The organism is Bradyrhizobium sp. Ses1 (assembly GCF_059512365.1).
Map to the genome: position 1 here is coordinate 56,857 of NZ_JCAMOQ010000024.1, position 55,460 is coordinate 112,316.

Genomic DNA, 55,460 nt, shown 5'->3' on the forward strand with positions numbered 1-55,460 from the left:
TGTTTGTCGCGGCGGCGCTGCACCGAGGAAGGAATTCGCATCGCTTCGCGATACTTCGCGACGGTGCGGCGGGCGATATCAATGCCCGACGCGCGCAATCGTTCCACGATCGTATCGTCAGAGAGGATCGCGGCCGGCGATTCGGCGTCGATCAACTGCTTGATGTGATGACGCACGGCTTCGGCAGAATGCGCCTCGCCGCCGTCGGCGGAGGCGATCGACGCCGTGAAGAAGTACTTGAGTTCGAAAGTGCCGCGATTGGTCGCCATATATTTGTTGGCGGTCACACGCGACACCGTCGATTCGTGCATCTGGATCGCATCCGCCACGGCTTTCAGATTGAGCGGCCGCAGGTGCGCCACGCCGTAGGTGAAGAAGCCGTCCTGCTGGCGCACGATCTCGGTTGCAACCTTGAGGATGGTGCGGGCCCGCTGATCGAGGGCGCGCACCAGCCAGGTCGCGTTCTGCAGGCAATCCGTAAAATAGGACTTGTCGCCGTCCTTCCGGATCGTCTTGGACAGTTCGGCATAATAGGTCTGGTTCACCAGGACGCGTGGCAAGGTGTCGCTGTTGAGCTCGACATGCCAGCCGCCATCGGGTCCCGGCCGCACATAGACGTCCGGCACCATGGTTTGCGTCCGCGACGTGCCGAACTTCAGGCCCGGCTTCGGATCGAGCCTGCGGATCTCGCCGATCATGTCGGTGATGTCTTCGTCGTCGACGCCGCACAGCTTCCGCAGCGATGCGATGTCACGCTTGGCGAGGAGATCGAGATTTTCGACCAGGGCTTGCATCGCCGGGTCGTACCGATCGAGTTCGCGGAGCTGGATCGCCAGGCACTCGCTCAAGTTTCGCGCGCAGACGCCGGGGGGATCGAATTTCTGCAGCACCGAGAGCACTGCATCGACCTCCTGCTGCGGCGCACCGAGCCGCTCAGCGATCTGTCCGAGGTCAGGCGGCAGGTAGCCGGCCTCATCGACGAGGTCGATCAGATACTGCCCGATCATACGCTGCGAAGGCGAGGCGAACGCGACCGCAAGCTGCTCGGCGAGATGGTCGGCAAGCGTCAGCTCGGCGGCGACAAAGGCTTCAAGGTTGTAGTCCTCGTCGCTCGAGGCACCGCCGCCCCATTCGGTATAGACGGTCGGAGCCGCGTCTTTCGCGGCACGTTCGGCAGCCTCCGCCGGCTCCTCGGAGAAGACATTTTCGAGCCCGGTATCAAGCGTCTGCTCGATCTCGGCGCGGCTGCCGAGATCACGATTCAGCCATTCTTCCTGGCCCGGCTCGAAGCCGTCGGCGGAACTCGCCGCCTCGCCACCGGCTTCGCCATAGCTGGAACCGTCAGGGTCAGAAAATTCCTGCCGCTCCATCGCAGGCTCGCCCGGCACCGGCGGTTCCGGACCGTCGCTGCTGCGTTCCAGCAGCGGGTTCCGTTCCAGCTCCTCCTCCACGAAGGCCGACAGGTCCAGGTTGGACAATTGCAGCAGCTTGATCGCCTGCATCAACTGCGGCGTCATTACCAGCGACTGCGACTGGCGGAACTCTAGTCTCTGGGTCAGTGCCATGGAGGCAAGAACGGTCCAAAAAGAAGTTGGCTCGATTCTTGCTTAGCCTAGTCCAAGGCCAATGTACACGGCTTGACGGATCGGAAAGAAGGACTAGAGGCGGAATTCTTCGCCAAGGTAAAGCCGGCGGACATCCGGATTGTTGACGATCTCATCCGGACTGCCTTCCGTCAAGATTTCCCCGGCGTAAACGATGTAGGCGCGGTCGGTCAGACCGAGCGTTTCCCGCACATTGTGGTCGGTAATCAGCACCCCGATACCGCGATTGGTCAGGTGGCGGACCAGATCCTGGATATCACCGACCGCGATCGGGTCGATACCGGCGAAGGGCTCGTCGAGCAGCATGTAATTGGGCCGCGTCGCCAATGCCCGGGCGATCTCGACGCGGCGGCGCTCGCCGCCGGATAGCGCGATCGACGGTGTCTTTCGCAACCGCGTAATGTTGAACTCATCGAGCAGCGCATCGAGTTCCGCCTCGCGCTTCTTCCTTGAAGGCTCGACCACTTCAAGCACTGCGCGGATGTTCTGCTCGACCGACAATCCGCGGAAGATCGAGGCTTCCTGCGGAAGATAGCCGATGCCGAGGCGGGCGCGCTGATACATCGGCAGTTTCGTTACATCGTGGCCATCCAGCTCGATGGCGCCGCGATCGGCCTTGATCAGCCCGGTGATCATGTAGAACACCGTGGTCTTGCCGGCGCCATTGGGGCCGAGCAGGCCGACCGCCTCGCCGCGGCGGACATAGATGCTGACGCCGCGCACGACCTGGCGGCTGCCGAAACTCTTTTCCACGCTATGCACAGCCAGATAGCCCGGGCGCCGGATCAGGCGCGGCGCCGCGCTGGCTGCCTTGGTCTTTGCGGGCTTGGCGGCGCGCGGGCGCGACCTCTCCTCCCTGGGCGGCTCGTGCGCCGGTTGCGGATGCGGCACTTCCAGGCCGGCACGCGCCACCGGCGGCGTATCCCGGACAGAGCTTGTCAGCATCTCGCCAAAGGAATCGTCGAGCGCGGTGATGTCCTCACGCGAACGCGCGAAGCCGGAACTGCGTTTCGCAGGGCGCCTTCGGAACATGCCGAATATGTCCACCATCCCGCTTCGCCAGCCTTTCACGGTGTCCCCGGGGACTACGCCCGCGGCCTAATCGATTCGCTCGCGAACCTTGAATGTGCATGGATGCCGCTGCCCTGCGGAATCGCTCGCCCACCCCCTGGCGCGTTCCACCACCGGACGTCCACTCTCTGTTCGGAAAACCGGTTCCCATTTTTCCGGATCATGGCCTAGATACAGTCTCGCCCCGCCGGCTTCAACCTCGCCGCCTCAAGATATTCAGTAAGTCATTGATTTATTTCGACTTACTGGACGACGATCCGCCAGACGGGCTACCGGGCGGGGGCGGGCAGCCCCCTTGCCCGCCGCCGCCTTGCCCGCCCTGTCCCTGCTGGATCAGGGCCTGCACCCTGCCGCTATCGGATTCCACACGCGAGACGCCGGTCGTCATGTCCACCAGCAGCCGATCGCCGCGCAGCACGTTCTTGCACTGCGTCAGCACGACGCCGCCGAGCATGGTGATGAGATTGGCCCTGGTGTCGAAGATCGCGGTCTCCCCGGTGACGACCTGGTCTTTCTGCGTGACCACGACGTTGCCCTTGGCCTCCAGCCGTTTGATCGAGGAGCTGCCGCCCGGCCCCGGCTGGGCCGACTGCATCGGCGCAGATTTTGCGCCCTTGGCGTTCGACGGCGGCGGCGAGCTTTGTCCCGAACTCGATTCATAGAACACGACGAGCGTCTTCGACGTCATGGTGGTGTCGCCCTGTACCACCTTCACATTGCCCGAGAATGTCGCTTCCTTTTTCTTGTCGCGCATCTCGAGCGCCGCCGCCTCGATCTGGATCGGCTGGTCGCGATTCTGGGTAAAGCCCTGCATGGCGTTGGGCACGCCGGAGACTGCGCCCTGCGCGCGCACCGAACCCGGTGCGATCATCGCGAGCACGAAGGCCGCCGTTGCAACACCGCGCGAAGAAAACTGCTTCATGAAGATCATTTCGTGTTGGCGGACTTGCCTGAGCCCGAGCGCGTTTTCTGTGGTGGCGGCGGCGCAGGTGCGGGCGCCGGCTCTGGTTCAGCCTGGGCCGGCGGATTATCCATGATCAAATTCATCACGACATTGCCTTCGAAGCGCACGAGCTCGCCGTTGTTGTAGATCCGGAGCTTGTCGGCGGTCAGCGTGCCGTTCAGCAATTTGACGTCGACATGCTCGTCCGACGTCACCGTGCCCTTGTTCATATCGACGAAGGCTTGCGAGAGCTTGGCCTCATAGCCGGTCGACGATTGCAGGAAGATGTCCTTGCGCAGGTCGAGCTGCTGCTGCTTGCTGTCGAAGAAGCCGGTGCGCGCATCCAAGGTCACCGTGGTGCGGTCTTCCATCAGCATCTTTGCGCGCAGGGTCTGGAGCTCGACATGATCGGGGTCGGTGAGGTCCTGGATCGCCGCCTTGGCCCAGAGCTCGTACGGGCGCTGGTCAGTGGAGAAGCCTGCGAGATGCGGCGATTCCATCGTGATCTTGGTGCCTGACACGACCAAGTTGCCGATGTCGACCGGCAGCTTCGGCAACAGCATGCGGAACGGATTGAAGACCGACACCCCAACGATCGCAAGCAATGACAGCACCACCGCCGCAGGGACCGCGATGCGCAGAATCCGCACCATCCGGCTGTGGCGCTCGGCGGCGGCAAAGCGCGCCTCGAGGCCGGCTAGATAGGCTGGGGTCTGGACCGAATTCACCGCTACTCCAAGGGCGCGAAGTCTGGCAAAGGCTTACACCATTCTACCCGGGACCGCCGGATTGCGCAGCCGGGACGTCGCGTCGCGACTGCCGCACACTCGCGTTACGAGTGTGACCGAAACGGGGCGGACGGACGCCTTATCACGCCCGCCTCGGGCAGGTTCAGGAATGCGCAAAAATATCTTCGGCTTCCCAGCCGCCGAGATCGAGCCGGGCGCGGGTGGGCAGGAATTCGAAACAGGCTTTCGCCAATTCGGTACGACCCTCACGCGCCAGCATGGCATCGAGCTTTTCGCGCAGCGCATGCAAATGCAGCACGTCGGACGCGGCATAGGCAAGCTGCGCCTCGCTCAGCGTCGGCGCGCCCCAGTCGCTCGATTGTTGCTGCTTCGACAGTTCGATATTGAGCACCTCGCGCACCAGATCCTTCAGCCCGTGACGGTCGGTATAGGTGCGGCTGAGGCGGGACGCGATCTTGGTGCAGTAGACCGGTGTCGGCATCACCCCATAGGCATTGTAGAGCGCCGCAAGGTCGAACCGCGCGAAGTGGAAGATCTTCAGGATATTCGGATTGGCGAGCAGCGCCTTCAGGTTCGGCGCATCGCCGGGCGCCGTTGGCACCTGCACGACGTCGGCGGTGCCGTCGCCACCCGACATCTGCACCACGCAGAGCCGGTCGCGATGCGGATTGAGCCCCATGGTTTCGGTGTCGATCGCAACGGCATCCTTGTAGCGGGACAGGTCCGGCAAATCGCCGCGGTGCAGGCGAATGGTCATGAAAGCGTGCCTCGGTCAAAAAAGTTCGATTCGAGGCGCGACACTAGCCTCCAAAGCGCGAGGAGGCGAGCGCCGGGAGGCCCTCAGATGCATCAAAAACGACCATTTATCGGGGTTTTCCGTTGTACCAAGCAGGGCAGTCGGGTGGCCCGCAAAGGATGTGCCACGGCCCGCGCTTGTCCTTGTAGAAACTAGGGAATTTTGCTTCGTTTGTTGATAGGATCGAAGAGGCAGGAACCGGGTGAATATGCCGTAACCTGGGTTGCGCGCTGCGCTCCATCCGGGCCACCGGCTGCAAGCTGGACCAACGGAGCAAACCCGTGCACAGCGAGAATCGACAGGCTCATTGGCAAAGCGTCTACACCAGCAAGTCCGAGAACGAAGTCAGCTGGTTTCAACAGAGCCCAACTCCTTCAATCGAATTGATCATGCAGGTCGGAGCGACGCGCGCCTCCGCTATCATAGACATCGGCGGCGGTGCTTCACGTTTGATCGATAACCTCATCGAGAATGGGTTCGAGGATGTGACTGTGCTCGATATATCCGAAGCTTCGCTGCAGGTTGCCAGAGCCCGTCTTGGGGACCGGGCTACAAAGGTCGATTGGATCGTCGCTGACGTCACGACGTGGGAGCCGCGAAAGACCTACGACATCTGGCATGATCGTGCCGCGTTCCACTTCCTGACGGAGCAGCGCGACCGTACCGCCTATATCGACTGCTTGAAGCAAGCGGTGAAGGTTGGAGGCCACGCGATCATCGCCACCTTTGCATTGGACGGACCGGAGCGCTGCAGTGGCTTGCCTGTGGTGCGCTATGACCCTGAAAGCCTCGGCCGGATTCTGGCTCCCGCGTTCCAGCTCACCGACCACCGACAACATAGGCACGCAACGCCATGGAGCACGCAGCAGTCGTTCCAGTTCAGCCTATTCCGCAGGACCGCCCTCCCCTGACCTTGGCAGCGTCTGGACTTTAGCTCGCCCGCTTTGTACGGACGATCTCCTCCCGAAGAGGCCGGGAGATCGGGATACGATCAGGACGATGCGCCGAATACCCAGACCGCTCCAATCCATGAAGCTCCTGCTCGCCTGGATGATGCCGCAAGGCACGTCGTTCCAGACCTATGCAACAGGGTCGAAGCTGCGCTTCTTCGTCCAGTGCCGCGACGTCATCGGCCGTCACATCGCAAAATATGGCCGGTTTGAACCGCAATTGACCGACTGGATCGGCGAGTACCTGCAAAACCGACCGAAGGGGATCGTCGTCGACGTCGGCGCCAATCTCGGCTGGCACGCGGTGCATGCGGCTCAACATGCCTCCGTCACCACCGTGGTGGCGTTTGAACCGGATGCGACCAACGCCTGGCTGCTCGATCGCAATCTCACGATCAACGACATCGACAAGGTCGTCGTCTACCCTTGCGCGGTTGGAGCCGCCGTCGGGCACGCGCACCTGCACCGTTACAAGAGGTCCAACAACGGGCGCCACTCGCTGATCAAGAACTATGGCCTGGGCTCGCGCATGGTCCCGCTGACCGACGTCGATTCCGCGCTCGACGCCCTTGGGCTGGCGCAGGACAGAATTTTGTTGATGAAGATCGATGTCGAGGGCTTTGAGCCCGCGGTTCTCGCCGGCGCCGTCAAGGCACTCGCGCGCGCCGATGCCGTCATCACGGAGTACTCGCCTCAATTGAGCCGCGACGGCGATCTGTCGGTCGAAGGGATGGTCGATCGGCTGCTTGCGGCTGGATTTGTCCCGCATCAGCTTGCTGGCACGTCATCCAAGGCCGTCCGCGTTGAGCTCAAGGATCTGCGCCGCATCGAAGACCAGACCGATATCCTCTGGATCAAATTGACGACGAACGGTAGCCCGATGGCCGCATCCGCGCAGGCCGAGCCATCTGCGGGATGACGCATGCCGCGGCTGTCGCTCATCGTCATCACCAAAAACGAAGAGCACTGCATTGCGCGGTGCCTGCGTTCGGTTGATGCGGACGAGATCATTGTCGTCGACAGCGGCAGCACCGATCGAACGGTGGAGATCGCCCGCGAGAGTGGCGCGCGCGTGGTCGTGACATCGGATTGGCCGGGATACGGGCCGCAGAAGAGCCGCGCGCTCGCGCTGGCGCGAGGCGACTGGGTTTTGTCGCTTGACGCCGACGAATGGATCGAGCCGGAATTTGGGAAACGCATCAGGAGCGCCATCAATGCGCCGGACGCGCCTGCCGCCTACCAGACGCTGCGGCGATCGCGTTTCTGCGGCAAGGCGCTGAGATTCGGAGGCTGGTCTTCCGACTACATCGTTCGGCTATTCCAGCGCGGACAGGCCCGGTTTTCCGACGATTTGGTCCACGAGGGGCTGATCGTGGACGGCCCCATCAGGCGGATCGATGTCACCATCGAGCATGATTCGATCGAATCCTGGTCCGACGCCGAGGACAAGATCGACCGCTATTCCCGGGCCGCGGCCGAGCAGATGAACGCCCGCGGCCGCCGCGCGGGCCCATTCGCTGCGCCGTTGCATGGTCTGGCCGCTTTCCTGAAAGTCTACGTTCTGCGCCTGGGCTTCCTGGACGGAGCCGCCGGCTGGGGCGTGGCCCAGTACAACCGGCAATATTCCGCCGCGAAATGGCGGCGTCTCGCGGAATATTCAGCGCAAACCAAGCGTGAGCGTTGATGGCAGCGAGCCGGAGAGCTTGTTCACATGCTCGGCGGCCTTGCCGTTAACGATTTGCGGCATGGCTGAGCGCGGCGCTAATTGCCTGTGCCAACCGTCCCCCGTCTCCTCGCCGCCTTCAGATCAGCGATTGCCTCGTCCATGATCGTTGTCGGCACGAAGCTTGGCGGAAACGAACGCGGCGGAAACTCCTTGAATGTAGCCACGAACTGGAAAACATCGTCCATTGCGCCGTAGACCCCACCGATCTGATTGAGATTCCAGTCCCAGTAGGTGTTGGAGGTGATGTCCGCCCGCTCGAACGGATCCTGGAACAGGTTGTAGATCTTCTGCAGGCGCAATCTCGTGAAAGGCTCGGCCCAGACCTGCAACTGCCCCGGAGCGCGTTGCTCGGCATAGACGTATTTGTAGTCGCCCTTTCGAAAGGCGACGAGCAGACCATCATCGTCGGCGTAGAAGAACTTGTCGCGGGCGCTCTTGACCCCGTTGTTGTTTGCCGCAGTGCCGCTCACGCTGCGGAGAAATTGCGACTGATCGTAACCGTCGAGATGCACCTTGTAGTCGATGCCGTTGGCGGTGTAGCCGGCGCGCAGCTTGTTGACGATATCGCCTTCTCCGGCGATCGCGCACAGCGTCGGTATCCAGTCGTTGTGGCTCATGAGCTCATTGGTGACCGTTCCACCCTTGATCACGCCGGGCCAGCGAACTAGGCAGGGCACGCGGAACGCGCCTTCCCAATTGGTGTTCTTTTCCGAACGAAACCAGGTCATGGCGCCATCCGGCCAGGTGTTCATGTGAGGTCCGTTGTCGCTGGTGTAGACGACGATGGTGTTGTTCGCGATGCCCATGTCGTCGAGCGCGCGGAGCAGGGCCCCGATCGTGTCGTCGTGCTCGATCATGCCGTCGGCATACTCGCTGTCGCCGTGCGTGTAGCGCCCGCGATGGCTGTCGCGCACATGCGTTCGCAAATGCATGCGTGTGGAATTGAACCAGCAGAAGAAGGGCCGTCCCGCCGATTGCTGGCGCTTCATGAAATCGATCGCCGCCGCCGAGGTCTCGTCGTCGATGGTCTCCATGCGCTTCTTGGTGAGCGCGCCGGTATCCTCGATCGTCTGCTTGCCGATCCGTCCGAAGCGCGGATCGACCGTCGGATCGTCGCGGTCGGTGGCCTTGCACCTCAACACACCGCGCGGTCCGAATTTGGCGCGGTAGGCGGGATCCTTCGGATAATCGGGCAGCTCGGGCTCTTCCTCGGCGTTGAGGTGGTAGAGATTGCCGAAGAACTCGTCGAAGCCATTCACGGTCGGCAAGGTTTCGTTGCGATCGCCGACGTGATTCTTGCCGAATTGCCCGGTCGCGTAACCGAGCTGCTTGAGCAGGCCGCCGACTGAAGGATCACGCTGGCTCATTCCCATCGGCGCCCCGGGGAAGCCCACCTTCGTCAGTCCGGTCCGGATTCCATGCTGCCCGGTCAGGAACGCCGCTCGACCTGCCGTGCAGGACTGCTCGCCATAGTAATGCAGGAATCTGATCCCCTCGCGGGCGATCCGGTCGATATTGGGCGTCTCATAGCCCATGAGACCGCCGGAATAGGCGCTGATATTCGCGATGCCGATGTCATCGCCGAAGATGACGAGAATGTTCGGCTTGCGGTCGCCGGGCAGTGGCGATGCGGCGGGAGCCGGCGCGGCGGACTTCTGGTCCTGGCCGAGCGCCTCGGAGGTCAGCGTTGCGGCGACCAGGGCCGTCCCGCTCAAAAGCAAGTTGCGGCGATCGAGAAACGACTGTTTCCTCTCCGAATTCATCGTTCACTCCCATTTCTGACTACGCACCTGAAACCGACATGGCTCGTCGACGTGTCGACCGGTTCGGCATGCCGGGCGGCGGGCCGATACCGGCGGCAATAGTTCGGCGCGCACAGATGCGAGCCGCCCTTCAAGACTTTGCGGGGGATGCGGATGTTCGGTTGACCTGGATCAAAGCTCGCGCGCTCGGGGCCGCCGCGCGGATTCTGCGGAATGCAGCAAGGTTTGGCGCTGTCAGCTTCGTGACGGGCCGACCACCAGTCGGCGGTCCATTCCCAGACATTGCCGATCATGTCGTAGACGCCGTAGCCGTTCGGCGGAAATGCCGTGACGGGCGAGGTACGCGGAAAGCCGTCTTCGCAGATGTTCTGGATCGGGAAGTCGCCTTGCCAGGTGTTGGCCATGTGCCTGCCGTCAGGCGTCAGCGTGTTGCCCCAGGCGTATTCCTCACCATCCAGACCGCCGCGCGCGGCAAGCTCCCATTCCGCTTCGGTGGGAAGCTGCTTACCTGTCCATTTCGCGTAAGCGAGCGCGTCGGCATACGAAACGTGCACCACCGGATGGTCGTCGAGGTCCTTGATGTTGCTTCCGGGTCCGTACGGGCGCCGCCAGTTGGCGCCCTTCATGAACGTCCACCACTGGCTCCAGTCGCGCAGATTGTGCACGCGACGCGGCGGCGAGAACACCAGCGAGCCGGCATAGATCATCTTCGGCAGAGCGCCGGGATAGTCTTTCGGGTTCGGCGGAATCTCCGCCGTGGTGACATAGCCGGTCGCGTTGACGAACGCCTTGAACGCGCGGTTGGTCACCGGCGCGCGGTCGATCCAGAAGCCGTCCACGCTTACCCGATGGCTGGGCGCCTCTTCGGGGTAATGATTGTCGGAACCCATCCGGAAAGTGGCGCCGGGAATCCAAACCATGTCACCGGCGGCGAGATCGGTCGGCCCTCGCGTGCCTTCGATGCCCGGCTCCAACATGCGCACTTCCCGACACGGATCCGCGACTGTCGCCTGCACGTCCCCGAAATTCAGTCAAAGCGGTCAAGGACGTGGCGAAAATCTACCACAGGTGGCGAGCCGGAAAAATGTCACTGCTGCTGACCTACGAGCGTTGGCAGTCAGGACCGTAGCTCGGCCGAGCCCGGTCAGGAATCAGCGGCTCGAAATCAGCGATTCAACCCCTTGCAAAGAACGGTGGTGCCCAGGAAAGGACTCGAACCTTCACGGCCGTGAGGCCACTGGCACCTGAAGCCAGCGCGTCTACCAATTCCACCACCTGGGCACGTGGCGGGGTTAGTAAGGATCGGTCGCGCGCTTGTCAAATAGACGATTGGAAACTCAAATAGTCTGTACAGGGTGACCGCGATGGCGTATCGCGACATCCGGCCCAACAGGCTCCAAAATCGCAGCTATTTCGACCCGCAGGAACTGACCCATGGCATCGAACCTGGAAACGCTCGTCACGGTTTTCGGCGGATCGGGCTTCCTGGGGCGGCACGTGGTCCGGGCGCTGTGCAAGCGGGATTACCGCATCCGCGTCGCCGTCCGGCGGCCGGAATTGGCCGGGCACCTGCAGCCGCTCGGCAAGGTCGGCCAGATCCACGCCGTCCAGGCCAATCTGCGCTACCCGGCCTCGGTGGTATCAGCGATGCGTGATTCGCACGTGGCCATCAACCTGGTCGGCATCCTCGCCGAAAGCGGCGAACAGACCTTCGAGGCGGTCCAGGCCAAGGGCGCCGAGGCGGTGGCCGCCGCTGCGAGCGCCGAGGGCGCCCGCGTGGTGCATGTCTCGGCGATCGGCGCTGATGCCGATTCGACTTCCGCCTATGCCCGCGCCAAAGCGGCTGGCGAGAAGGCGGTGCTGGCGGCCTCGCCATCGGCCACCATCTTGCGCCCGTCGCTGGTGTTCGGGCCGGAGGATCAGTTCACCAACCGTTTCGCGGCGATGGCCCGGATGTCGCCGGCGATCCCGCTGGTCGGCGGCGGCCTGACCAAGATGCAGCCGACCTTTGTCGGCGACGTCGCCACCGCGGTGGCCGATGCCGTCGACGGCAAGACCAAGCCGGGCGCGACCTACGAATTGGGCGGCCCGGAAGTGCTGACCATGCGCGAGATCATGGAGACGATCCTTGAGATCACCGATCGCGACCGCGCGCTGGTCTCCCTGCCGTTCGGCCTTGCCAGGATCCTGGCCGCGTTCCTGCAATTCGCGCCGGGCGCGCTGAAGCTCACGGCGGATCAGGTCGAGCTGCTGCGCAAGGACAATGTGGTGTCGGATACGGCCAAGGCCGCCGGCCTCACCTTCGAGGGGCTGGGAATCACCCCCGATTCGCTGGAAGCCATCGCCCCGCAATATCTCTGGCGCTTCCGCCCGGCCGGGCAGTTCGAGCGCAAGAATGCGTATCGTCCGCCGTCCGGGGCTTGAGCCGGCACGCATAACCACGAATGTCGATATGAAGCGAAGCTACGTCCGCAGCTTCCCGCCTCTCCCCTTGTGGGAGAGGCCGGAACGCATGCAGCGAAGCGGAATGCGATCCGGGTGAGGGGTCTCTCTCAAGGGACTACCGTACTCGCGGAGAGAAACCCCTCACCCGGATTTCCCGCTGACGCGCGAAATCCGGCCTCTCCCACAACGGGAGAGGCGGAACGGAGCAAGCGAAGATATTCCGTACAGCGGCCTGACCCTTACCTTCCGAGCGCCAGCGCGATCAGGCCGAGCGTGCCGACGATCACGCGCCACCACGCGAACAGGGTGAAGCCGTGGCGCGTGACATAGGAGAGGAACGTCTTCACCACGACCACGGCGGTGACGAGCGAGACCACGAATCCGATTGCGACGATCCATAGATTGTCCGTCGTCATCTCGGCGCGGTTCTTGTAGAAATCATAGGCGAAGGCGCCGATCATGGTCGGGATTGCCAGGAAGAACGAGAACTCCGCCGCCGCGCGCTTGTCGGAGCCGAGCAGCATTGCCGCGACGATCGAGGCGCCGGAGCGCGACACGCCCGGGATCATCGCGACGCACTGCGCCATGCCGATCCACAGATACATCAGCAGCGGATATCTCGTCGCGTCATGTTCGCGCGGCTTGAGCTCAAGCTGATCGACCCACAGCAGGATGGCGCCGCCGACGATGAGCGAGAAGCAGACGATCCATGGATTGAACAGCACGCTCTTGATGTATTTGCCGGCAATGAGGCCGACGATGACGGCGGGCAGGAACGCGACCAGCACGCCGATGACGAAGCGCCGGTCATCCGCATTGGAGAACATGCCGAGCGCGACACGCGACAATTTGCCGAAATAGAGTCCGACGATGGCAAGGATCGCGCCGAGCTGGATCAGCACGGTGAAGCTGTCCCAGAAGGCACCTTCACCGAGACCGAAGAATCGTTCCGCCAGCAGGAGGTGGCCGGTCGATGAAACGGGCAGGAACTCCGTGACGCCTTCGATTATGCCCAGAATCACCGCACGTAACGTATCGGTCATCATGATGTGGCCTGCTTTTGCTGGAGAAATCGGGTGCTTCTCGCCTATTCCCCGTTTTGCTGCAATCGCTAAAAACGCCAAACATGGGTTGCCTGATTCGTCTGATTGGCTAGAGCATGATCCGGAGAAGTGGCAGGCCGGTTCTGCGCAAAGATCATGCTCAAACAAAGACATGGGACCACGATCCGATTTCATCTGATCGCATCGTGAATTAGTGTCCCGGGTCTGCCGCGGCTTCGACAAGATCAGGTCGTGAACTGCTGAAGGACTTCATGTACACGCTGTTTCATCATCCGTTCTGTCCGCATTCCCGTTTCATTCGCCTGGTGCTCGGTGAATACGGGCTCGATCTGCGGCTGGTGGAGGAACGGGTCTGGGAACGTCGTGAGGCCTATCTGGCGCTCAATCCGGCGGCAACGACGCCGACTTTGATCGCCGAGGGTTTCCCGCCGGTTCCCGGTGTCGGCGTGATCGCCGAATATCTCGACGAGGCGCATGGGCTCAATGCCGGCGACCGGCGCCTGATGCCGACCTCGATGGCCGAACGCGTCGAGGTGCGCCGGCTGATGTCGTGGTTCAACGACAAGTTCTTCGAGGAGGCCTCCAATCCGCTGGTGACCGAGCGCATCTACAAGCGTTTCATGAGCGAGGAGGATGGCGGAGGTGCCCCGAACGCCGAGGTGCTGCGCGCCGGCAAGGCCAATGTGCGCTATCATCTGACCTATATCGGCTGGCTGGCGCGGACGCGGAACTATCTCGCCGGCGACCGGCTCACTTACGCGGATCTCGCCGCCGCGGCGCATCTTTCGGCGATCGACTATCTGGGCGACGTGCCATGGAGCGAGGACGACGCAGCAAAAGCGTGGTACGCACGGGTGAAATCCCGCCCGTCGTTCCGCCCGCTGCTCAGCGAATGGCTGGCGGGCGTGCCGGCGTCGCGGACCTATGTGGACCTCGACTTCTGACCCCACCGCCCAAGCTTTCACCGGCCGATCTCAGATCCGCGCTCGAGCACGAAGCCCGCGCGCTCGGTTTCGATTGTATCGGGGTCACCGATCCCGGCGCGATCGGCGGCGCGGCGAAATATTTCCGCGAGTTCCTCGACCTGGGCGGCCATGGCGACATGGATTGGCTCGCAGCGCATCCTGAGCGCCGCAGCGATCCGCGCGCGCTCTGGCCCGGCGTGCGCTCGATCATCATGCTCGGCGTCAACTACGGGCCGGACCAAAACCCGCTCGAGATCCTGAAGCGCCGCGACCGCGGCGCGATCTCGGCCTACGCGCAGGGCGATGATTATCACGACGTGATCAAGAAGCGGCTGAAGGCGCTGGCGCGGTGGCTGGTCGCGGCCAGCGGCGATGAAGTGAAGGTGTTCATCGACACCGCGGCCGTGATGGAAAAGCCGCTCGCGCAAACCGCCGGCCTCGGCTGGCAGGGCAAGCACACCAATCTGGTGTCGCGCGACTTCGGCTCATGGCTGTTCCTCGGCGCGATCTTCACCGCAAGCGAGCTGCCGCGCGATGCCGCCGACATCGATCATTGCGGCTCCTGCACCGCCTGCCAGGACATCTGCCCGACCGCGGCATTTCCCGCGCCCTACAAGCTCGATGCGCGGCGCTGCATCTCCTATCTCACCATCGAGAGCAAGGGACCGATCCCGCGCGAATTCCGCAAGGCGATCGGCAATCGCATCTATGGCTGCGACGATTGCCTCGCGGTATGCCCATGGAACAAGTTCGCGCAGACCGGGCGCGAAGCGAAACTCGCAGCGCGCGAGGCATTGCGCGCGCCAGTGCTTGCCGACCTCGTGCGGCTCGACGATGCCGCGTTCCGCGCGCTGTTCTCGAAATCGCCGGTCAAGCGTATCGGCCGCGACCGCTTTGTCCGCAACGTGCTGATCGCGATCGGCAACTCCGATGATGCTGCCTTGGCCGGCGAGGCCGAGCGCTTGCTCGACGATGCAAGTCCGCTGGTTCGCGGCGCAGCGGTGTGGGCGTTGTCGCAACTGATGGAGCCACAGGCATTTGCCGCGCTGGCCTCCAAGACAGTCGATGCGGAGACCGATCAGCGCGTATGCGAAGAGTGGCGGCTCGCGGTCCTTACTTCATGAGATGCCGCGCCATTTCGGGACGCGCCTTCAGCGCGTCACCCTGCTTGGCGACGATCTTTGCGATTCGCTCCGGCGCAAAGTGCATATCGACGAAGGCAGGCGCGGTGTTGGCGACCTCGTGATATTCCGCGATGCGGCCATTGCGAAGGTTCATGATGGCGACGCCCTCGAACATTGCCCGCGCGCCACCAGCCTCCGGCAGCGTCGAGCGGTAGCTGAAGGTGTAGCGCGCATAGAGCGTATGGCCGTCGCTGACGGGGTCGTGCATGTCCCAGCGGAAATCGGACGCGGTGCGATAGAACAAATCGTCGATCATGCCAGCGATCTCGGCATGCCCCGTGAAAGCGCCATAGAACACGTCGTGATAGACGCCGTCTTCCGTGAACAAATCAGCGAATGCAGCGCCCTTCCGCTGTTCGACCGCATCGCAGAAGGCGCGAAGCAGGCTCGTTGTGTCCATTGTTATTCCTCCCTGCCCGGCAGCCTAGCCCATCTCCTTCACTGCGGCGATGATGCGGGCGATGTCCTGCGGGCGCGACAGGCGGTGGTCGCCGTCCTGGATCATGGTCAGCACCACGTCCTCGCTCGGCAGCCGATGCGCCAGCGTGAACGCATGTTGCCAGGGCACGTCGGGATCCTGCGCGCCCTGCAGGATGCGCACCGGACAGCCAACATCGATCTTGGCTCCGAGTAACAAATGATGGCGTCCCTCCTCGATCAGCGCCCGCGTGATCGGATAGGGCGTATCGCCATATTGCGACGGCCGCAGCCAGACGCCCTTGGTCTCGATCTCGGCACGAATTTCCGGCGAAAAGCCCTTCCACATCAGCTCTTCGGTAAAATCCGGCGCCGGCGCGATCAGCACCATTCCCGCGAGCGAGGCGCGGCTGTTGGCACGCCTGGAAAGCTCGCGCGCCAGCAATAGCGCCATCCAGCCGCCCATCGAGGAGCCGATCACGACCTGCGGCCCGCTGCAGAACCGCGTGAATACTGCGACACTGTCCTCGAGCCAGCGCCCGATGGTGCCGTCGATGAACTTGCCGCCGGATTCGCCGTGGCCGGAATAATCGAACCGGACAAAGGCGCGTTCCTGTTCCACCGCCCACGCGTCGAGCGCGACCGCCTTGGTGCCCCTCATGTCGGAATTGAAGCCGCCGAGCCAGAATAGCCCGGGGTTACGACCTCCGCGCGCACGCACCGCAATGCGGCGGCGTTCGGCGCTGTTCCCTACCTCGATGAACTCTGGTTCCTGGTCGATCGTCGCGGAGGTGGTCATGGGATCGTCATTCTCATCGGTGCGTTTTCGATGGGCACGGGCAAACCGTGAGCAGGGAACGTGTCTCGCCTTGTAGAGTATCCGCTCACCAAATATCTGCCCTATCGCGTGACCTAAATGCCGCGCATTTGACGGTTTTAGGATGCAACTTGCGAGCACGCTTGCCCGTTGCCACGTATTGCTTCAAAATATCGCCTTCCTTCACAACTTTGGAGAGTTACCCATTCGCCGTCCCAATAGAGCCCCGCCCGCTGTCGCCAAAGACGGGCCGCGCACCAACGATGAAATCCGCAACGCGCAGATCCAGCTAATCGACCAGAACGGTACCAATATGGGCACCGTGGAAACCATGGTGGCCATCAAGATGGCCATGGAAGCCGGTATGGACCTGGTCGAGATTTCGCCGAACGTGAGTCCTCCGGTCTGCAAGATCATGGACTACGGCAAGTATAAATATTCTGCGCAGAAGAAAGCCGCCGAAGCCCGCAAGAAACAGAAGGTCGTCGAGATCAAGGAGATCAAGCTCCGTCCGATGATCGACGATCACGACTACGACGTGAAGATGCGCGCGATGCAGCGCTTCTTCGAGGAAGGCGACAAGGTCAAGATCACCTTGCGCTACCGCGGTCGTGAAATGGCGCACCAGGAAATCGGCACCAAGCTGTTGGACAAGGTCAAGGCCGACGTCGCGCAATACGCCAAGGTCGAGCAGGACGCGAAGTTCGAGGGACGTCAGGTCGTGATGGTGCTGGCGCCGCGCTGAGGCGAATTGTCGATCGATGAAAGGAAACGCCCGCCGGACCGATCCGGCGGGCGTTTTCGTTTCGCTTCCCGCAACCCTCCGCCGTCATTCCGGGGCGCGCGAAGCGCGAGCCCGGAATCCATCGGGCGGCTGAGTACGCGGCTAAATGGATTCCGAGCTCGCGCTTCGCGCGCCCCGGAATGACGGCGGAGGGTGTCGGGTCCGCCGGGAGCTCGAAAACATTGACCTTCTGCGGAGGTCGCGCTTGCGGGGGAGGCAAGAGACCCCTTCGTTCCGGGATTGCCAATTCGCCCCTACTCTGCCATAAGCGCAGCCTTCGCCGCCCGGCTGATCAAGGGCTGCCGTGGCGACGTTCTGTGCGGGTTGTTTCATTTGCGAAAAACCTGAGCACATTCAACGCTCTAACGAGCATTTTGGTCGGCCGACGCCCCCCGCGGGGCGGTTTCGTGCTGGCGTTTAAGGAGAGCCAAATGCCCAAGCTGAAGACCAAATCGGGCGCCAAAAAGCGCTTCAAAGTGACCGGTACCGGCAAGGTGATGCACGCCCAGCGCGGCAAGCGCCACGGCATGATCAAGCGGACCAACAAGCAGATCCGCCAGCTGCGCGGCACCCGCGTGCTGTTCAAGACCGACGGCGACAACATCAAGAAGTACTTCTTGCCGAACGCCTGATCGCGCCTGAGCCGAGCTGCGTTCCACACAGCTCCCGTCACCACTTCAGAAATCCAAGGATTTAAGTCATGTCTCGCGTCAAACGCGGTGTGACCGCCCACGCCAAGCACAAGAAAGTCTACAAGGCCGCCAAGGGCTATTACGGCCGCCGCAAGAACACCATCCGCGTCGCCAAGCAGGCGGTCGAGAAGGCCGGCCAATATGCGTTCCGCGATCGTAAGCGCAAGAAGCGCACCTTCCGCGCGCTCTGGATCCAGCGCCTCAACGCCGCCGTCCGCCCGTTCGGCATGACCTACAGCCGCTTTATCGACGGTCTCTCCAAGTCGGGCGTCGTCGTCGACCGCAAGGTGCTGTCGGATCTCGCGATCCACGAGCCGGCCGCGTTCCAGGCGATCGCCGAGAAGGCCAAGGCCGCGCTGGCGGCCTGATCCGGCTCTTCGAAGTTTCTTGAAGTCGTCATGGCCGGGTAAGAGCGCGAGGGGCATCTTTCGCGCTTCAGCTCGGTATGACCGGCTAGGAGCGACGGCTTAGCATCCTGGCCAAGAGGGATTGCTATGACCGATCTTGCTCAACTCGAATCCCAGATCCTCGCTGACGTTTCCAACGCTGGCGACGAAGCGGCGCTGGAAACCGTGCGCGTCGCCGCGCTCGGCAAGAAAGGCTCGATCTCGGCGCTGCTTGCCACCCTCGGCAAGATGTCGCCGGAGGAGCGCAAGACACAAGGCGCGGCGATCAACCTGGCCAAGGACAAGGTTGCCCAAGCGCTCGCCGAGCGCCGCGAAGTGCTGAAGGCCGCCGCGCTCGATGCCCGGCTTGCATCTGAGACCATCGACGTCACACTGCCGCTGCGCGAGGCGCCGGCGGAAGCGGGCCGCATCCATCCGCTCAGCCAGGTCTGGGACGAGCTGACGGCGATCTTCGCCGACATGGGATTTTCGGTCGCCGAAGGGCCCGACATCGAGACCGACGACTACAACTTCACCAAGCTGAACTTCCCGATCGGCCATCCCGCGCGCGAGATGCACGACACCTTCTTCTTCAATCCGAAGGAGGACGGCTCGCGCATGCTGCTGCGGACCCACACCTCGCCGGTGCAGGTGCGCACGATGCTGACACAGAAGCCGCCGATCCGCGTGATCTGCCCCGGCCGCACCTATCGCATCGATTCGGACGCGACCCATACGCCGCAATTCCATCAGGTCGAGGGGCTCGTGATCGACAAGGAGTCACATCTCGGCCACCTCAAATGGATCCTGCATGAGTTCTGCAAGGCGTTCTTCGAGGTCGACCACATCAACATGCGCTTCCGGCCGTCGTTCTTCCCGTTCACCGAGCCGTCGCTGGAAGTCGACATCCAGTGCCGCCGCGACAAGGGCGAAATCCGCTTCGGCGAGGGCGAGGACTGGCTGGAGATTTTGGGCTGCGGCATGGTGCACCCGAACGTGCTGCGCGCCTGCGGCCTCGATCCCGACGTCTACCAGGGATTCGCCTGGGGCATGGGCATCGACCGCATCGCGATGCTGAAATACGGCATGAGCGATCTGCGCCAACTGTTCGACAGCGACGTCCGCTGGCTCAGCCACTACGGCTTCAAGCCGCTGGATCTTCCGACGCTGGCCGGAGGGTTGAGTACGTGAATCTGAGTGCTGTGCCCGAGCAATATCGGAACCTGCGCGCGTTCGCCTTCGGCGACGGCCCCGGGCTTGCCGACGAATTGCTCGAACTCGTCATCAAAGGCATCAAGACCGCGACCTGCAGCACCGAGGACGAGCCGAACACCTCGACATCGGGCGAACGCTGGATCGTGCTCGACGGCCGCGGCGAACCGGCTTGCGTCATCGAAACAACCGAAGTGACCTATCGCCGTTTTGGCGAGGTCGACGCCGCGTTTGCCTACGAAGAAGGTGAAGGTGACCGCAGCCTGCAATATTGGCGGGACGCGCACCGCCGCTATTTCGGTCGGCAGAGCAAATTCAGCGAAGACATAATGCTGATGTGCGAGCGTTTTCGTCTGGTTGAGGTTTTTCGCGATCACAGGTTGGCATCATGAAGTTCACCCTCTCCTGGCTGAAGGAACATCTCGACACCGACGAGCCCCTGGAAAAGCTCGCCGACAAGCTCACCATGATCGGGCTCGAGGTCGAGAGCATCGAGGACAAGGCGAAGGTGCTGGCGCCGTTCACCATTGCGCGGGTGATCTCGGCCGAGCAGCATCCGAATGCCGATCGTCTCCGGGTCTGCATGGTCGACACCGGCAACGGCGCTGCGCCGGTGCAGGTGGTCTGCGGCGCGCCGAATGCGCGCGCCGGCCTGATCAGCGTGTTCTCTGCCCCGGGCACCTTCATTCCCGGCAAGAACATCACGCTCGGCGTCGGTACGATCCGCGGCGTCGAGAGCCGCGGCATGCTGTGCTCGGCGGCCGAGCTTGAGATTTCCGACGATCATGACGGCATCATCGAATTGCCCGCTGATGCGCCCGTCGGCCAAGTCTATGCCGAATGGGCCGGCCTCGGCGATCCCGTCATCGAGATCAACCTGACGCCGAACCGGCAGGATTGCACCGGCGTGCACGGAATCGCGCGCGATCTTTCCGCCGCCGACATGGGCAAATTGATCGACCCCGCCATCAAGCCGATCAATGGCGAATTCCCTTCGCCCGTGACGGTGACGGTGGAAGACGCCTCGCTCTGCCCGGGCTTCGCGCTGCGGCTGGTGCGCGGCGTGAAGAACGGCCCGTCGCCGGAATGGCTGCAGAAGCGCCTGGCTTCGATCGGGCTGCGGCCGATCAATGCGCTGGTCGATATCACCAACTTCATGACCTACGATCGTGCGCGTCCCCTGCACGTGTTCGACGCCAAGAAGGTGCAGGGCAATCTGGTGGTGCGCCGCGCCCGCGACGGCGAGACCCTGCTCGCGCTCGACGGCCGCACCTATACGCTGGATTCCTCGATGTGCGTGATCGCCGACGACGCCGGCGTCGAATCGCTCGCCGGCATCATGGGTGGCGAGGCTTCCGGCTGCGACGAGAACACCACCGACGTGCTGATTGAATCGGCGCTGTGGAATGAGATCAACATCGCCCAGACCGGACGCAAGCTCGGCATCAATTCGGATGCGCGCTATCGCTTCGAACGCGGCGTCGACCCGGCCTTCATGGTGCCGGGCCTCGAGCTTGCGACCAAGATGGTGATGGAATTGTGCGGCGGCGCGCCGTCGGAAAGCATCGTCGTCGGCAATCGCTACGGCGACGACCGCGTGATCGATTTCCCGCTGACCGAGGTCAAGCGCCTCGCCGGAATCGAAGTCCCGCTGGTCGAGACGAAGCGCATTCTCAGCCATCTCGGCTTCATGGTCGCGGGCACCGGCCCTGTGGTGAAGATCGCGGTGCCGTCCTGGCGCACCGATGTGCATGGCAAGGCCGACATCGTCGAGGAGATCGTCCGCATCGTCGGCGTCGACAAGGTGCCGATGACGCCGTTCGATCGCGGCGAGGAGCCCCGCAAGCCGGTGCTCACCTCTATCCAGCTCCGCACCCGCCGTGCCAAGCGCGCACTGGCCGCGCGCGGCATGGTCGAGGCGGTGACCTGGTCGTTCATCTCAAAGCCCGCAGCCGAATTGTTCGGCGGCGGACAGGCCGAACTGGCGCTTGCCAACCCGATTGCCTCTGATCTCTCGGACATGCGGCCGAGCCTTTTGCCTGGCTTGGTCGCAGCCGCGCAGGCGAACATCAACCGCGGCTATCCTGACGTCGCGCTGTTCGAGGTCGGCCAGGTGTTCAAGGGCGACAGGCCGGAAGACCAGTTCCTTGCCGCTTCCGGCGTGCGCCACGGCTTCGCCTCGCTGGAAGGCGTGGGGCGGAGTTGGTCCGGTTCGGCAACGGCTGACGCATTCGACGCCAAGGCCGACGCGTTCGCGGTGCTGGCTGCGGCCGGCGCGCCAGTGCAGGCGCTGCAGATTGTGCCGGGCGGGCCCGCCTGGCTGCATCCCGGCCGTTCCGGCACGATCCAGATGGGCCCGCAGAATGTGCTCGGCTATTTCGGCGAGTTGCACCCGCGTGCGCTCGAGGCGCTCGGCGCCGATGGCCCGATGATCGCGTTCGAGGTGATCCTCGACCGTATCCCGGAGGCCAAGCGCAAGCCGACCCGCGCCAAGCCCGCGCTCGAACTCTCCGCGTTCCAGCCGGTGTCGCGCGATTTTGCCTTCATCGTCGACCGCAGCGTCAAGGCGGCGGATATCGTTCGCGCCGCACTGGCCGCGGACAAGAAGCTGATCACCGATGTCACCGTGTTCGACGTCTATGAAGGCAAGGGCATGGAGGACGGCAAGAAGTCGATCGCGATCGCGGTCACCATTCAGCCGCGCGAGAAGACGCTGACCGACCAGGAGATCGATGCGGTAGCGGCCAAGATCGTCGCTGACGTCACGAAGAAGACCGGCGGCACTCTCCGGGGATGAGCCCGTTTGGTCTCATCCCTTCGGAGGTTGGCCTTAACGTTGCGCTGGCAATCTGTGCCATCGCCTTTGTCTCGGGAACGGCGCGCGGCTTTTCCGGTTTTGGCTCCGCGCTGATCTTCATGCCGCTGGCAAGCAGCATCGCCGCGCCCCGCCTAGTCGCGGCGCTGCTGCTGATCATCGACTTCGTCGCAGCGATGCCGCTGGTTCCGAACGCGTGGAAGCACGCCGATCGCAAGGCCACCGCGATCATGGTGCTCGGTGCGCTCGTCGGCGTGCCGATCGGCACCTATTTTCTCAGCGTGCTCGATCCCGTGACCACGCGCTGGATCATTTCCGGCTTCGTCGCTGCGCTGATGGTGCTGCTCTTGTCGGGCTGGCGCTACCGCGGCAAGGACCACGCGGCGCTTTCAATCGGCATCGGCGGCCTCTCCGGCTTCTGCAGCGGGCTCGCGCAAACGGGCGGTCCGCCGATCGTCGGCTACTGGCTCGGGCGCCCGATCAGTTTCACGGTGGCGCGCGCCAACATCGTGCTGTTCTTCGGCGCCTCGGATTTCTTTTCCCTCGTGAGCTATTTGTTCACCGGCCTGATCACCGTCGATTCCGTCAAGTTCTCGCTCGTGGTCGGGCCGGTCTACGCCATCGGCGTCTGGTTCGGCGCCTCCCTGTTCGGCAAGGCCAGCGAACGTGTCTTCCGCGCCATCTGCTATGCCCTGATCGCCGCCGCTGTCATCGCCGGCCTGCCCATCCTCGACGGCGTGCTGCGGGGACGATAGATTCGGGTGTTGAACGCGGGCGGAAAAAAGCCAAGGGAGGAATCCATGATCGATCGCCGGAATGCGCTCAAACTGGCGCTCGGCGGCGCCGCCGCACTTGCCGCACCGGCCGCGCTGGCACAGGCCGCAAAGCCTCGAACGCGCGTCGTGTTTCTCGGCACCAAAGGCGGCCCGCGCGTCGGCATTGGCGCTTCAAATCCTGCCAACCTCGTTGTGGTCAACGACACGCCGTTTGTCATCGATTGCGGCATGGGCGTAAGCCGTCAGCTCGTGAATGCGGGCGTGCCAATCCCTTCCATCAAATACATTTTCATCACCCACCATCATTCCGATCACAATCTCGAATACGGCAACCTCTTCTACAATGCCTGGGCCGCCGGCCTATCCACGCCGATCCATTCGTTTGGCCCGAAGGGGATCGAGGCGATGACCAAGGCGTTCTGGGAGCTGAACAAATTCGATGTCGAGACCCGGATCGAGGACGAAGGCCGGCCCGATCCGCGCAAATTGCTGATCGCGAAGGACATCGACGACGGTGTGGTGTTGAAGACATCCGAGGTGACGGTCACGGCCTTCCGCACGCCGCACCCACCCATCGTTGACAATTTTGCCTACAAGTTAGAGACGCCCGATGGCACCATCGTGTTCTCTAGCGATACTGCCTACAATCCGAAGCTCGCTGAATTCGCTGAGGGAGCCGACGTGCTGGTGCATGAATGCATGTATCTGCCTGCCGTCGATCGGCTGGTCGCCAAAACGAAGAACGGCGCAACGCTGAAGAAGCATCTTCTCGAGAGTCACACCACGACCGAGGATGTCGGCCGCGTGGCGGCGGCCGCAGGAGTCAAGGTGCTGGTGATGAGCCATTTCGTCCCCGGAGACGATCCGCTGGTCACTGACGAGAATTGGACCGAAGACGTGAAGAAGAATTTTTCCGGCCGCATCGTGGTAGCAAAGGACCTGATGGAGTTGAAGCTGCCGGTGTGAGTCGCATGTCAACGGCGATCACGGTGATCGCCGACCATGCTACAGGGGTTGTGTGCAGCACAGCAAGGATATCGGCGCGACGAAGAGCCGAGCAGCACTACTGCACGAGCCGAGCGCGCAGCCGCGTAAATTCGGCGTCGCTGATCGACCCTGCCTGTTTCAGCCGACCGAGCTTTTCGATTTCATCTGCGGCGCTGAAACCAATCGCGCTCCTGAGTTCGTCGCGCGCCTGCCGAGCTTGTTGCAAGTTGCGCTCCGCCATGCCTCTTCCCTGAAAGATCAGGTATGCAAGCATGAAAATGAATGGAAATATGATCCATCCTATCACCCATAGCGCCTTGACCCAGCCGGAAATGTCGTGGCGTCGGAATAGATCGGAAGCGACGGTAATGAGCAGCCAGAACCACACGATGAAGAAGAATATGGTGAGGACGTCCAGCAGGAAATTTCGATAGGTGAAGCCCTCCTGAAAGAAGAACATTGCGATCCTCCTCTGCCTGCCACTGCGGCAACAGTTCCAGCCGACCCGATATTGTTCCTTAAAGCGCGATCCCGCCGCCAGCGTTTGATCTAGATCAATGCACGTCGGATCGAAGATCAATCAGGCGACACCCCCGATGTCTTCAACCTATGGCTGCTTTGCCCTCAAGAACCGAAGCCGCTCGGGTACACGCCTTCCGACTAGAGCGTGATGAGATAAGGTCGAATTGTGTTCCCACGGGCGCTGCCTCTTCTCACCTCTCCCATAGGGAGAGGTCGGCGCGTAGCGCCGGGTGAGGGGATCTGCTCTATCGAGGGACCGTAACCCCTCACCCGCGCCTCCGGCGCGACCTCTCCCTTCGGGAGAGGTGAACTTGCGGCCAAGCCGATTCAACCAAATGACATCGAGCTCTAGTGCATGATCTCCGCGCAAACGCTTCGCGTTTGTCGCGAGGGAAAACCGGTCTCCACTTTTCCGGATCACCCGCCGTCATTGCGAGCCACCGGGTCGGCGCGCAATGACGATGTGGGTGCAGCGGGTACGACAAATCAACCCGACGAGGCTGGGCAAATCAGTGATTTAACTCCGCGCGTCTCACCCGAATGAGGGGCGGGTCGCGATCGTTACGAACGTTGCGGTGAGATGCGGTGGACGCGATGCGTACGCGGCTCTATCTCCTCAGGATGAGGGTCCAACAGCGAGCGCGGGTTGAACCGTGGGCACGGGACCGCACGCCTTTGCCCACCCCGCGTTGCTACGCAATCACCAGATCGCAATACGCATAACCATCGCGCTCCACCCGTTCGCCGGCGCTGACTGCGATCCGGTGCGAGAACATCGGGCCGGCCACCACACACGTATGAAACTCGCCATTCTCGCCGCATGGATCGACACCATCGGGGAGATCGGCGAGAAGCTGCGCATCGAAACGGCGGCCGGCGAATTCGGCAGGCAGCCGCTTCAGGTCAACGGTCGCAAGATAGGCTTCCAACCCGCTTGCGATCATGACTTGCGCCAGTGCCGGCGTCGGCCGCTCCCACAGCGGGAAGATCGGCGTGATGCCGGTGCCAACCAGCTTCTGCTCGCGGTAGGCGCGGATATCGGCGAGGAAGAGATCGCCGAAGATCATGTGGGTGATGCCCTCAGCGACGGCCTGCGCGACCGCTTCACCCATGCGCGCCTCATAGACGTCGTTGGGACAAGGGTGTGGGATCGGCACGATTCGCTGCGGCAGTCCCGCCGCCTCGCATTGCGCGCGCAAGATCTGCTGCCGCACGCCGTGGATCGCGACGCGCTCCAAGGTCTCGGTGACGGTCGTCAGCGCGCCAACGACCTCGAACTCACCCGTCTGCATCACTTCATGCAATGCGAACGCGCTGTCCTTGCCGCTGGACCAGGAGATCAGCGCCTTCGGCCGCGGCATCAGTCGAACAGCCCTCGCGGCTGAGCCGATTGCGCCGGCGGTGCGCGCCTGCGCTGCTTCTGTGGCGACGGTGCTGCCGCCGACGGCGCTGCGGGCAACGCGCCGATCCGGCGCAGTGCCGCTTCCGCGGCCCGCTCGCCGCTTTCCCAGGCGCCGTCGACCGTGCCCCACAAGGTGTCATGCGTGGCCTCGCCAGCGAAATACATGCAGCCGACCGGATCGATCAGTGCTCTCCGTGCGGCCTGCCCGCCGGGCGCGGCCACCGACATCGCGCCAAGTATGTAGGGCGAAGCGTTCCAGCGCGTGGCGCTCGACTTCTTGATGCCGGCCACCGCATCGCCGCCGAACAGCTTCTTCAGCCATTCCGTCGCGAATGCGATCATCGCCTGCTCACCCTCTGCCGACAGCTCGCGGCCGAACGAGCCCGCGACGTCGACCGTGCACAAGGATGAACCGCCGACATTGGCGTAGAGCAGCGCAGTGCGCGTCGAATTGCTCTGTTCGATCACGATATCATCGCGCGCAAGCCCAAGCGGATTGCCTGACATCTGCAGCGCGATGCGGTCGTAGCTGCCGAGGCTGAGCTTAGCGACCGCATCGACCACGCGCCTCGGAAGTTCGGAATCGAACTTGAGCTTGCCGGCCGCAAGCACATTCGTCGACACCGTGATGATGGCGGCGCGCGCGAGGATCTTGCCCGACGGCGTGTTCACCTCGACGTCGCGGTTGCTGTAGGACATGCGGGTGGCGGGCGTCGACAATGCCACCGGCAACTGCGCGCCGAGCTTCGCGATCAGCGTGCCGAGCCCCTGCCGACAGGCGACCGCATTGTCGCGATCCTGCGCCCGCGCCTTATCGACGACCGAGATCTCCTTGAGGTCCTTGCCGCTGAAACTGGCGCCGAGCACGAACTCCGCCGTGCCGCCCCAATCGCCAAGCTCCTTCGGCAAGACCGAGGCGCAGGATACGTCGCTTCGGCGCGCGGCATCGTCGATCGCGCGATTGGCGCGCACCAGTGCGGCCAGGAATTCCTCGGTCTCGCCGGGACGCGCATTGCGGCGGCCGATGCGGATCTTCTCGCCCGACGGCGCGGGCAGCAGCTCGAGCCCCGCGGTCCGTGCGAGGCGGAGCATCGGATTGCTCTCCGGATTGTGCACCCAGCGCGCGCCGCGATCGAACGGAACTTCGAAGGTCGAGCTGTCGGTCTGGCAGCGGCCGCCGATCTGGCTTGAGGCTTCCAGCACGATCACCTTGCGGCCCGCCGCCAATACGCGCCGCGCCGCAGCAATGCCGGCGGCGCCCGCGCCAATGACCACGATGTCAGCATCGCGCGCCGGCGGCGCGGCTCCAGCGCGGCCGGCAGAGAGCGAAGTAACAGCAATGCCCGCGGACGCCGACAGGAAGTTGCGGCGGGTGATTGTCATATCATGGTTTCCGCAGGCTTGAAGCAAATGGGAACAGCCCGCGAACCTTGCCGCATCTCATGCGGCGCAGCAACCATCATGGTGAATCAATCATGATTGATCGGCTGCGTCGATGAACTAAATTGCAACCGCTCGCGACCATGATAAGGAACCAAAAAGCGGAAGGGCAAGCCGCGCAGGGGGAAGCATTTATGGGCGTCATGCTCGACACGATCGGCCAGGTGATCGCGGGCTACCTGCAGAAGGAGATCCCGGGCTACGAGCCGTTCACGCCGAGCGATCCGGAGCATCTGCGCGGCGTGATCCAGCCTGGCGATGTCCTGCTGGTCGAAGGCAACAACCGCATTTCCGGCATCATCAAATACCTCACGCAATCGACTTGGTCGCACGCCGCGCTCTATGTCGGTCCGGTCGACGGCGCCTGCGAGCCTGACGGCGAGCCGCATGTGCTGATCGAGGCCAATATCGGCGAGGGCGTGACGGCTGCGCCGCTGTCGAAATATTTCCCCTATCATACCCGCCTCTGCCGCCCGGTCGGCCTCTCCTACGAGGACCGCGAGACGGTGTGCCGCTACGCCATCAACCGGATCGGCTTCGGCTATGACACCAAGAACATCGTCGACCTTGCGCGCTATCTGTTCCCGCTGCCGGTGCCGCAGCGCTGGCGGCGGCGGATGATCGCCTTCGGCTCCGGCGATCCCACCAAGATCATCTGCTCGGCGCTGATCGCGCAGGCCTTCGATGCCGTGCGCTACCCGATCCTGCCCAAGATTACGCGCACCTCGAGCCGCAAGGCGCGGCGCGAGATCCTGCACATCCGCGATTCCTCGCTCTACATGCCGCGCGACTTCGATATCTCGCCCTATTTCGAAGTCGTCAAACCCACCATCGTGCACGGCTTCGACTACACCTCCCTGCACTGGGCCGACAAGCAGAAGCCGCTCGAGGAGGTGGCGGGCGAATTCAGTGTGTTTCACGAAAAGTCGCCGCCGCTTGTTCCTGAAACGCCTGACCAGGAAACGCCGATTCCGGCTGCGCCTGAGGATACGGAAGTGAAGACGCCGGAGCTCGCGGCCTAGACTAGAAGCGCGCCGCCAGCGTCAGGCGGACCGCGAGCGGTTCGGCCGGGTGGATGTGGCGATCGGCGACGCCCTCGATCGGTTCGCCCGGCAGGCGCGACAGATAATAGTATTCGATCTGGTTGGTGTTGGCATTGAAGAGATTGAGCACGTCGAGCTGCAGCCGCATGCCATTGTCGAACTGATAGCCGGCCCGGGCGTTGAAGATCAGCGAGGATTGCGAGCGCACGCTGTCATCCTCGATCAGCGGGCGCGGCCCGAAATAGCGCGCGGTCAGGGCGCCAAACCAGCCGGTCTCGCGACCGAACGTCACGGCGCCGCTGGCGATCCAGGCCGGCGCGCCCGGAATGAAGTTGCCGACAGGATCGAAATCGGTGAAGCGCGCACGGGTATAGGCGAGATCGACGTCGATGCGCATGCACGGCAACGGCCTGTACTGATTGGTCCACTCGATGCCGATGCGCCGGCTCGGACGGCTCGGCTCGGTGGTGCCGGCATCGCCGACGAACAGGAGTTCGGAATCGAAGTCGAGCACGAACACCGCGAGCGAGCTGGTCAGGCCTTCGATCGCCTTGGTACGGATACCGACCTCGGCGCCCTTGGAGCGGACCAGCAGCGGCACGCGGTCGAGCGGCGTCACCTTGTCGGTGGGATCGACAGTGATCGTCGCGCCGCGGATGTCGTTCGAATGCAGGCCATAACCGGCATTGCCGTAGAATTCGGTCTTGTACCACGGGCCCAGCACGATGCCGGCCTTCGGGCTGGTCACAGCGGCCTGCGCATTGCCCGAATTTTGCGGCGTGTCGCTGAAGACATGACCCGCAAAGAAATCCTCGCGGATGCCGACCGTGGTGCGCAGCCAGTCGGTCCAGCGCGCGGTGGTGTCTGCCCACAGGCCGACATTGCCTTCCTGCACACGGTCCTGGCGCACCGTCGAAAGCGCCTCGCGCTGGTAGGTCTTGAACAGGCCGACCTCGATATCGTCGCCGCGGGTCTGCAGGCCGACACGGGTCTGGGTCTCGATGCTGGCGACGCGCGCATCGAAGGCATGGGAGGCATTGAAGCCATAGACGGTGCGGCGATCGAGCTGGCTGAACTGATCGCCATTGATAGGATCGTCGAGGAAATAGGTGAAGTTGTTGAACAGTCGCAGCGACGAACGGATCACATAGGCATTCGCGATAGTCTGGCCGTAGTTACCCGACTGCGCCCAATTGCCGGACAGGCTGAAGCGGCTCGAGGTGCCGCCGTCGGTCGGATCGAGCGAGCCGAAACGGCCGATCAGGCCCTGGTCGATCGCGCGCTGCGCCACCTGGTCGGTCGACGTCCAGCCGTTGGAATAGGCCATCGCCGACAGCGTAAACCCATCGGTCGCAGTGCCCTGGCTGTAGCGCAGCACGCCGCTCGCCTTGCGCACATCGTCCGGCACGTCCCACGGACCGTCATATTTGTTGGCCACGATCGCGCCGAGCAGCGTGCCCTCGCCGACCGCCGTGGAGCCCGCCGCCAGCGCGCGCTGATAGCCGAAACTGCCGAAGGTCACCTGGGCGATGCTCTTGGGCAGCCGGTTGACATAATCGATGCCGACGCTGCCGGCGGAGGAGAAGTCTCCAGTGTCCGCATAGTACGGGCCCTTGCGGACGTTGACGGTGCTGATCAGTTCCGGGATCAGGAAATTGACGTCGGCATAGCCCTGGCCGTGGCCATGGGTCGGCATGTTGACGGGCATGCCGTCGACCTTGATCGCAAGATCGGTGCCGTGGTCGAGATTGAAGCCGCGCAGGAAATACTGGTTGGCTTTGCCCTCGCCGGAATGCTGGGTGACAATCAAGCCGGGCACCACTTCCAGGACCTCGCCGACGCGCGACACCGGCAACGCATTCACCTCCTCGCCGCTGATGCGCATCTCGCTCGCGGCGGTCGGCAGCAGATTAGCCGCACCCACTTGTCCCGAACCGAGGGCGATGCTGCCTGCCGCCGATGCGGGCTGAGCCGATTGGACTGTGTGAGGGTTTCGCCCGCTGCGCGGACGGTGCGACTGTTCGGCCCGCTTGATCCGCTTTGGTGGCGTCGTCTGCGGCGACGTCACCGTGACCGCAGGAAGTTGATTGCCGGGCTGGCCGGCAGCCGTTTGTGCCTGCGCCGGCGACGTGAGAACAACAAGGGAGGCGGCGGGAAAAACCCACCCGACAAGTTTACGCAATGCCCATGCCCCGCATGGCAACCTGCTACAATCCGACAGGCAACCAGTTCGACTTCAACCCAGCCCGGCGAGGCTACCAAAGCTCAGTATGACGTTACAACAAGAATATCATACTGACGCACCCGCGGCGCCAATCGGAAATACCTGATGCAACGGATCACCATCACCATCGAGGACGATCTGCTCGACGAGATCGACGCCGCGGCAAAAACGCGCGGCTACCAGAACCGCTCGGAGATCATCCGCGATCTCGCCCGCGCGGGATTGCAGCAGAGCGCGGAGGACGCGGCGCCGTCAGGGCAGTGCGTGGCCGCGCTGGTGTATGTCTACGACCACGCCGCACGCGACCTTTCAAAGCGGCTGGTGCAGAACTTCCATGGTCACCACGACCTCTCGCTGGCGACGCTGCACGTCCATCTCGACGACGATAGCTGCATGGAAGTGACCGCGCTGAAAGGCGCCGCCGGCGACGTCCGCCATCTCGCCGACCACGTCATCGCCGAACGCGGCGTGCGCTATGGCCGGGTCGTGATGATCCCGACCGCACCGGACAAGAAGCCGCGCAAGCATGGGCACCGGCACGATTGAAGGCGGCGGTCCGGCTCTTGCCGAAGCCGTCGGTCATATCTAACTGTCGCAGGGGCTTTTTGGAGATAGACCCACGATGTTAGATGCCGCCGTCAAGGCGCTCACGCAAATCCTGTCGCCGCCGATGCGCTCGATCCTGTGGCGCTCGGTCGGCGTGGCGCTGGTATTGGTGACGGTGCTCGCAATCGGATTGCAGCGGCTGTTGAGCTGGTTTGCCGACTATGGCGAGGTCTGGGCCGAAGGCCTGCTCGGCCCCAACTTCCACTCCACGCTCCACGTGCTTTCCTGGATCGTATCGATCGCCGCCGGCCTCGGCGTGGTGCTCGGCGGCATCTTCCTGATGCCTGCGATCACCTCGCTGGTGGCGAGCCTGTTCGTCGACGAGGTTGCCGACCATGTCGAGCGCGAACATTATCCGGCCGAACAGCCCGGCGTCGCGCTGCCGTTCAACCTCGCCATGACCGAGGGCATCAAGACCGCGCTGCTGACGATACTGGTCTACCTGATCGCGCTGCCCTTCGTGCTGTTCGCCGGCGCCGGCTTCCTGATTTTCTTCTTCGCCACCGCCTGGCTCTTGGGCCGCGAATATTTCGAGCTTGCGGCGATGCGGTTCCGGCCGCCGGCTGAGGCCAAGGCGATGCGCCGCGACAATGCGGCAACCATATTCACCGCCGGCCTGATCATTGCCGCCTTCGTGTCGATTCCGATCGTCAACCTGGCGACGCCGCTGTTCGGCATGGCCTTCATGGTCCACATGCACAAGCGCCTGTCAGGCCCGAGGCCGGAATTGCTCGAGCCGCGGCGGCAGGGAATGTCAGTGCGCTAGCAGTCGACGATCAGGCCACCGACATTCCGCACTTGCGCATCACCATCTTGGCAAAGCCGAACGGCTCAGGCGTAAACGGACCCGGCGGCGCGCGGGTAATCAGGGCGACGAAGAACAGCGCAGTCATCGCCAGCCAGAAGCACAGCCAGAAACCGTCGATATAAGCGAGCACGTTGGCCTCGCGCTGCACCAGCGCCGCCAGCGTCCCCACCGCCCGCGCCTGGGCGAGGCCGACGCCGTGTGCCGCGAATTCGTCGGCGAGCTGCTTGAGCATGCGCACGACATTGACATCGCCATTGGCGACGTGTTGCCCGATATAGTTGGAGTGGATCTGCTCGCGGACGCGCAGCCAGGTGCCCATCAGCGCCACGCCGATCTCGGCGCCCCCAAGCCGCATGATCTGGATATAGGCGGCGAACGCCGTGGCGCGGCTCGGGTCGGAATTGGCCAGCGCCATGATGATGATCGGCAATAGCGTCAGCGACTGCCCGATCGACTGCAGGAGAACGATGCCGGCAAAATCCCCCCGCGCCCAATCGTGGGTCAATTGCGTGCCCCAGAGATTGGCGGCCGCGAAGGCCGAAAATCCCAGAACAACCACCGTGCGCGGATCGAAATGCCTGAGCAGATAGATCGAGATCGGCACCAGCACGAACATCGGCAGCGCACCGTAGGTCAAGAGCAAAACGCCGCTCTGCTCCGGCCGCATCAGCGCGATCGTGCCGAGGAAGTTCGGCACCAGCGATGAATTGGACAGACTGGTGAGGGTGTAGAGCAGGATGACGACCAGCGAGAGCCCGACGTTGCGCGAGAACAGCACGTTCACATGCGCCCAAGGCTGCCGCACCATTGTCTCATTGATCACGAAGACGACGAACAGCGCCGCGCCGCCAAGCAGCAGTGCCATCACCGTGCCGGATTCGAGCCAGTCGAGCCGATTGCCCTGATCGAGACCGGCATAGATCATCGACACCGAGCTGCCGAGCAGGAGCATGCCACCCCAATCCGCATCGCGAAGCAGATCCTTGTTGACGGGTTCGCTGGGCGTGCCGAGATAGACCATCAAGGCCATCAGCGGCGCGATGACGACGCCCTGCCAGTACACCCACTGCCAGCCGAGATGATCGACATAGAAGCCGACCAGCGAGGTCGAGGTATCCAGTGCAAAGCCAACCCGGATCGCGTAGATCGATATCGCCGGAATCCACCAGCGGATCGGTAGATTCCGGAACACGATCATCAGCGTCGCCGGCACGAAGGTGCCGAGCAACAGGCCATGCACGATGCTGAGCCCGATCAGCGTCGGGTAATGGTCGACGAACGGGATGACCAGCGACACCCCGGCATAGGCGAGGCTCGGGATGCCCAACACGCGGCGCAAGCCGAACACGGTGGCGAGCCAGGCGACCGCCGGCGCGATGAAGATTTGCGAGCCGATTCCTGCGGTCGAAATCCAGGCGCCCTCGTCGAAACCGAGCGAGAACGCGCCGCGCAGGTCCGGCAGGCCAACCGTGGTCAGCCGGCTGTCGACATTGGCGAGGAACGCGCCGAGCAGCACCGCGGCCACCGCAAACAGCGGCTGCCGCGCGATGCCGCCCTGCGAGACCGGTCCACGGCCGGCGTCGTCATTTGCCGCCATTCGTCCCCGCATCGGCAGTGTTGATGCTGGTGATCACCGACATGCCAGGCAACAGGCGCGAGAGCAGCGGCTGATTTTCGTCGAACCGGATACGGACCGGGATGCGCTGCACGACCTTGGTGAAATTGCCGGTGGCGTTATCCGGCGGCAATAGCGCGAATTGCGAACCGCTGGCCGGCGCAATGCGCTCGACGCGACCGCGCAATCTCTCACGCGGGAAACTGTCGACAGTGATCTCGACGGGTTGGCCCGGCCGCACCCGTGTGAGCTGGGTTTCCTTGTAGTTGGCGATCACATAGACATTTGGCAGCGGCACGACATTGATCAGGTTGGTGCCGATATTGACGTAGTCGCCCGGCTGCACCTGCCGCTCCCCGACGACGCCGTCGAACGGCGCCACGATTTTGGTGTAGCCGAGCTTGAGCTTCGCAGCGGCGAGCTGCGCCTTGGCAGCATCGAGATCGGCGGCGCGCTGCTTCTTGGTGCCCTGCAACACCTCGAGCTGATGGCGCTGCGCGGCAACCACGGCGCGGCTCGCGCGCACATCGGCCTGCGCCTTTGCATAGGCGGCGGTCGCCTGTTCGAGCCTCTGCCGCGTGCCTGCGTCGGTTTGCGACAGCGATTGCTGGCGCTCCTGCTCCTGGCGCGCCTCGACCTCCAGCGCCGCCGCGGACACTTGCGCGGCCTCGGCCTGCGCGATCGTCGCGTATTGCAGTTCGACCTGATTGTTCAGATTGTCGAGCGCGGCTTGCGCGGCGGCGACGCCGGCTTCGGCCTGCGCAACCTGAGCCTCGTAATCCGCGGGATCGATCTGCACCAGGAGGTCTCCAGCCTTGACGTGCTGGAAATCTTTCACCGCCACCGTCAACACCTCGCCGGAGACACGGCTGCTCAAGCGCGTCAGCTCAGCGCGGACATAGGCGTCGTTGGTGGTCTGGATCGTGGCTGCGCCGACCCATTCGTCCCAGCGCAGCGTGGCGAGCGCAATGAAGGCGAAGGCGGCAAGCACGGCGAATACGGGAATGGCCAGCCGCGCCAACGTGCTCGACGGCGCGGCGGATGGCTTCGGCGGCGGAGCCGTAGGCGCCGGAGCCGGTGTCGGCGCAATCCTGTTCAGGGGTGCCGGGGTGATTTGGTTTTGCTCACTCAAGGTACATTCCCCAGGTCATCCTTCTCACGCAACTACCGAGACAGCGACCGGCCGAGGGCCGCCATCATCGCTCAGACCGTCTTTTCCGGCCACCGGCAAAGATCGTTGATCAGGCATACCTCGCAGCGCGGTTTCCGCGCGAGACAGGTGTAGCGGCCGTGCAGGATAAGCCAGTGATGTGCATGCAGCATGAACTCGGCGGGAATCACTTTCTCCAGTCCGAGCTCGACTTCGAGCGGCGTCTTGCCCGGCGCAAGCCCGGTGCGGTTGGCGACGCGGAACACATGGGTATCGACCGCCAGCGTATGTTCGCCATAGGCCATGTTGAGCACAACATTGGCGGTCTTGCGGCCAGCGCCGGGCAGCGACTCGATCTCGGCGCGGGTGCGCGGCACCTGGCCACCAAAATCCGAGATCAGCTTCTCGGATAGCGCGATGACGTTCTTGGCCTTGGTGCGATAGAGACCGATGGTCCTGATATAGTCGCGCAGCTTCTCCTCACCGAGCGCGAGCATTTTCTGCGGCGTGTCGGCGACGGCAAACAGCGCCCGCGTCGCCTTGTTGACGCCGGCATCGGTCGCCTGCGCCGACAGCACGACGGCAACCAGCAGCGTATACGGATTGAGATGCTCAAGCTCCCCCTTCGGCTCCGGGTTGGCCTTGCGGAACCGTTCGAACGCTTCGCGCACTTCGGCCGGAGTCCAGGGCTTCTGGGCTTTAAGGGATTTCTTTGCCGCGCGAGCGGGTGGCCTCGCCACCGGCTTCTTTGCCGATTTTTTCGGCGACGATCGAACGGTGGGTTTCCTGGCGCGTTGAGCGCGGATGATTTTGGCCATGATCGGCCATATACTGGTACGCCATGACTGCTAGCAACGACTTTGACCCCACGCTTGAACCAGAGCTGTTCTCGGCGCTGCTGACGCCGCACCGCTCGCTCAATCGTACCGGCTTCATCGTGCTGATGAGCATCGTCAGCACGGTCAGTTTTGCGGCCGGCGCCGTATTCTGGTGGATGGGCGCCTGGCCGGTGTTCGGCTTCTTCGGCCTCGACGTGCTCGTCATCTACTGGGCCTTCCGCGTCAATTTCCGGACCGCCCAGGCCTGCGAGGAAATCACAGTGACGCCATCGGAATTGCGGGTGCGCCGGGTCAACCATCACGGCCATATCGCGGAATGGGTGCTCAATCCGCTCTGGGTGCAGTTCGAGCAGCAGGTCGACGCCGAGTTCGGCATCGAGCGGCTCTATCTGGTTTCCAGGGGACGCCGGGTCGACATCGGCAGCTTCCTGGGTCCAGACGAAAAAGCTAGCTTTGCCAAAGCCTTAGTTGCCGCGCTGAACGCCGCCAGGCGCGGGCCGATCTACAATCCGATCCATTGAGGGTTGTCGGAAAACGGGTGGCTGAACCGCCGCATGCGCCCTAAATCAGCACCCATGATGACACTCGCCATCCACGACCAGCGTTTGGCCAAGTCGGGCCTCCAGAGTGCCGCGCAGCGCGACTACGATTCGGTACGGCGCGCGATCGCCTTCATCTCCGAGCGTTGGCGCGCGCAGCCGACCATCGAGGCGGTGGCGGACGCCGCCGGTGTGACGCCGGACGAGTTGCATCACCTGTTCCGCCGCTGGGCCGGGCTCACGCCAAAGGCGTTCATGCAGGCGCTCACCCTCGATCATGCCAAGAACCTGCTCCGCGATTCCGCCAGTGTGCTCGATGCCGCGCTCGATTCAGGACTGTCAGGCCCCGGCCGGTTGCACGATCTCTTCGTCACCCATGAAGCGATGTCGCCGGGCGAATGGAAGATTGGCGGCGCCGGCATGACGCTGAACTACGGCTTCCACCCCTCGCCATTCGGAACCGCGATCGTGATCGCCACCAGCCGCGGTCTGGCCGGTCTCGCCTTCGCCGATCCCGGCGACGAAGCAACCGCATTTGCCGACCTGCGCCGGCGCTGGCCGAACGCGACCTATGTGGAGGACGCCGAAGGCACCGCTCCGATTGCACAGCGTGTCTTCGACACGAAACTATGGCGGCCAGACCAGCCGCTGCGCGTGGTCCTGATCGGCACCGATTTCGAGGTGCGGGTGTGGGAGACGTTGCTGAGGATCCCGATGGGGCGCGCAGTGTCGTACTCCGACATCGCCTGCAAGATCAACAGCCCGAAGGCCTCGCGCGCCGTCGGCGCCGCAGTCGGCCGCAACCCCGTGTCGTTCGTGGTGCCCTGCCATCGCGCGCTCGGCAAAAGCGGCGCGCTGACCGGCTATCATTGGGGCATCACCCGCAAGCAGGCGATGCTCGGCTGGGAAGCCGGGCAGTTGGGATTGCAGTAGTGGAGCAGCTCGCAGGATAGGCAGAACGCAGCGAAACCCATCGCACGATCAGCGATCCAACCGCTTCCAGAACACCGCCGTGTCGCAGAGCGCGCCGTCAGGAAACAGCGCGTAGTTCGGGATAATCCCGCTCTCGGTCCAGCCGGCGCGCTTGTAGAGGCGATAGCCGTTCTCGCCCGGCACGGTGTCGAGCACGAGCAGCCAGCGGCCGCGCCTGATGGCTTCGACTTCGATCTGCGCCATTAGAGCTGCGCCGATGCCGCGCCCACGGACGGAACGGTGTACCAGCATCTTTTTCAGATCGGCGCGGTGCGGCTGGTTGGGCGGCGTGTCGAGACCCAACTGGACCGTGCCGACGATCTTGCCATCGAGCTTTGCTGCAAGCAGGACAGTCGCGCCTGACGCGACCGCGTCCGCGACCTTACGAAAGTACGCAAGCCCGTCGGCTTGCGAGAACGGCGCCATGAAGCTGACACTGGCGCCACCCTCGACACAATCGACGAGGACCGATGCGAGTTGCTCGAGGGCTGCGTCCGGTACGGGCGCGTCGAGAACGGATATCTCGACGCTGCCGCTCACGCCGCCAGGTCGAGTTTGGAGGCGACGGTGGAGTCGGCGTTGAGGCGGTAGATGATTGGTGCGCCGGTCGCCAGCTCGCGCTTCACGATCTGCTCGGGCGACAGTTTTTCCAGCACCATGATCAGCGCGCGTAGCGAATTGCCGTGGGCGGCGACCAGCGTGCGCTCGCCGCGCAGCACGCAGGGCAGGATTTCCTGCACGTAATAGGGCAGCGCGCGCGCCAGCGTATCCTTCAGGCTTTCGCCGCCGGGCGGCGAGACGTCGTAGGAGCGGCGCCAGATCAGGACCTGCTCTTCGCCCCACTTCTTGCGAGCGTCGTCCTTGTTGAGACCGGAGAGATCGCCGTAATCGCGTTCATTGAGCGCGAGGTCCTTGAGCGTCTTCAATCCGGTCTGGCCGATTTCGGCGAGTGCCAGATCCAGCGTATGCTGCGCGCGCTTCAACACCGACGTAAAGGCGATATCGAACGACAGTCCCTGCGCCTTCAACTTGCGCCCGGCCTCTTTTGCTTCAGCGATGCCCTGCTCGGTAAGACCGGGGTCCTTCCAACCGGTGAAGAGATTCTTCAGATTCCATTCACTCTGGCCATGGCGCACCAGCACGAGAAGACGATCGCTCATTCCAAATTCCGTTCTTGTTTGAGCATTATCATATCGGAAAACCGGTCCCGCTTTTCCGGATCATGCGTTAGACGTCGGACAGCCCCAGCACATCCATCATGGAGTATAGCCCGGGCTCCTTGCCATGTGCCCATAGCGCCGCCTTGATCGCGCCATGCGCAAAGATCATGCGGTCCTCGGCAAGGTGCGATAGCGTGATGCGCTCATGCGGTCCGGCGAAGATCACGCTGTGGTCGCCGGGCACCGTGCCGCCGCGCAGCGACGCAAAGCCGATATCGCCGGTGCGGCGCGCCCCGGTGTGGCCGTCGCGGCCGCGCACCGAGTGCTTCTCGAGCGCAACACCGCGGCCGGCGGCGGCGGCTTCGCCGAGCAGGAGAGCGGTGCCGGAGGGCGCGTCAACCTTGGCCTTGTGGTGCATCTCGACGATCTCGATGTCGAAGGCGTTGTCGAGCGATTTCGCGACCTGCTTGACGACGGCCGCCAGGATGTTGACGCCGAGGCTCATATTGCCTGATTTCACCACCACGGCGCGGTTGGTGACGCTTCGGATCACCGCGTCGTCGGACGCTGACAGCCCGGTGGTGCCGATGACATGGACGAGTCCACGCTGGACCGCGATCGCGACATTGGCGATCGTTGCCGCCGGCACGGTGAAATCCAGGATGCCGTCGGCATTGGCCGAGAGCGACCAAATATCAGCCGATAACTTGACGCCGTTGGCCGGCAGGCCCGCGAGCACGCCGGCGTCCTCCCCGAGAAGGTCGGAGCCGGGCGCTTCCAGCGCACCGGTCAGAACCGCGCCCGGGGTCTCCGAGATGGCGCGCGTCAAGGCGCGGCCCATCCGGCCGCCGGCCCCTGCAACGATCAAGCGCATATCGGCCATGGCTTATCCCTCACCACGCCCTATAGCGGGCGCAGGCCATTCCGGCAACCGAGTCTCTTGCGAGACGTTCCCATAGGCAAGCAAAAGCTGGAAACGAGGCGGGCAGAACGATAGTCCAACCTGGCCCCGCCGGCGGGATCGCTCAGGACGCCATCCCGCATGGCTATAGTGCTAGTTCCAACTGCTTTTCCAAGACGACCTGGCCGTCGCGTTCGACAGTATAGGTTGCCTTGTAGGTGCCGCGGCCCCAGCCGTTCGGCGGGCGCTTCTTTCCCGCAAACAACATGTACTGCGCCTTGTTGCTCTGAAGCGGTGCGGCTCGATTTTCGGCGAGAACTTGTCCCTGCGGGTCCTTGATCACCAGCCCCTGGGTGTCTCCCGCTTTCAGCCCGATGGCACGAACGAAGGCAACAAGCGCGGGGGAATCGGCGGATACGGATTGCCCCTCCGCACTTGCTTCCTCGATGAGTTCCATGGTCGGCGGACCATTCATGAAGCCGGCGTTCAGGACCGCTCGTTCCTGATAGGCAAGCCTGGCGCGGAGCGCGGGCTGCCAGAGCGATTCACCGCTGCCGCATGAGCCGGGAACGGCACCATAAGCGAAGGGATCGACGACGGCTCCTTTGTACCTCACAATGAAATGCAGATGAGGATATTCGGTCAGACCCGACAGACCGATGCGGCCGAGCCGCTGCCCGCGGGCGATGTCGTCGCCGGGCTTCACCGCCAGGCTGCCATTGGCCATATGGCAGTATTGGGTTTCCCAACCGCCAGGATGTTCGACGAGGAGGCCGTTGCCGCATTCGACATCGCGCACGGCCTCGCGAGCTGGCTTGCCGGTGGCGTCGGGCACGCCGTCGCGCATGCGAAGAACGCGGCCGCTTGCGGAAGCGAGCACGTCCACGCCGGATCTTTGCGCCGCGAGCGAGGGTATGCGGAAGTCCGTCCCGTTGTGTGCGTCGTAGGTGAGCGTGCCGCATTTATAATCGCGGCTCGATTGCGAAGGGTCGTCGTCAACATAGTTCTGTATGTAGCAGGTCCGGCCAATCTCGCAGCCGACGGGCATTCCAAGCTCGATGTTCTCCGCGCGCGCGGAGCCGGCAAAGCCGGCTGCGGTCGCGATCGCTGCGACGGACCGTATGAAGCTCGTGGATATGGTGGACGGCGTCGCAATCATCTGGCCGAAGCCTATCAGCTATCCAGCGCAGGATCATTTCCTGTCGACTGTTATTCGGACAACGCGTGGCTCGTCACCTTCTTGCGAAGAAGGCCGGCTCAGGACTGCGGCGCGTCGTAGCCTTCGATGATGATGAGATCGGCGATCGAATGCGGCTGGCGGACCTTGATGTTGGCCTGGTATTCCGGCGAGCGATAGCAAGTCAGCGCCGTTTCGTAGTCGGGAAACTCGATCACGACGTTGCGGGAACGGCTCTGGCCTTCGACTGTGGTGAACTTGCCGCCGCGCACGACAAACTTGCCACCGAATTTCTGAAAGATGGCCGCGTTGGCCGCGATGTATGGCTTGTAGCCTTCCTCGTTGTGAACGTCGACGCGTCCGATCCAATATCCCTTGGCCATCCCTTTTTCTCCTTTGTTACCATCCGAGCGCCTGCGCGATCTCAGCCTGGACGGCTTCTGCGGCAGCTTTGGGGTCGGCACCTTCCAGGATCGGCCGTCCGACCACCAGATAGTCAGCGCCGGCGGCGATTGCACGTGACGGCGTCATGATGCGCTTCTGATCGCCGCTCGCGGAACCGGCCGGGCGGATGCCTGGTGTCACCAGCTTCATCTGGTGCCCGACGATCTTGCGCAGCGAGGCCGCCTCCTCCGGCGAACTCACGAGCCCATCGACGCCGAGCACCTGCGCCTGCTGGGCGCGCGCCTCGACGAGATCGGCAACGTTGAAGCGATAGCCGGCGGCGTGGAGATCATTGTCGTCATAGGACGTCAGCACCGTGACCGCGAGAATCCTGAGGTTCGATCCCGCGCGCGCTTCGACGGCGGCCTTCATGGTCTGCGGATAGGCGTGCACGGTGAGGAAGGTCGCGCCAAGCGTCGCGATGCTCTCGACGCCGCGCGCCACCGTGTTGCCGATGTCATGCAGCTTGAGATCGACGAAGACCTTCTTGCCGGCGCTTGCGAGCGCGCGCACCAGCGGCAGGCCGCCGGCATAAGCGAGCTGATAGCCGATCTTGTAGAAATTCACGCTGTCGCCGAGTTTGTCGATCATCGCTTCCGCTACGATGACGCTGGGCAAATCGAGGGCCACGATCAATCGGTCCTTCGGCGCGATATCGGCTGGCTGCATGTCACCTCACATCATGCGTTGAGAAAGGTCGATCAATTGCCGCACCATTGCCTGCATCGCCTCGATATCGGCGGGATGCCTTAAGCGATCCATATCGTCATAGGCATGTTCGGCAAATGACAGCGCGAGCTGGTTCGGGATCACGGGGGCCTGGCAGGCCGACAGGATGAGGCGCAGCGCCGCCAATGCGCGGCTGCCGCCGAGCCGGCCACCGGAGGCGGCAGCGATGGCGAAGACACGATCGCGAAACACCTGGCCGCGGGTCTCATGGGCATCCTGCACGCGGCTCACCCAATCGATGGTGTTCTTGACCAGCGGCGGCACCGAGGAATTATATTCCGGCGTCACGATCAGGACGCCATGATGCGCGCCGATCATGCGCTTGAGATTGATCGCGTTCTTCGGCACGCCGGATTTTGCCTGCAGGTCACCGTCGTAGATCGGCAGCGGAAAATCGGCCAAAGAGATGCGGCTGACCTCGGCGCCCGCCTGCGCGAATTCATGCGCCGCAACGGCCGCGAGCTTCGCGTTGAGCGAGCCTGATCGCAGCGACCCCGGGATCACAAGTATTTTCAGCGCAGACATTATTTTTGAATCGCGTTCGGCAGACCCGCCGCGCGACGCGCGGGTGTCACCGCCCTTTGCGATACACCCAGACCCGGGCGGGCGGAAGGTTCATCCAGATCCGCTCGGAAGCTTCTGTGGACACGCCCGGCAGCGATTTCGGGATCGGCGGGACGACCGAATAGGTGAATTGGACGAAGGGAGCGCCCGGCGCCAGGGTCGCGAAGGCGTCGCGGATCAATCTCAGGCGCGTGATCATCGGTTTGGTGACCAGCGGCAGGCCGGAGACCATCGCTGCGGCCGGCGCGGGTAAAGCGTCCCAGAGCGATTCCCGAAGCCTGTAGGCGTCGCCCTGCACCACCTTGGCCTGCGGATAGCGCTCGCGCAGCAGCGCGCAGAAGCCGGGATTGTATTCGACCAGCACGAGCCGCTTCTGATCGACGCCATGTTCGATCAGCGCGTTGGTGATCGCACCGGTCCCGGGACCAAGTTCGACGACGGGACCTTCCGATCTGACATCGACATATTGCGCCATCGTGCGCGCGAGCAACCGGCCCGACGGCATCACCGCGCCAACATGCAGCGGTTTTTCGATCCATGACCGGAGGAAGCGGACCTCGTCGTCGAGACGGGGCTTCTTCAACGGACGCACGGACGATTGCAGGGGCATGTCGCTACCAGGCGGGACCGCGCGAGCGGCTGTCAGAAAACAGTCATAAAGAGGTATAGGTCGAAGCCGTTATGGTCAAGCAGATCGCCCGCGCATCTGTTCCGCCGAACCGCAACGCAGTTCGGCGATAACGCCGTGCACCAATTTGGATTTCGGCACTGTTACGCCCATCGCTTCCGCGACCACGCTAGGTACCCGTCCGAGTGCCGAAGAAGTCCTTGACCTTGGAGAAGAAACCTACCGCTTCCGGTTGCGTCGCGCCGGAGGAGAGCTTTTCGAACTCCGTCAGCAATTCCTGCTGCTTCTTGGTCAGATTCTGGGGCGTTTCGACCACGACCTGGACATACATGTCGCCGGTCTGGCGGGAGCGCAGCACCGGCATGCCCTTTGATGCAATGCGGAATCGGCGGCCGGATTGCGTTCCGGCCGGTACTTTCACCTTGGTCTTACCCTTGTCGATGGTCGGCACATCGAACTCGCCACCCAGGGCCGCGGTGACCATCGAGATCGGCACGCGGCAGTGCAGGTCGGCGCCATCGCGCTGGAAGAACGCGTGCTGGGTCAGCGACAGGAAGATGTAGAGGTCGCCGGACGGACCGCCGCGGACGCCGGCTTCGCCCTCGCCCGCGAGGCGAATGCGGGTGCCATCCTCGACGCCCTGGGGAATATTGACCGACAGCGTCCGCTCGCGCGTGACCCGACCGGAGCCGGAGCAAGACGGACAGGCGTCTTCGATCATCTGGCCGCGGCCCTGGCAGCCGGGGCAGGTGCGCTCCAGCGTGAAGAAGCCCTGGGCCTGGCGGATGCGGCCGGCGCCGCCGCACATCGAGCAGGTCTTCGGCTTGGTGCCGGCCTTGGCGCCGGTGCCGGAGCAGGATTCGCAGGTGACGGAGACGGGTATTTCGATCTGCGCGGTCTTGCCGAGATACGCTTCCTCGAGCGTGATCTCCATGTTGTAGCGAAGATCGGCGCCGCGCTCGCGGCCACCGCTACGCCGCTGCCCGGCCATGCCGAACAGGTCTTCGAAAATATCGGAGAAGGAAGAGGCAAAACCAGCGCCGAAGCCCGGGCCGCCGCCGCCCATGCCGTGCTCGAACGCGGCATGGCCGTAGCGGTCATAAGCGGCACGCTTGTCGTTGTCCTTCAGGACCTCGTAGGCTTCGTTGATTTCCTTGAACTTCACCTCGCTCGTGGCATCGCCGGGATTGCGGTCCGGATGCCATTTCATCGCGAGCTTACGGAAAGCCGATTTCAGCTTGGTTTCGTCCGCGTTCCGCTCGACCTCGAGGGTCTCGTAATAGCAGCGCTTGGTAGACATCAGTCAAACCCGCCCGAATTCATCCTCATGCCGGACCATGCGTTCGGCAAGATGCAGTGTCCGGCTTAACGAAAAATGACCCCCATCCATGGAGACGCTTGGCGCGCTCTTGGCATGGGGGTCATCATCCTACGCCCGCGTCTTAAGCAGACTTCTTGTTCTTGTCGTCGTCGACCTCGGTGAACTCCGCGTCGACGACATCATCCTTCGCAGCGTCCTTGGCGGCATCGCTTTCGGCCTGCTGTTTGTACATGGCTTCGCCGAGCTTCATCGAAGCCTGCGCCAGCGCGTTGGTCTTGGCCTTGATCGCTTCGGCATCATTGCCCTTCAAGGCTTCCTTCAGGTCGCTGACGGCGTCCTCGATGGCGCGGCGCTCGGTCTCGGCGACCTTCGAGCCATGCTCGGCCAGCGCCTTCTCGGTGGAATGCACCAGCGCGTCCGCATGATTCTTGGCGTCGACGGCCTCACGCCGCTTCTTGTCCTCGGCCGCGTTGGCCTCGGCGTCCTTGACCATCTTCTCGATGTCGGTTTCGGAGAGGCCGCCGGATGCCTGGATCCGGATCTGCTGCTCCTTGCCGGTCGCCTTGTCCTTGGCCGAGACGTTGACGATGCCGTTGGCGTCGATGTCGAAGGTCACCTCGATCTGCGGCATGCCGCGCGGGGCCGGCGGAATGCCCATCAGGTCGAACTGGCCGAGCATCTTGTTGTCGGCCGCCATTTCACGCTCGCCCTGGAAGACGCGGATGGTGACCGCGTTCTGGTTATCCTCAGCGGTCGAGAACACCTGGCTCTTCTTGGTCGGGATCGTGGTGTTGCGGTCGATGATGCGGGTGAACACGCCGCCCAGCGTCTCGATGCCGAGCGACAGCGGGGTCACGTCGAGCAGCAGGACGTCCTTGACGTCGCCCTGCAGCACGCCGGCCTGGATCGCAGCACCGATGGCGACGACCTCATCCGGGTTGACGCCCTTGTGCGGCTCCTTGCCGAACAACTGCTTCACCACTTCCTGAACCTTCGGCATGCGGGTCATGCCGCCGACCAGCACCACCTCGCCGACTTCGGCGGCGGTGAGGCCGGCATCCTTCAGCGCCTTGCGGCAGGGCTCAATGGTCTTCTGGATGAGTTCGTCAACCAGTGCCTCGAACTTGGCGCGGGTCAGCTTCATCGTCAGATGCTTCGGCCCGGTCTGGTCGGCCGTGATGAAGGGCAGGTTGATCTCGGTCTGCGTCGTCGACGACAATTCGATCTTGGCCTTCTCAGCGGCTTCCTTCAGGCGCTGCAAGGCAAGCTTGTCATTGCGCAGGTTGATGCCCTGCTCCTTCTGGAATTCGTCGGCGAGATAGCTGACGAGCCGCATGTCGAAATCTTCGCCGCCGAGGAAGGTGTCGCCGTTGGTCGACTTCACCTCGAACACGCCGTCGCCGATTTCCAGGATCGAGATATCGAAGGTGCCGCCGCCGAGGTCGTAGACCGCGATGGTGCCGGACTTGGTCTTGTCGAGACCGTAAGCGAGCGCGGCCGCGGTCGGCTCGTTGATGATGCGCAGCACTTCAAGGCCCGCAATCTTGCCGGCGTCCTTGGTGGCCTGGCGTTGCGCGTCGTTGAAGTAGGCGGGAACCGTGATGACGGCCTGATCGACCTTCTGGCCGAGATGCGCTTCCGCGGTCTCCTTCATCTTCTGCAGGATGAAGGCGGAGACCTGGGAGGGCGAATAGGTCTTGCCGTCGGCCTCGACCCAGGCGTCGCCGTTCGATGCCTTGACGATCTTGTAGGGGACAAGCTTCTTGTCCTTCTCGACCATCGGGTCGTCGTAGCGGCGGCCGATGAGGCGCTTCACCGCAAAGAATGTCCGTTCAGGATTGGTCACCGCCTGGCGCTTGGCCGGCTGACCGACGAGGCGCTCGCCATCATCGGTGAGGGCGACGATCGACGGCGTCGTCCGCATGCCCTCGGAATTCTCGATGACCTTCGCGTTCTTGCCATCCATTACGGCAACGCACGAATTCGTGGTGCCGAGGTCGATCCCTATGACCTTTCCCATGATTCTGATTTCCTTCTTTCTAAGGCAGGTTGGCTGGGCCCTGACGGCGCACCGAACCGAACCCCCACACGTTCAAATGCTCGCGATATTGCGACGATGAGCCTCATATAGGAGGGGGGGTAAGGCCTGCAAGGACTGGACGCAACCTTGAGGTCTGAAAAGACTGACGTTTGAAAGATTGTGTCAGTCCGGCCCGGGACCTGTCTGGTTCTGTTTTGGTCCCAGGCTTGGTCTTGGGGCCCACATTAACGAATGCGCAAGAAAGCTGCGACATTGCACCCTGTGCCATCAGGCTGCATGGAGCCGCCCGCCCCTGTCGTCGGGCCATCAAAACCGCTAAAAGCGGGCCAACTGAACGAGGCCCGACAGCTTGCGGCCCGCACCGGCCGCCCATTGAACGGCTTCAATGCCAAACCCGGTAGATCCTTGACATGAACCCCATTCGCCTCCTCGCCGCGGTCACCCTGTTCGTTGCCGCCGCATTTCCCGCCTTTGCCGCGGACGTGGTCTTTCCGCCGGGCGCCCGGGTCGGGATGAAGCCGCTGGTGGGGCTCAATCGCGCGAAAACCTTCACCGGCTTCGAGACCGAGGACCAGGGCGTCAAGGTGCTGGTCACCGACCTGCCGGCGGAGGCCTATGGCGAGGTCGCCAACGCCTTCAAGGCGAACCCGGGCGGCACCGGCGGGATCAAGCCGGAGAGCATCGAGACCGCTGCCGGCCTTGCCTATTACACGGTCGAGAATGCCAAGGATGGCGCCGGCACCGTGCGGCGCTATTCGATGATCCTGCCCGGCCCGACCTTCTCCGGCTACATCGCCATGCAGGTCCCGGAGAATGCCGCCAGGATCTATACCGATGACGCCGTCCGCCAGATGTTTTCGACCGCCGCGATCCGGGATCAGGTTCCGGTCGACGAGCAGCTCGGGCTGATGCCGTTCAAGATGACCGAACTGGCGAACTTCAAGAACATCCGCACGCTGGCACCCGGCGCCGCGCTGATCGTCGCCGATGGCGACGAGAAGAGCGGGTTCGAGGTGGCGCCCTTCATGATCATCGGCATCATCGGCTCGACCGCCGCCTCTCCCGATGATCGCGGCCGTTTTGCCCAGCAGATCGCGACCACGATTCCCGGCGTGCGCGACGGACGGATCACGATGTCGGAGCCGATCCGCATCGATGGCCAGCCCGGCTATGAGACACGGATCGATGCGGTGAGCGGCAAGGACAATACGCCGGTGACCATCGTGCAATGGCTGCGGTTCGGTGCGCAGACCTCGCTGCGCATCATCGGCTCCTCGCCGCGCGATCAATGGTCGACCGCATTCCCGCGCTTCCGCAGCGTGCGCGACGGAATTCAGCCGCGATAACATCTATCTCTGCCGGCCTTTGTCGAGGCCGGCATTAACAGCATTCCGTCAGCCGATGCGTTGAGCAGATTCAGTTCTGCTGTGCGGCGGAAGCCGGCGCGGTTTTTGCGCCGCCCTTGGAGACACCGACCAGCGCCGGACGCAGCACGCGATCGCCGATCGTATAGCCGGCCTGGACCACCTGCACCACTGTGCCCGAGGGCACGGAGGGGTCGGGAACCTCGTACATCGCCTGCTGAAAGTTCGGATCGAACTTCTCGCCGGTGGGATCGAACTTCTTGACGCCGTTCTTCTCCAGCGTGGCGTGCAGCGAACGCTCGGTCAATTCGACACCCTCGATCAGGGCCTTCAGCCCGGGGTCGGCGGCCGCCTTGGCCTCCGCCGGGACGGCGTCGAGGGCACGCTGCAGATTGTCGGCGATGTCGAGGATGTCGCGGGCAAAGCCGGTGATGCCATAAGCGCGCGCATCCGCGATCTCGCGGCTGGTGCGCTTGCGCAGGTTTTCCATCTCGGCCAGCGTGCGCAACGTCCGATCGCGCGCTTCATTGAGCTCCTTGGTCAAGGCTTCCGCCGATCCCTGTTCGGGATCGTCGGGCATGACGTAGGGCTTCGAGACCACGGGCTCGCCTGTCTGCGCCGGGTTCTCGGCGTTGTCGTTTGGCCGGTTCGGATCGGTCATGGCTTGCCTTTTCGAAAAATCACGTCTGATCAACAGTTAAGGATTGGCTGGCCCGGATATCGTGCTTTGGGCCATGAAAATCAAGCGCAACCGGCCCCGTTTCGGGGTTAGAGCGTTTTCGAGCGAAGCATGCCCTCGGACCTGATCCGAGGGTGGACACCGCTTCGCGTGAAGAAAGCGCGTCAAAACAAGAATCTAGAGTTCCGGTTCTGATTCCATCAGAACCGGAAATGCTCTAGCCGCCGAGGATCCTGCTGACGAGGCGCGCGGCATAGTCCACGGTCGGGATCACCCGCGCATAATTCAGCCGGGTTGGCCCGATCACGCCGAGCACGCCCACGATACGGCCGGCGCCGTCGCTATAGGGCGCAACGATGGTCGAGGACCCCGACAGCGAGAACAATTTGTTCTCCGACCCGATGAAGATCCGCACGCCATCGGCGCTTTCCGCACGCCCCAGAAGGTCGATCACGCCGCGCTTGGTCTCGAGATCATCGAACAGCGACTTGATGCGCTCGAGATCCTCGAGCGCATGCAAATCCTCCAAGAGATTGGCGTGCCCGCGCACGATGAGCTGCCGGTCTTCATTGTCGCCGCCCGACCAGCTCGCAAGCCCTGCAGAGATCACCTTCTGCGTCAATTGATCGAGCTCGGCGCGACTTTGTCCCAGCGCGGTCTCGAGTTCGAGCCGCGCTTCGGCGAGCGTACGGCCGAGGATGCGTGCATTGAGGAAGTTGGTGGCCTCGATCAGTGCCGAGGATGGAACACCCGGCGGCAAGCTCAGCACCCGGTTCTCGACCTGCCCGTCTTCGCCGACCAGCACCACCAGCGCACGTTCCGGCTCCAGCCGCACGAACTCGATATGCTTCAGCCGCGCATTGGATTTGGGCGTCAGCACCACGGCGGCGGCGCGGGTGAGGCCGGATAGCCGGATCAAGGCCTCATCGAGCGCTGCCTCGACCGACTGCGCGCGGCCGACAGTAGCCAATTGGCTCTGGATCGATTGCCGTTCCGCCTCCGTGAGATGGCCGACCTGCATCAGCGCATCGACGAAAAAGCGCAGGCCCAATTCGGTCGGCAGTCGGCCGGCGGAGGTATGCGGCGCGTAGATCAGTCCGAGTTGTTCGAGATCGGACATCACATTGCGCACCGAGGCCGGCGACAGCGGCAGCGCGATCAGACGCGAGATGTTACGCGAGCCGACCGGCTCGCCGGTCGCCAGATAACTTTCGACGATTTGACGAAAAATGTCGCGCGAACGCTCGTTGAGCTGGGCAAGCCCGGCGTGCGGCGCGATCAAACCAACCGGTTCGTGTTGAGCCACAATAACTCCCTCACAACTGCCTCTAATTTGACCATCCACACGCCCGGTGACAAGCGTGCATTACCCGCCCGGAAGCCGGCCAAAAAGCTTGCCGCTGCGGCTGCCCGCTCCTACAAGCACCGCCAGCCATATCGCTCGAATTCCCGGAGGATTCCCATGCGGCCAAGCCGCCGTGCACCCGACGAACTGCGCCCCGTCTCATTGGAACGCGGCGTGGTCAAATATGCCGAGGGTTCCTGCATGGTGAAATTCGGCGACACCCATGTGCTGGTCACTGCGACCCTGGAAGACCGCCTGCCGCCATGGCTGAAGGGCCAGGGCCGCGGCTGGGTCACCGCCGAATACGGCATGCTGCCCCGCGCCACGCTGGAACGTACCCGGCGCGAGGCCTCCGCCGGCAAGCAGGGCGGGCGTACCATCGAGATTCAGCGCCTGATCGGCCGTTCGCTCCGTGCCACCATCGATCTGGAAGCGCTGGGCGAGCGCCAGATCACGGTCGATTGCGACGTGCTGCAGGCCGATGGCGGCACGCGCACCGCCTCGATCACCGGCGCCTGGGTCGCGCTTGCCGACTGCATCAACTGGATGAAGACCCGCAACATGCTGAAAACCAACGTGTTGCGCGACAACGTCGCGGCCATCTCCTGCGGCATCTATAATGGCACGCCGGTGCTCGACCTCGACTATGCCGAGGATTCTGAAGCCGAGACCGACGCCAACTTCGTCATGACCGGCGACGGCCGCATCATCGAGGTACAGGGCACCGCGGAAAAGACGCCGTTCTCGCAGGACGAGTTCCTGGCGCTGATGGCGTTGGCGCGCAAGGGCGTGGCGCGGCTGGTCGACTTGCAGAAAATGGCAGTGGCGTAGTCAATAGGCCATGCACCGCCGAATCACTGGAAAGCTCGTGATCGCGACCCACAATCCCGGCAAGCTTGCCGAGATGCGCGAATTGCTGGCGCCGCATGGCGTGGAGGCGATCTCGGCAGGCGATCTCGGTCTTGGCGAGCCTGAGGAGACCGGCGACAGTTTTCGCGCCAATGCCGCGATCAAGGCGATTGCGGCAGCCAAGGCCGCCGATCTCCCGGCATTTGCCGATGATTCCGGGCTGGTGGTCGACGCGCTGGACGGCGCCCCCGGCATCTATTCGGCGCGCTGGGCCGGCGAAAACAAGGATTTCACCGCCGCGATGACGCAGATCGAGCGCCTCTTGCAGGAACGTAGCGCCACGGCGCCCGACCGCCGGAGCGCTCATTTCGTTTCCGCGCTCTGCGTCGCCTGGCCGGATGGGCACCTCGAAGAGGTCGAAGCGCGTGCCGATGGAACTTTGGTGTGGCCGCCGCGCGGCACCGCGGGTTTCGGCTATGATCCCATGTTCCTGCCGGATGGCCATACCCGCACCTTCGGCGAGATGACGAGCGTCGAGAAGCACGGGCTGCCGCCGCTCGGACTCGGCCTGTCGCACCGGGCCCGTGCCTTCGTCAAATTGGCGGAGATATGCCTTGACTGACCGGGACCAGGCAGCCTTCGGCGTCTACGTGCACTGGCCGTTCTGCCTGTCGAAATGCCCGTATTGTGATTTCAACAGCCACGTCAGGCATACGCAGATCGATGAGGCGCGCTTTGCCCGTGCCTTTGCGCGCGAGATCGAGACCACCGCGGCGCGCGTCCCCGGCCGCGAAGTGTCCTCGATCTTCCTCGGCGGCGGTACGCCGTCATTGATGCAGCCGCAGACGGTCGGCGCGATCCTGGATGCGATCGGCAAGTATTGGCGCGTCGCTCCCGATGTCGAAGTGACACTGGAAGCCAATCCGACGAGCGTCGAAGCCACACGGTTTCGCGGCTATCGCGCCGCCGGCGTCAACCGCGTATCGCTCGGCGTGCAGGCGCTCGATGATGCCTCGCTGAAGGCGCTGGGGCGATTACACACTGCGCGCGAAGCGCTCGATGCGGTCGCCGTCGCCCGTCAATCTTTCGATCGCTATTCCTTCGACCTGATCTACGCCCGGCCCGATCAAACTCCCGCGATGTGGGCCGACGAACTGAAGCATGCGATCGCGGAAGCCGCCGAGCATCTGTCGCTCTATCAACTCACGATCGAGGAAGGCACGCCGTTCTTTGGCCTGCATGCCGCCGGCAAATTGCAGACGCCGGACGAGGCGGTCGCGCGCGCGCTTTACGACGTGACGCAAGAGGTCTGTACGCAAGCAGGCCTGCCGGCCTACGAGATCTCCAATCACGCCCGCCCCGGCGCGGAGTGCCGGCACAATCTCGTCTATTGGCGTGGCGACGAATATGCCGGCATCGGCCCGGGCGCACATGGCCGCCTCGACATCAACGGCCGCCGTCACGCCACCGCGACCGAGAAGCGGCCGGAAGCCTGGGTGATGCGTGTCGAAACCAATGGCAGCGGCGTCATCACGGACGAGGTGCTCAACAGCGAGGAGCGCGCCGACGAATTCCTGCTGATGGGGCTTCGTCTCGCCGAAGGCATCGACCCCACGCGCTATGCGTCGCTCTCAGGCCGTGCACTCGACCCGCGCCGCATCGCGGTGCTGCGCGAAGAGGGCGCCATCATCGTCGACACCGACGGACGGCTACGCGTGACCAAGTCAGGTTTCCCGGTGCTGGATGCCGTGGTGGCGGATTTGGCCGCGTAGTCGACGCACAATTCGTAGCCCGGGTGGAGCGAAGCGCAATCCGGGGCCTCTCCATCCGCACGCGACAGAATCCCGGGTTGCGCTGCGCTTCACCGGGCTACGGCCGCTTCATCACGCCCCAAAACTCTTCGGTGAGCCCGCGACCGCCTGGGCGCCGCTGGTCGCAACCTTCATCACCGCAAGGCCGCGTTCGTTGGTGCCGTCAGCGCGGAAGCGGAACAGGCCGTCGATACCGGCGAAGCCGGAAGGATTGGTCAGCGTTTCCTGCTGGAAGCGCTGAGCACCTTGTGTCCGCGCCAGCGCGGCCACCAGCGCAACGCCGTCATAGGCGAGCGTTGCGGTGCGCACGGGCTCGGAGCCGTATTTGCTGCGGTAACGTCCCGCGAAGGCGCGGAAGCCGGACGGATCCGGCGCGGCAAACAGACCGCCCTGCAGCGCCTGATTCGCGAACACCCGCGGATTGTCCCACAGGCCGGTGCCCAGAAGCTGGATGTTGCGCAGATTGGCGCCGGCTGCGGTCAGCGCGTCTGCCGTCGCTACCACCGAATCACCGTCATCGGCGAGCAACAACGCATCGGCCTGGGCGAGCGATTGCGCCACCGTGCGTGCCGGCGTGGCGCGATCGGCGCCGTATTTTTCGAACGCGACGACGCGGCCCTTGCGGCCGGCCACCTGCTTGAACGCGGCCTCGACCACATTGCCATAGGCATTGTCGGGAACCAGCGCGGCGAAGGAGCGCTTTCCAATGCTCGCGGAATATTCGACGATCCGGTTGATGTCAGACTCCGGCAGGAAGCTCAGGAGATAGACGCCGCGTCCCGCCACGCTCGAATCCGTCGAGAACGCGATTACTGAGATACCGCGCCCGCGCGCCACCTGGGCGACGGCCGGCACCGACTGCGCAAACAGCGGGCCCAAAATGATTTCGGCGCCTTCGCCGATCGCCTGCTGCGCGCCCTGGGAGGCGCCTTGCGGACTGCCGCCGTCGTCCTTGATCAGGAGCTGGATGTTCGGGTTCTGGAATTCCGCCAGCGCCAGTTCGGCGGCGTTCTTCATCGACTGCCCGGCAAGGCCGGCATTGCCGGCCGCCGACAGCGGCAAGATCAACCCTACTTTGACCTGCCCGTTGCCGATCGCCTGCGGCTGCTGCTGCGGTCCGGCGGGGGCTGCTTCCGGCTGCGGCGAGCCGGACGGACTGGTAAACTGGCTAAGGGTCTGCTGCACCCCCGAGCAGGCGGCCAGCAGGGGAGCACCCAGCATCAGGCCGAGTGCTGTCCGGCGGGTCGCGGCGGAACCTTGCAGACCCGGGGATTTTGGTTTGCGGCTATGCGGGCCCACCATCTCGTCTCTTCTCTTGACCGGCCGTGTTCGGGCCGGGATTCCAACTGCCGAACCAATGGAGGATGGAATCAGGCATATTGTCGGCGAATAGTTAACCAAAACAAAGGGATTATCCCCATGGTGAATTGCCCGCTGTGGACCGCGACCCCCTCACCAAGGCGCAGCACAGCCGCTCCCCCTCCGCAAGACGCAAGCGCGTTATGGCGCCGGCGCTCTCGCACTCTTCGTTCGAGCACGATCTTTCGGAAAACCGGTGTCCACTTTTCCGGATGATGCTCTAGATTGGCACTATGCGCGCAAAAGCCAGCTCAAGATACGGCGCTGACGCCGGGATGGACGTCCCCAACAGGACATTTTCCATCGGCGGTCATGTGCTGAACGCGCCAAAGCCGGTTCCCGGCCTCCATCTGGTTGCAACACCAATCGGAAATCTCGCCGACATCACCCTTCGCGCGCTGGAGACACTCGCCGGCGCGGACCTGATCGCCTGCGAGGACACCCGCATCACCCGCCGTTTGACCGAGCGTTACACGATTGTAGCCGAGCTGACCCCCTACCATGAGCACAATGCGGCCCAGGCCCGGCCAAAAATCCTGCAGCGGCTGGCCGAGGGCGCCGTGATCGCGCTGGTCTCCGACGCCGGCACGCCGCTGATCTCCGACCCCGGCTTCAAGCTGGTGCGCGAGGCCTGCGCCGCCGGGCACCACGTGGTCGCGGTACCCGGGGCATCATCGGTACTGACGGCGCTCTCGGTCGCGGCGCTGCCGACCGACCGCTTTTTCTTCGAGGGCTTCTTGCCTGCGAAGGAACAGGCCCGGCGCACGCGGCTCTCTGAGCTCGCCAGGATCGACTCAACGCTGGTGCTGTTCGAATCCGGCAGCCGCGTGCAGGAGACGCTTGCCGACCTCGCCGCGATCATGGGCGGGCGCGACGCCGCGATCTGCCGCGAGCTGACAAAACTGCACGAAGAGATCAGGCGCGCCCCGATCGCCGAACTGGCGGCGGCCAGGGACGCGCTGGAGACGCGCGGCGAATTTGTGCTGGTGATCGGTCCGCCGCCGGCGGACGCGCAGGTGATGGGGCAGGATCAGCTCGACGAACTGCTGCGCGCGTCACTCCTGCGCGACAGCGTCAAGGATGCGGTTGCGCATGCAGTCGAGCTTTCCGGCCGGCCGCGCCGCGAGGTCTATGCCCGCGCCCTCGAACTCGCAAAGGAACTGCGGGGCGACGATGGCCAAGAGTGACGGCAGCTCGCCGCAGGGGGCGGACACAAAGCTCGCCTCGCCCGAACGGGTCGCTGCGTTCCGCACCGGGCTATCGGCGGAAAGCCGCGCCGCGGCCTATCTGATGGCCAAGGGCTATCGCATTCTCGCCAAGCGCTTCCGCACGCCCTATGGCGAGATCGACCTGGTGGTGCGCAAGCGCAACCTGCTCGCCTTCGTCGAGGTCAAGGCCCGCGCCAGCTTTGATGAGGCCGCCTATGCCGTCACGCCGCGCCAGCAGCAGCGCATCATTGCGGCCGCCCAGGCCTGGCTGATGGCGCATCCCGAACATGCGGAATTCGATATGCGTTTCGACGCCATGCTGATTGCGCCCAAGCGTTTGCCGCGCCATCTGTTGGCGGCGTTCGACGCCAGCGCATGACTTCCTCGAGAGACCGGACCCAAAGCCCATGAAATTGAACGTCGCCGTCCAGATGGATCCCATTGAGCGCATCAACATCCGCGGCGATTCGACGTTCGCGCTGCTGCTCGAAGCGCAGAAGCGCGGCCACGGCATTTCCTACTACACGCCTGACAAGCTCTCGCTGCGCGGCGACGAGCTGGTGGCGCCGGTGCA

Annotated in this window: 56 protein-coding genes and 1 tRNA gene (2 of these 57 only partly in view); 26 read left to right on the plus strand and 31 right to left on the minus strand. The window is 63.6% G+C overall.

The window, feature by feature from the left end; all coding sequences use genetic code 11:
• The 5 genes from rpoN to AC5ZG5_RS25375 all read right to left on the minus strand — a co-directional run.
• On the minus strand, positions 1–1,565 hold the 5' portion of the coding sequence (gene rpoN, locus AC5ZG5_RS25355; RefSeq protein ID WP_456644517.1) for an RNA polymerase factor sigma-54. Its footprint begins 73 nt before the window's first position; only the first 1,565 of its 1,638 coding nucleotides appear in the window; it begins with the start codon at positions 1,563–1,565; its stop codon lies beyond the left edge, outside the window.
• Between the two features lie 93 nt (positions 1,566–1,658).
• Entirely contained in the window at positions 1,659–2,654 is a 996-nt protein-coding gene (gene lptB / locus AC5ZG5_RS25360; protein ID WP_456644518.1) for an LPS export ABC transporter ATP-binding protein, read from the minus strand.
• Positions 2,655–2,907: 253 nt separating this feature from the next.
• A complete protein-coding gene (locus tag AC5ZG5_RS25365) occupies positions 2,908–3,606 on the minus strand; it encodes an LptA/OstA family protein (RefSeq protein WP_456644519.1) in 699 nt (232 codons plus the stop codon).
• A complete protein-coding gene (gene lptC / locus AC5ZG5_RS25370) occupies positions 3,603–4,346 on the minus strand; it encodes an LPS export ABC transporter periplasmic protein LptC (RefSeq protein WP_028164841.1) in 744 nt (247 codons plus the stop codon). Before lptC ends, AC5ZG5_RS25365 begins: the two co-directional genes overlap by 4 nt.
• Before the next feature lie 163 nt (positions 4,347–4,509).
• The gene (locus AC5ZG5_RS25375) at positions 4,510–5,124 is read right to left on the minus strand and encodes a ribonuclease D (protein ID WP_028164840.1); all 615 of its coding nucleotides are present in this window, start codon (positions 5,122–5,124) and stop codon (positions 4,510–4,512) included.
• Positions 5,125–5,444: 320 nt separating this feature from the next.
• Between AC5ZG5_RS25375 and AC5ZG5_RS25380 the strand changes: the two genes are divergently transcribed.
• The 3 genes from AC5ZG5_RS25380 (at position 5,445) to AC5ZG5_RS25390 (ending at position 7,797) form a co-directional block, all read left to right on the plus strand.
• Entirely contained in the window at positions 5,445–6,074 is a 630-nt protein-coding gene (locus AC5ZG5_RS25380) for a class I SAM-dependent methyltransferase (RefSeq protein WP_456644520.1), read from the plus strand.
• Between the two features lie 118 nt (positions 6,075–6,192).
• Positions 6,193–7,032, plus strand: coding sequence for an FkbM family methyltransferase (locus tag AC5ZG5_RS25385; protein WP_456644521.1), 840 nt, complete (start codon positions 6,193–6,195; stop codon positions 7,030–7,032).
• 3 nt (positions 7,033–7,035) lie between these two features.
• A complete protein-coding gene (locus AC5ZG5_RS25390; protein WP_456644522.1) occupies positions 7,036–7,797 on the plus strand; it encodes a glycosyltransferase family 2 protein in 762 nt (253 codons plus the stop codon).
• A gap of 77 nt (positions 7,798–7,874) precedes the next feature.
• On the opposite strand, the gene AC5ZG5_RS25395 is transcribed toward AC5ZG5_RS25390, so the two are convergent.
• The 3 genes from AC5ZG5_RS25395 to AC5ZG5_RS25405 form a co-directional block, all read right to left on the minus strand.
• On the minus strand, positions 7,875–9,602 hold the full coding sequence (locus AC5ZG5_RS25395; protein ID WP_456644523.1) for an arylsulfatase: 1,728 nt from the start codon (positions 9,600–9,602) through the stop codon (positions 7,875–7,877).
• Positions 9,599–10,579 carry a formylglycine-generating enzyme family protein gene (locus AC5ZG5_RS25400; protein ID WP_456644524.1) on the minus strand — a complete coding sequence of 327 codons (981 nt, stop codon included), beginning with the start codon at positions 10,577–10,579 and terminating at the stop codon, positions 9,599–9,601. Before AC5ZG5_RS25400 ends, AC5ZG5_RS25395 begins: the two co-directional genes overlap by 4 nt.
• 217 nt (positions 10,580–10,796) lie before the next feature.
• Positions 10,797–10,883 (minus strand) — tRNA-Leu (locus AC5ZG5_RS25405).
• 153 nt (positions 10,884–11,036) lie between these two features.
• Between AC5ZG5_RS25405 and AC5ZG5_RS25410 the strand changes: the two genes are divergently transcribed.
• Positions 11,037–12,026, plus strand: a complete 990-nt coding sequence (locus AC5ZG5_RS25410) for a complex I NDUFA9 subunit family protein (protein ID WP_456644525.1) — start codon at positions 11,037–11,039, stop codon at positions 12,024–12,026.
• Positions 12,027–12,286: 260 nt separating this feature from the next.
• Here AC5ZG5_RS25410 and AC5ZG5_RS25415 read toward each other — a convergent pair whose 3' ends face one another.
• On the minus strand, positions 12,287–13,093 hold the full coding sequence (locus AC5ZG5_RS25415) for an undecaprenyl-diphosphate phosphatase (RefSeq protein WP_028164835.1): 807 nt from the start codon (positions 13,091–13,093) through the stop codon (positions 12,287–12,289).
• Between the two features lie 269 nt (positions 13,094–13,362).
• On the opposite strand from AC5ZG5_RS25415, the gene AC5ZG5_RS25420 reads away from it, so the two are divergent.
• Positions 13,363–14,055, plus strand: coding sequence for a glutathione S-transferase family protein (locus AC5ZG5_RS25420; RefSeq protein WP_028164834.1), 693 nt, complete (start codon positions 13,363–13,365; stop codon positions 14,053–14,055).
• Positions 14,004–15,200, plus strand: a complete 1,197-nt coding sequence (gene queG / locus AC5ZG5_RS25425) for a tRNA epoxyqueuosine(34) reductase QueG (protein WP_456644526.1) — start codon at positions 14,004–14,006, stop codon at positions 15,198–15,200. Before AC5ZG5_RS25420 ends, queG begins: the two co-directional genes overlap by 52 nt.
• Here queG and AC5ZG5_RS25430 read toward each other — a convergent pair.
• Both AC5ZG5_RS25430 and AC5ZG5_RS25435 read right to left on the minus strand, forming a co-directional pair.
• A complete protein-coding gene (locus AC5ZG5_RS25430) occupies positions 15,190–15,660 on the minus strand; it encodes a nuclear transport factor 2 family protein (protein WP_456644527.1) in 471 nt (156 codons plus the stop codon). The genes queG and AC5ZG5_RS25430 overlap by 11 nt on opposite strands.
• Before the next feature lie 24 nt (positions 15,661–15,684).
• Entirely contained in the window at positions 15,685–16,476 is a 792-nt protein-coding gene (locus AC5ZG5_RS25435) for an alpha/beta hydrolase (RefSeq protein ID WP_456644528.1), read from the minus strand.
• Between the two features lie 223 nt (positions 16,477–16,699).
• Between AC5ZG5_RS25435 and infC the strand changes: the two genes are divergently transcribed.
• The 8 genes from infC to AC5ZG5_RS25475 all read left to right on the plus strand — a co-directional run bounded on the left by infC (position 16,700) and on the right by AC5ZG5_RS25475 (position 24,125).
• Complete coding sequence (gene infC, locus AC5ZG5_RS25440) at positions 16,700–17,239, plus strand: translation initiation factor IF-3 (protein WP_130229242.1); 540 nt, start codon at positions 16,700–16,702, stop codon at positions 17,237–17,239.
• Positions 17,240–17,709: 470 nt separating this feature from the next.
• The gene (rpmI, locus tag AC5ZG5_RS25445) at positions 17,710–17,910 is read left to right on the plus strand and encodes a 50S ribosomal protein L35 (protein WP_028164829.1); all 201 of its coding nucleotides are present in this window, start codon (positions 17,710–17,712) and stop codon (positions 17,908–17,910) included.
• Positions 17,911–17,978: 68 nt separating this feature from the next.
• Positions 17,979–18,338, plus strand: a complete 360-nt coding sequence (gene rplT / locus AC5ZG5_RS25450; protein ID WP_027581334.1) for a 50S ribosomal protein L20 — start codon at positions 17,979–17,981, stop codon at positions 18,336–18,338.
• Between the two features lie 126 nt (positions 18,339–18,464).
• Positions 18,465–19,547: a phenylalanine--tRNA ligase subunit alpha gene (pheS, locus tag AC5ZG5_RS25455; protein WP_208823308.1), complete on the plus strand. Its 1,083-nt coding sequence runs from the start codon at positions 18,465–18,467 to the stop codon at positions 19,545–19,547.
• 2 nt (positions 19,548–19,549) lie between these two features.
• Positions 19,550–19,960, plus strand: coding sequence for an ASCH domain-containing protein (locus AC5ZG5_RS25460; protein ID WP_456644561.1), 411 nt, complete (start codon positions 19,550–19,552; stop codon positions 19,958–19,960).
• A complete protein-coding gene (pheT, locus tag AC5ZG5_RS25465; protein WP_456644529.1) occupies positions 19,957–22,365 on the plus strand; it encodes a phenylalanine--tRNA ligase subunit beta in 2,409 nt (802 codons plus the stop codon). Before AC5ZG5_RS25460 ends, pheT begins: the two co-directional genes overlap by 4 nt.
• Positions 22,362–23,138 (plus strand): sulfite exporter TauE/SafE family protein, encoded by a 777-nt coding sequence (locus tag AC5ZG5_RS25470; RefSeq protein WP_456644530.1) that lies wholly within the window; start codon positions 22,362–22,364, stop codon positions 23,136–23,138. Before pheT ends, AC5ZG5_RS25470 begins: the two co-directional genes overlap by 4 nt.
• A gap of 45 nt (positions 23,139–23,183) precedes the next feature.
• Entirely contained in the window at positions 23,184–24,125 is a 942-nt protein-coding gene (locus tag AC5ZG5_RS25475; protein ID WP_456644531.1) for an MBL fold metallo-hydrolase, read from the plus strand.
• A 97-nt stretch (positions 24,126–24,222) separates the two neighbouring features.
• Here AC5ZG5_RS25475 and AC5ZG5_RS25480 read toward each other — a convergent pair whose 3' ends face one another.
• The 3 genes from AC5ZG5_RS25480 to AC5ZG5_RS25490 form a co-directional block, all read right to left on the minus strand.
• Positions 24,223–24,606: an SHOCT domain-containing protein gene (locus AC5ZG5_RS25480; protein WP_028164823.1), complete on the minus strand. Its 384-nt coding sequence runs from the start codon at positions 24,604–24,606 to the stop codon at positions 24,223–24,225.
• Between the two features lie 754 nt (positions 24,607–25,360).
• Complete coding sequence (locus AC5ZG5_RS25485) at positions 25,361–26,029, minus strand: Dph6-related ATP pyrophosphatase (RefSeq protein ID WP_456644532.1); 669 nt, start codon at positions 26,027–26,029, stop codon at positions 25,361–25,363.
• Positions 26,029–27,453 (minus strand): flavin monoamine oxidase family protein, encoded by a 1,425-nt coding sequence (locus AC5ZG5_RS25490; RefSeq protein WP_456644533.1) that lies wholly within the window; start codon positions 27,451–27,453, stop codon positions 26,029–26,031. Before AC5ZG5_RS25490 ends, AC5ZG5_RS25485 begins: the two co-directional genes overlap by 1 nt.
• Before the next feature lie 191 nt (positions 27,454–27,644).
• Here AC5ZG5_RS25490 and AC5ZG5_RS25495 point away from each other — a divergent pair, with 191 nt between their 5' ends.
• Positions 27,645–28,532 (plus strand): YiiX/YebB-like N1pC/P60 family cysteine hydrolase, encoded by an 888-nt coding sequence (locus AC5ZG5_RS25495; protein WP_456644534.1) that lies wholly within the window; start codon positions 27,645–27,647, stop codon positions 28,530–28,532.
• A gap of 1 nt (position 28,533) precedes the next feature.
• Here AC5ZG5_RS25495 and AC5ZG5_RS25500 read toward each other — a convergent pair whose 3' ends face one another.
• Positions 28,534–30,438: a TonB-dependent receptor gene (locus AC5ZG5_RS25500; RefSeq protein ID WP_456644562.1), complete on the minus strand. Its 1,905-nt coding sequence runs from the start codon at positions 30,436–30,438 to the stop codon at positions 28,534–28,536.
• Between the two features lie 444 nt (positions 30,439–30,882).
• Between AC5ZG5_RS25500 and nikR the strand changes: the two genes are divergently transcribed.
• Complete coding sequence (gene nikR, locus AC5ZG5_RS25505) at positions 30,883–31,323, plus strand: nickel-responsive transcriptional regulator NikR (RefSeq protein WP_028164820.1); 441 nt, start codon at positions 30,883–30,885, stop codon at positions 31,321–31,323.
• Between the two features lie 76 nt (positions 31,324–31,399).
• Positions 31,400–32,149 (plus strand): sulfate transporter family protein, encoded by a 750-nt coding sequence (locus AC5ZG5_RS25510; RefSeq protein WP_456644535.1) that lies wholly within the window; start codon positions 31,400–31,402, stop codon positions 32,147–32,149.
• Positions 32,150–32,159: 10 nt separating this feature from the next.
• On the opposite strand, the gene AC5ZG5_RS25515 is transcribed toward AC5ZG5_RS25510, so the two are convergent.
• The 3 genes from AC5ZG5_RS25515 to nth all read right to left on the minus strand — a co-directional run bounded on the left by AC5ZG5_RS25515 (position 32,160) and on the right by nth (position 35,774).
• Positions 32,160–33,788 carry an MFS transporter gene (locus AC5ZG5_RS25515; protein ID WP_456644536.1) on the minus strand — a complete coding sequence of 543 codons (1,629 nt, stop codon included), beginning with the start codon at positions 33,786–33,788 and terminating at the stop codon, positions 32,160–32,162.
• Positions 33,775–34,938, minus strand: a complete 1,164-nt coding sequence (locus tag AC5ZG5_RS25520; RefSeq protein ID WP_456644537.1) for an HlyD family secretion protein — start codon at positions 34,936–34,938, stop codon at positions 33,775–33,777. Before AC5ZG5_RS25520 ends, AC5ZG5_RS25515 begins: the two co-directional genes overlap by 14 nt.
• A 71-nt stretch (positions 34,939–35,009) precedes the next feature.
• Positions 35,010–35,774 (minus strand): endonuclease III, encoded by a 765-nt coding sequence (nth, locus tag AC5ZG5_RS25525; RefSeq protein ID WP_028164816.1) that lies wholly within the window; start codon positions 35,772–35,774, stop codon positions 35,010–35,012.
• Between the two features lie 23 nt (positions 35,775–35,797).
• Here nth and AC5ZG5_RS25530 point away from each other — a divergent pair, with 23 nt between their 5' ends.
• Together AC5ZG5_RS25530 and AC5ZG5_RS25535 are read left to right on the plus strand one after the other, a co-directional pair.
• On the plus strand, positions 35,798–36,316 hold the full coding sequence (locus tag AC5ZG5_RS25530; RefSeq protein WP_456644538.1) for a DUF2244 domain-containing protein: 519 nt from the start codon (positions 35,798–35,800) through the stop codon (positions 36,314–36,316).
• A gap of 54 nt (positions 36,317–36,370) precedes the next feature.
• Positions 36,371–37,267, plus strand: coding sequence for a methylated-DNA--[protein]-cysteine S-methyltransferase (locus AC5ZG5_RS25535; protein ID WP_456644539.1), 897 nt, complete (start codon positions 36,371–36,373; stop codon positions 37,265–37,267).
• A 48-nt stretch (positions 37,268–37,315) separates the two neighbouring features.
• On the opposite strand, the gene AC5ZG5_RS25540 is transcribed toward AC5ZG5_RS25535, so the two are convergent.
• The 10 genes from AC5ZG5_RS25540 to dnaK all read right to left on the minus strand — a co-directional run bounded on the left by AC5ZG5_RS25540 (position 37,316) and on the right by dnaK (position 46,250).
• A complete protein-coding gene (locus AC5ZG5_RS25540; protein ID WP_456644540.1) occupies positions 37,316–37,846 on the minus strand; it encodes a GNAT family N-acetyltransferase in 531 nt (176 codons plus the stop codon).
• Entirely contained in the window at positions 37,843–38,466 is a 624-nt protein-coding gene (locus tag AC5ZG5_RS25545) for a 2,3-bisphosphoglycerate-dependent phosphoglycerate mutase (protein ID WP_028164812.1), read from the minus strand. The genes AC5ZG5_RS25540 and AC5ZG5_RS25545 overlap by 4 nt, the downstream gene beginning before the upstream one ends.
• Positions 38,467–38,533: 67 nt before the next feature.
• Entirely contained in the window at positions 38,534–39,349 is an 816-nt protein-coding gene (gene dapB, locus AC5ZG5_RS25550) for a 4-hydroxy-tetrahydrodipicolinate reductase (RefSeq protein ID WP_456644541.1), read from the minus strand.
• A gap of 163 nt (positions 39,350–39,512) precedes the next feature.
• Positions 39,513–40,526: a M23 family metallopeptidase gene (locus tag AC5ZG5_RS25555; RefSeq protein WP_456644542.1), complete on the minus strand. Its 1,014-nt coding sequence runs from the start codon at positions 40,524–40,526 to the stop codon at positions 39,513–39,515.
• Positions 40,527–40,624: 98 nt separating this feature from the next.
• A complete protein-coding gene (locus tag AC5ZG5_RS25560) occupies positions 40,625–40,927 on the minus strand; it encodes a DUF1330 domain-containing protein (protein WP_456644543.1) in 303 nt (100 codons plus the stop codon).
• Between the two features lie 16 nt (positions 40,928–40,943).
• Entirely contained in the window at positions 40,944–41,657 is a 714-nt protein-coding gene (pyrF, locus tag AC5ZG5_RS25565; protein WP_456644544.1) for an orotidine-5'-phosphate decarboxylase, read from the minus strand.
• A 6-nt stretch (positions 41,658–41,663) separates the two neighbouring features.
• Positions 41,664–42,242, minus strand: a complete 579-nt coding sequence (locus AC5ZG5_RS25570) for an NADPH-dependent FMN reductase (RefSeq protein WP_130225531.1) — start codon at positions 42,240–42,242, stop codon at positions 41,664–41,666.
• Positions 42,243–42,288: 46 nt separating this feature from the next.
• Positions 42,289–42,891 carry a class I SAM-dependent methyltransferase gene (locus AC5ZG5_RS25575; protein WP_456644545.1) on the minus strand — a complete coding sequence of 201 codons (603 nt, stop codon included), beginning with the start codon at positions 42,889–42,891 and terminating at the stop codon, positions 42,289–42,291.
• Positions 42,892–43,078: 187 nt separating this feature from the next.
• Positions 43,079–44,209 (minus strand): molecular chaperone DnaJ, encoded by a 1,131-nt coding sequence (dnaJ, locus tag AC5ZG5_RS25580; RefSeq protein ID WP_456644546.1) that lies wholly within the window; start codon positions 44,207–44,209, stop codon positions 43,079–43,081.
• Between the two features lie 142 nt (positions 44,210–44,351).
• The gene (dnaK, locus tag AC5ZG5_RS25585) at positions 44,352–46,250 is read right to left on the minus strand and encodes a molecular chaperone DnaK (RefSeq protein ID WP_130225528.1); all 1,899 of its coding nucleotides are present in this window, start codon (positions 46,248–46,250) and stop codon (positions 44,352–44,354) included.
• A gap of 431 nt (positions 46,251–46,681) precedes the next feature.
• On the opposite strand from dnaK, the gene AC5ZG5_RS25590 reads away from it, so the two are divergent.
• A complete protein-coding gene (locus AC5ZG5_RS25590) occupies positions 46,682–47,617 on the plus strand; it encodes a hypothetical protein (RefSeq protein ID WP_456644547.1) in 936 nt (311 codons plus the stop codon).
• 70 nt (positions 47,618–47,687) lie between these two features.
• Here AC5ZG5_RS25590 and grpE read toward each other — a convergent pair whose 3' ends face one another.
• Together grpE and hrcA are read right to left on the minus strand one after the other, a co-directional pair.
• Positions 47,688–48,296: a nucleotide exchange factor GrpE gene (gene grpE / locus AC5ZG5_RS25595; RefSeq protein WP_028164802.1), complete on the minus strand. Its 609-nt coding sequence runs from the start codon at positions 48,294–48,296 to the stop codon at positions 47,688–47,690.
• Between the two features lie 235 nt (positions 48,297–48,531).
• Positions 48,532–49,620 (minus strand): heat-inducible transcriptional repressor HrcA, encoded by a 1,089-nt coding sequence (gene hrcA / locus AC5ZG5_RS25600; RefSeq protein ID WP_028164801.1) that lies wholly within the window; start codon positions 49,618–49,620, stop codon positions 48,532–48,534.
• A gap of 156 nt (positions 49,621–49,776) precedes the next feature.
• Here hrcA and rph point away from each other — a divergent pair, with 156 nt between their 5' ends.
• The 3 genes from rph to hemW are packed head-to-tail and all read left to right on the plus strand — an operon-like array spanning position 49,777 to position 52,280.
• Positions 49,777–50,490 carry a ribonuclease PH gene (rph, locus tag AC5ZG5_RS25605; protein WP_028164800.1) on the plus strand — a complete coding sequence of 238 codons (714 nt, stop codon included), beginning with the start codon at positions 49,777–49,779 and terminating at the stop codon, positions 50,488–50,490.
• 10 nt (positions 50,491–50,500) lie between these two features.
• On the plus strand, positions 50,501–51,130 hold the full coding sequence (gene rdgB / locus AC5ZG5_RS25610; protein ID WP_456644548.1) for an RdgB/HAM1 family non-canonical purine NTP pyrophosphatase: 630 nt from the start codon (positions 50,501–50,503) through the stop codon (positions 51,128–51,130).
• Complete coding sequence (gene hemW / locus AC5ZG5_RS25615) at positions 51,123–52,280, plus strand: radical SAM family heme chaperone HemW (RefSeq protein ID WP_456644549.1); 1,158 nt, start codon at positions 51,123–51,125, stop codon at positions 52,278–52,280. The genes rdgB and hemW overlap by 8 nt, the downstream gene beginning before the upstream one ends.
• A 111-nt stretch (positions 52,281–52,391) precedes the next feature.
• Here hemW and AC5ZG5_RS25620 read toward each other — a convergent pair whose 3' ends face one another.
• Positions 52,392–53,621, minus strand: a complete 1,230-nt coding sequence (locus tag AC5ZG5_RS25620) for a penicillin-binding protein activator (protein WP_130225524.1) — start codon at positions 53,619–53,621, stop codon at positions 52,392–52,394.
• Between the two features lie 290 nt (positions 53,622–53,911).
• Here AC5ZG5_RS25620 and rsmI point away from each other — a divergent pair, with 290 nt between their 5' ends.
• The 3 genes in view from rsmI to gshB are tightly spaced (at most 28 nt apart) and all read left to right on the plus strand, a layout consistent with a single transcriptional unit that may run on beyond the window.
• The gene (gene rsmI, locus AC5ZG5_RS25625; protein ID WP_456644550.1) at positions 53,912–54,865 is read left to right on the plus strand and encodes a 16S rRNA (cytidine(1402)-2'-O)-methyltransferase; all 954 of its coding nucleotides are present in this window, start codon (positions 53,912–53,914) and stop codon (positions 54,863–54,865) included.
• Positions 54,852–55,265 carry a YraN family protein gene (locus AC5ZG5_RS25630; RefSeq protein WP_456644551.1) on the plus strand — a complete coding sequence of 138 codons (414 nt, stop codon included), beginning with the start codon at positions 54,852–54,854 and terminating at the stop codon, positions 55,263–55,265. The genes rsmI and AC5ZG5_RS25630 overlap by 14 nt, the downstream gene beginning before the upstream one ends.
• Positions 55,266–55,293: 28 nt before the next feature.
• Positions 55,294–55,460 carry the beginning of a glutathione synthase gene (gshB, locus tag AC5ZG5_RS25635; RefSeq protein ID WP_456644552.1) on the plus strand. Its footprint extends 781 nt past the window's final position, so the window shows 167 of its 948 coding nt (coding positions 1–167); it begins with the start codon at positions 55,294–55,296; its stop codon lies beyond the right edge, outside the window.

What these genes read in the sequence shown, in the direction of transcription:
- lptB (WP_456644518.1), bottom strand. Translation starts at nt 2,654, where the DNA reads ATGGTGGACATATTCGGCATGTTCCGAAGGCGCCCTGCGAAACGCAGT.
- AC5ZG5_RS25365 (WP_456644519.1), bottom strand. Translation starts at nt 3,606, where the DNA reads ATGATCTTCATGAAGCAGTTTTCTTCGCGCGGTGTTGCAACGGCGGCC.
- AC5ZG5_RS25375 (WP_028164840.1), bottom strand. Translation starts at nt 5,124, where the DNA reads ATGACCATTCGCCTGCACCGCGGCGATTTGCCGGACCTGTCCCGCTAC.
- AC5ZG5_RS25385 (WP_456644521.1), top strand. Translation starts at nt 6,193, where the DNA reads ATGAAGCTCCTGCTCGCCTGGATGATGCCGCAAGGCACGTCGTTCCAG.
- AC5ZG5_RS25390 (WP_456644522.1), top strand. Translation starts at nt 7,036, where the DNA reads ATGCCGCGGCTGTCGCTCATCGTCATCACCAAAAACGAAGAGCACTGC.
- AC5ZG5_RS25395 (WP_456644523.1), bottom strand. Translation starts at nt 9,602, where the DNA reads ATGAATTCGGAGAGGAAACAGTCGTTTCTCGATCGCCGCAACTTGCTT.
- AC5ZG5_RS25400 (WP_456644524.1), bottom strand. Translation starts at nt 10,579, where the DNA reads ATGTTGGAGCCGGGCATCGAAGGCACGCGAGGGCCGACCGATCTCGCC.
- AC5ZG5_RS25410 (WP_456644525.1), top strand. Translation starts at nt 11,037, where the DNA reads ATGGCATCGAACCTGGAAACGCTCGTCACGGTTTTCGGCGGATCGGGC.
- AC5ZG5_RS25415 (WP_028164835.1), bottom strand. Translation starts at nt 13,093, where the DNA reads ATGATGACCGATACGTTACGTGCGGTGATTCTGGGCATAATCGAAGGC.
- AC5ZG5_RS25420 (WP_028164834.1), top strand. Translation starts at nt 13,363, where the DNA reads ATGTACACGCTGTTTCATCATCCGTTCTGTCCGCATTCCCGTTTCATT.
- queG (WP_456644526.1), top strand. Translation starts at nt 14,004, where the DNA reads ATGGCTGGCGGGCGTGCCGGCGTCGCGGACCTATGTGGACCTCGACTT.
- AC5ZG5_RS25430 (WP_456644527.1), bottom strand. Translation starts at nt 15,660, where the DNA reads ATGGACACAACGAGCCTGCTTCGCGCCTTCTGCGATGCGGTCGAACAG.
- AC5ZG5_RS25435 (WP_456644528.1), bottom strand. Translation starts at nt 16,476, where the DNA reads ATGACCACCTCCGCGACGATCGACCAGGAACCAGAGTTCATCGAGGTA.
- rpmI (WP_028164829.1), top strand. Translation starts at nt 17,710, where the DNA reads ATGCCCAAGCTGAAGACCAAATCGGGCGCCAAAAAGCGCTTCAAAGTG.
- rplT (WP_027581334.1), top strand. Translation starts at nt 17,979, where the DNA reads ATGTCTCGCGTCAAACGCGGTGTGACCGCCCACGCCAAGCACAAGAAA.
- pheS (WP_208823308.1), top strand. Translation starts at nt 18,465, where the DNA reads ATGACCGATCTTGCTCAACTCGAATCCCAGATCCTCGCTGACGTTTCC.
- pheT (WP_456644529.1), top strand. Translation starts at nt 19,957, where the DNA reads ATGAAGTTCACCCTCTCCTGGCTGAAGGAACATCTCGACACCGACGAG.
- AC5ZG5_RS25470 (WP_456644530.1), top strand. Translation starts at nt 22,362, where the DNA reads ATGAGCCCGTTTGGTCTCATCCCTTCGGAGGTTGGCCTTAACGTTGCG.
- AC5ZG5_RS25475 (WP_456644531.1), top strand. Translation starts at nt 23,184, where the DNA reads ATGATCGATCGCCGGAATGCGCTCAAACTGGCGCTCGGCGGCGCCGCC.
- AC5ZG5_RS25480 (WP_028164823.1), bottom strand. Translation starts at nt 24,606, where the DNA reads ATGTTCTTCTTTCAGGAGGGCTTCACCTATCGAAATTTCCTGCTGGAC.
- AC5ZG5_RS25485 (WP_456644532.1), bottom strand. Translation starts at nt 26,029, where the DNA reads ATGCCGCGGCCGAAGGCGCTGATCTCCTGGTCCAGCGGCAAGGACAGC.
- AC5ZG5_RS25490 (WP_456644533.1), bottom strand. Translation starts at nt 27,453, where the DNA reads ATGACAATCACCCGCCGCAACTTCCTGTCGGCGTCCGCGGGCATTGCT.
- AC5ZG5_RS25495 (WP_456644534.1), top strand. Translation starts at nt 27,645, where the DNA reads ATGGGCGTCATGCTCGACACGATCGGCCAGGTGATCGCGGGCTACCTG.
- AC5ZG5_RS25500 (WP_456644562.1), bottom strand. Translation starts at nt 30,438, where the DNA reads ATGCGCATCAGCGGCGAGGAGGTGAATGCGTTGCCGGTGTCGCGCGTC.
- nikR (WP_028164820.1), top strand. Translation starts at nt 30,883, where the DNA reads ATGCAACGGATCACCATCACCATCGAGGACGATCTGCTCGACGAGATC.
- AC5ZG5_RS25510 (WP_456644535.1), top strand. Translation starts at nt 31,400, where the DNA reads ATGTTAGATGCCGCCGTCAAGGCGCTCACGCAAATCCTGTCGCCGCCG.
- AC5ZG5_RS25515 (WP_456644536.1), bottom strand. Translation starts at nt 33,788, where the DNA reads ATGGCGGCAAATGACGACGCCGGCCGTGGACCGGTCTCGCAGGGCGGC.
- nth (WP_028164816.1), bottom strand. Translation starts at nt 35,774, where the DNA reads ATGGCCAAAATCATCCGCGCTCAACGCGCCAGGAAACCCACCGTTCGA.
- AC5ZG5_RS25530 (WP_456644538.1), top strand. Translation starts at nt 35,798, where the DNA reads ATGACTGCTAGCAACGACTTTGACCCCACGCTTGAACCAGAGCTGTTC.
- AC5ZG5_RS25535 (WP_456644539.1), top strand. Translation starts at nt 36,371, where the DNA reads ATGATGACACTCGCCATCCACGACCAGCGTTTGGCCAAGTCGGGCCTC.
- AC5ZG5_RS25545 (WP_028164812.1), bottom strand. Translation starts at nt 38,466, where the DNA reads ATGAGCGATCGTCTTCTCGTGCTGGTGCGCCATGGCCAGAGTGAATGG.
- dapB (WP_456644541.1), bottom strand. Translation starts at nt 39,349, where the DNA reads ATGGCCGATATGCGCTTGATCGTTGCAGGGGCCGGCGGCCGGATGGGC.
- AC5ZG5_RS25555 (WP_456644542.1), bottom strand. Translation starts at nt 40,526, where the DNA reads ATGATTGCGACGCCGTCCACCATATCCACGAGCTTCATACGGTCCGTC.
- AC5ZG5_RS25560 (WP_456644543.1), bottom strand. Translation starts at nt 40,927, where the DNA reads ATGGCCAAGGGATATTGGATCGGACGCGTCGACGTTCACAACGAGGAA.
- pyrF (WP_456644544.1), bottom strand. Translation starts at nt 41,657, where the DNA reads ATGCAGCCAGCCGATATCGCGCCGAAGGACCGATTGATCGTGGCCCTC.
- AC5ZG5_RS25570 (WP_130225531.1), bottom strand. Translation starts at nt 42,242, where the DNA reads ATGTCTGCGCTGAAAATACTTGTGATCCCGGGGTCGCTGCGATCAGGC.
- AC5ZG5_RS25575 (WP_456644545.1), bottom strand. Translation starts at nt 42,891, where the DNA reads ATGCCCCTGCAATCGTCCGTGCGTCCGTTGAAGAAGCCCCGTCTCGAC.
- dnaJ (WP_456644546.1), bottom strand. Translation starts at nt 44,209, where the DNA reads ATGTCTACCAAGCGCTGCTATTACGAGACCCTCGAGGTCGAGCGGAAC.
- dnaK (WP_130225528.1), bottom strand. Translation starts at nt 46,250, where the DNA reads ATGGGAAAGGTCATAGGGATCGACCTCGGCACCACGAATTCGTGCGTT.
- AC5ZG5_RS25590 (WP_456644547.1), top strand. Translation starts at nt 46,682, where the DNA reads ATGAACCCCATTCGCCTCCTCGCCGCGGTCACCCTGTTCGTTGCCGCC.
- grpE (WP_028164802.1), bottom strand. Translation starts at nt 48,296, where the DNA reads ATGACCGATCCGAACCGGCCAAACGACAACGCCGAGAACCCGGCGCAG.
- rph (WP_028164800.1), top strand. Translation starts at nt 49,777, where the DNA reads ATGCGGCCAAGCCGCCGTGCACCCGACGAACTGCGCCCCGTCTCATTG.
- rdgB (WP_456644548.1), top strand. Translation starts at nt 50,501, where the DNA reads ATGCACCGCCGAATCACTGGAAAGCTCGTGATCGCGACCCACAATCCC.
- AC5ZG5_RS25620 (WP_130225524.1), bottom strand. Translation starts at nt 53,621, where the DNA reads ATGGTGGGCCCGCATAGCCGCAAACCAAAATCCCCGGGTCTGCAAGGT.
- rsmI (WP_456644550.1), top strand. Translation starts at nt 53,912, where the DNA reads ATGCGCGCAAAAGCCAGCTCAAGATACGGCGCTGACGCCGGGATGGAC.
- AC5ZG5_RS25630 (WP_456644551.1), top strand. Translation starts at nt 54,852, where the DNA reads ATGGCCAAGAGTGACGGCAGCTCGCCGCAGGGGGCGGACACAAAGCTC.